Annotated in this window: 50 protein-coding genes and 1 pseudogene (1 of these 51 running past the window's edge); 32 read left to right on the top strand and 19 right to left on the bottom strand. The window is 60.6% G+C overall.

Annotated features, from left to right (window positions below; translation table 11 throughout):
• From L901_RS12990 to ytfQ, 3 genes are all read right to left on the bottom strand, one after another.
• Window positions 1–229: the 5' portion of an ABC transporter permease gene (locus L901_RS12990; protein ID WP_059757359.1), read on the bottom strand. The gene continues 815 nt to the left of window position 1, outside the view; only the first 229 of its 1044 coding nucleotides appear in the window; it begins with the start codon at window positions 227–229; the stop codon falls past the left edge of the window.
• Entirely contained in the window at window positions 229–1752 is a 1524-nt protein-coding gene (locus L901_RS12985) for a sugar ABC transporter ATP-binding protein (RefSeq protein WP_059757314.1), read from the bottom strand. The genes L901_RS12990 and L901_RS12985 overlap by 1 nt, the downstream gene beginning before the upstream one ends.
• Before the next feature lie 75 nt (window positions 1753–1827).
• Window positions 1828–2787 carry a galactofuranose ABC transporter, galactofuranose-binding protein YtfQ gene (gene ytfQ / locus L901_RS12980; RefSeq protein ID WP_020809449.1) on the bottom strand — a complete coding sequence of 320 codons (960 nt, stop codon included), beginning with the start codon at window positions 2785–2787 and terminating at the stop codon, window positions 1828–1830.
• 522 nt (window positions 2788–3309) lie between these two features.
• On the opposite strand from ytfQ, the gene L901_RS12975 reads away from it, so the two are divergent.
• Window positions 3310–5121 (top strand): IlvD/Edd family dehydratase, encoded by a 1812-nt coding sequence (locus L901_RS12975; protein ID WP_020809448.1) that lies wholly within the window; start codon window positions 3310–3312, stop codon window positions 5119–5121.
• A gap of 188 nt (window positions 5122–5309) precedes the next feature.
• Entirely contained in the window at window positions 5310–5504 is a 195-nt protein-coding gene (locus L901_RS27930; protein WP_059757311.1) for a hypothetical protein, read from the top strand.
• A gap of 22 nt (window positions 5505–5526) precedes the next feature.
• Here L901_RS27930 and L901_RS12965 read toward each other — a convergent pair whose 3' ends face one another.
• From L901_RS12965 to L901_RS12925, 9 genes are all read right to left on the bottom strand, one after another.
• Entirely contained in the window at window positions 5527–5931 is a 405-nt protein-coding gene (locus tag L901_RS12965; protein WP_003523747.1) for a VOC family protein, read from the bottom strand.
• 14 nt (window positions 5932–5945) lie between these two features.
• The gene (locus tag L901_RS12960; RefSeq protein ID WP_059757308.1) at window positions 5946–6428 is read right to left on the bottom strand and encodes a helix-turn-helix domain-containing protein; all 483 of its coding nucleotides are present in this window, start codon (window positions 6426–6428) and stop codon (window positions 5946–5948) included.
• Between the two features lie 66 nt (window positions 6429–6494).
• On the bottom strand, window positions 6495–6689 hold the full coding sequence (locus tag L901_RS27405) for a hypothetical protein (protein WP_003523745.1): 195 nt from the start codon (window positions 6687–6689) through the stop codon (window positions 6495–6497).
• Between the two features lie 158 nt (window positions 6690–6847).
• Complete coding sequence (locus L901_RS12950) at window positions 6848–7966, bottom strand: alanine--glyoxylate aminotransferase family protein (RefSeq protein WP_059757304.1); 1119 nt, start codon at window positions 7964–7966, stop codon at window positions 6848–6850.
• A gap of 9 nt (window positions 7967–7975) precedes the next feature.
• Window positions 7976–8755 carry an ABC transporter ATP-binding protein gene (locus L901_RS12945; RefSeq protein WP_059757301.1) on the bottom strand — a complete coding sequence of 260 codons (780 nt, stop codon included), beginning with the start codon at window positions 8753–8755 and terminating at the stop codon, window positions 7976–7978.
• Window positions 8752–9555 carry an ABC transporter ATP-binding protein gene (locus L901_RS12940; protein WP_059757298.1) on the bottom strand — a complete coding sequence of 268 codons (804 nt, stop codon included), beginning with the start codon at window positions 9553–9555 and terminating at the stop codon, window positions 8752–8754. The genes L901_RS12945 and L901_RS12940 overlap by 4 nt, the downstream gene beginning before the upstream one ends.
• Window positions 9552–10382: an ABC transporter permease gene (locus L901_RS12935; protein ID WP_059757295.1), complete on the bottom strand. Its 831-nt coding sequence runs from the start codon at window positions 10380–10382 to the stop codon at window positions 9552–9554. Before L901_RS12935 ends, L901_RS12940 begins: the two co-directional genes overlap by 4 nt.
• Entirely contained in the window at window positions 10379–11368 is a 990-nt protein-coding gene (locus tag L901_RS12930) for an ABC transporter permease (RefSeq protein WP_059757292.1), read from the bottom strand. Before L901_RS12930 ends, L901_RS12935 begins: the two co-directional genes overlap by 4 nt.
• A 9-nt stretch (window positions 11369–11377) precedes the next feature.
• A complete protein-coding gene (locus tag L901_RS12925) occupies window positions 11378–12988 on the bottom strand; it encodes an ABC transporter substrate-binding protein (RefSeq protein ID WP_059757290.1) in 1611 nt (536 codons plus the stop codon).
• Window positions 12989–13362: 374 nt separating this feature from the next.
• Here L901_RS12925 and L901_RS12920 point away from each other — a divergent pair, with 374 nt between their 5' ends.
• Window positions 13363–16056, top strand: a complete 2694-nt coding sequence (locus tag L901_RS12920) for a DNA translocase FtsK (protein WP_059757287.1) — start codon at window positions 13363–13365, stop codon at window positions 16054–16056.
• Window positions 16057–16147: 91 nt separating this feature from the next.
• Window positions 16148–17224, top strand: a complete 1077-nt coding sequence (locus L901_RS12915) for an Ldh family oxidoreductase (RefSeq protein WP_059757284.1) — start codon at window positions 16148–16150, stop codon at window positions 17222–17224.
• 46 nt (window positions 17225–17270) lie between these two features.
• On the opposite strand, the gene L901_RS12910 is transcribed toward L901_RS12915, so the two are convergent.
• Complete coding sequence (locus tag L901_RS12910; protein WP_059757281.1) at window positions 17271–19265, bottom strand: bifunctional diguanylate cyclase/phosphodiesterase; 1995 nt, start codon at window positions 19263–19265, stop codon at window positions 17271–17273.
• 316 nt (window positions 19266–19581) lie between these two features.
• Between L901_RS12910 and L901_RS12905 the strand changes: the two genes are divergently transcribed.
• The 9 genes and pseudogenes from L901_RS12905 (at window position 19582) to L901_RS12865 (ending at window position 32501) form a co-directional block, all read left to right on the top strand.
• Window positions 19582–20628: a class I SAM-dependent methyltransferase gene (locus tag L901_RS12905; protein ID WP_059757277.1), complete on the top strand. Its 1047-nt coding sequence runs from the start codon at window positions 19582–19584 to the stop codon at window positions 20626–20628.
• A gap of 92 nt (window positions 20629–20720) precedes the next feature.
• Window positions 20721–21545: a bifunctional allantoicase/(S)-ureidoglycine aminohydrolase gene (locus tag L901_RS12900; protein ID WP_059757273.1), complete on the top strand. Its 825-nt coding sequence runs from the start codon at window positions 20721–20723 to the stop codon at window positions 21543–21545.
• Between the two features lie 166 nt (window positions 21546–21711).
• Window positions 21712–23217, top strand: coding sequence for a sensor domain-containing diguanylate cyclase (locus tag L901_RS12895; protein WP_059757271.1), 1506 nt, complete (start codon window positions 21712–21714; stop codon window positions 23215–23217).
• Window positions 23218–23631: 414 nt separating this feature from the next.
• Window positions 23632–24822 (top strand): efflux RND transporter periplasmic adaptor subunit, encoded by a 1191-nt coding sequence (locus L901_RS12890; RefSeq protein WP_082710618.1) that lies wholly within the window; start codon window positions 23632–23634, stop codon window positions 24820–24822.
• A gap of 11 nt (window positions 24823–24833) precedes the next feature.
• A pseudogene (locus L901_RS12885) lies at window positions 24834–27967 on the top strand (multidrug efflux RND transporter permease subunit).
• A 118-nt stretch (window positions 27968–28085) separates the two neighbouring features.
• Entirely contained in the window at window positions 28086–28706 is a 621-nt protein-coding gene (locus L901_RS12880) for a TetR family transcriptional regulator (RefSeq protein ID WP_082710612.1), read from the top strand.
• A 193-nt stretch (window positions 28707–28899) separates the two neighbouring features.
• Window positions 28900–30423: a sugar ABC transporter ATP-binding protein gene (locus L901_RS12875; RefSeq protein WP_059757265.1), complete on the top strand. Its 1524-nt coding sequence runs from the start codon at window positions 28900–28902 to the stop codon at window positions 30421–30423.
• Window positions 30424–30473: 50 nt separating this feature from the next.
• The gene (locus L901_RS12870) at window positions 30474–31475 is read left to right on the top strand and encodes an ABC transporter permease (protein WP_020810859.1); all 1002 of its coding nucleotides are present in this window, start codon (window positions 30474–30476) and stop codon (window positions 31473–31475) included.
• Window positions 31476–31547: 72 nt separating this feature from the next.
• A complete protein-coding gene (locus L901_RS12865) occupies window positions 31548–32501 on the top strand; it encodes a substrate-binding domain-containing protein (RefSeq protein WP_020810860.1) in 954 nt (317 codons plus the stop codon).
• Between the two features lie 248 nt (window positions 32502–32749).
• Here L901_RS12865 and L901_RS12860 read toward each other — a convergent pair whose 3' ends face one another.
• A complete protein-coding gene (locus tag L901_RS12860; protein WP_003523361.1) occupies window positions 32750–33643 on the bottom strand; it encodes a LysR family transcriptional regulator in 894 nt (297 codons plus the stop codon).
• Between the two features lie 537 nt (window positions 33644–34180).
• Here L901_RS12860 and odc2 point away from each other — a divergent pair.
• From odc2 to L901_RS12830, 6 genes are all read left to right on the top strand, one after another.
• Window positions 34181–35314 carry an ornithine/lysine decarboxylase gene (gene odc2 / locus L901_RS12855; protein ID WP_003523360.1) on the top strand — a complete coding sequence of 378 codons (1134 nt, stop codon included), beginning with the start codon at window positions 34181–34183 and terminating at the stop codon, window positions 35312–35314.
• A 193-nt stretch (window positions 35315–35507) separates the two neighbouring features.
• Complete coding sequence (locus tag L901_RS12850) at window positions 35508–36077, top strand: GNAT family N-acetyltransferase (RefSeq protein WP_059757262.1); 570 nt, start codon at window positions 35508–35510, stop codon at window positions 36075–36077.
• Between the two features lie 147 nt (window positions 36078–36224).
• Window positions 36225–36626: a MarR family winged helix-turn-helix transcriptional regulator gene (locus L901_RS12845; protein WP_059757260.1), complete on the top strand. Its 402-nt coding sequence runs from the start codon at window positions 36225–36227 to the stop codon at window positions 36624–36626.
• Window positions 36627–36715: 89 nt separating this feature from the next.
• Window positions 36716–38011: an MFS transporter gene (locus tag L901_RS12840; RefSeq protein WP_059757257.1), complete on the top strand. Its 1296-nt coding sequence runs from the start codon at window positions 36716–36718 to the stop codon at window positions 38009–38011.
• 311 nt (window positions 38012–38322) lie between these two features.
• Window positions 38323–39021, top strand: coding sequence for an OmpW family protein (locus L901_RS12835; RefSeq protein ID WP_059757254.1), 699 nt, complete (start codon window positions 38323–38325; stop codon window positions 39019–39021).
• Window positions 39022–39230: 209 nt separating this feature from the next.
• Window positions 39231–39674, top strand: a complete 444-nt coding sequence (locus L901_RS12830; RefSeq protein ID WP_020813345.1) for a glyoxalase superfamily protein — start codon at window positions 39231–39233, stop codon at window positions 39672–39674.
• Window positions 39675–39746: 72 nt separating this feature from the next.
• Here the strand turns inward: L901_RS12830 and L901_RS12825 are convergent, their stop codons facing one another.
• The 4 genes from L901_RS12825 to ugpB form a co-directional block, all read right to left on the bottom strand.
• Window positions 39747–40808 (bottom strand): sn-glycerol-3-phosphate import ATP-binding protein UgpC, encoded by a 1062-nt coding sequence (locus L901_RS12825; RefSeq protein WP_059757252.1) that lies wholly within the window; start codon window positions 40806–40808, stop codon window positions 39747–39749.
• Window positions 40808–41656, bottom strand: coding sequence for a sn-glycerol-3-phosphate ABC transporter permease UgpE (ugpE, locus tag L901_RS12820; RefSeq protein ID WP_059757249.1), 849 nt, complete (start codon window positions 41654–41656; stop codon window positions 40808–40810). The genes L901_RS12825 and ugpE overlap by 1 nt, the downstream gene beginning before the upstream one ends.
• 9 nt (window positions 41657–41665) lie before the next feature.
• Window positions 41666–42547, bottom strand: coding sequence for a sn-glycerol-3-phosphate ABC transporter permease UgpA (gene ugpA / locus L901_RS12815; protein WP_003523346.1), 882 nt, complete (start codon window positions 42545–42547; stop codon window positions 41666–41668).
• Window positions 42548–42616: 69 nt separating this feature from the next.
• The gene (gene ugpB / locus L901_RS12810; RefSeq protein WP_059757246.1) at window positions 42617–43927 is read right to left on the bottom strand and encodes a sn-glycerol-3-phosphate ABC transporter substrate-binding protein UgpB; all 1311 of its coding nucleotides are present in this window, start codon (window positions 43925–43927) and stop codon (window positions 42617–42619) included.
• 338 nt (window positions 43928–44265) lie between these two features.
• Here ugpB and L901_RS12805 point away from each other — a divergent pair, with 338 nt between their 5' ends.
• The 3 genes from L901_RS12805 (at window position 44266) to L901_RS12795 (ending at window position 46172) form a co-directional block, all read left to right on the top strand.
• Window positions 44266–45372: a GTP-binding protein gene (locus L901_RS12805; protein WP_245289643.1), complete on the top strand. Its 1107-nt coding sequence runs from the start codon at window positions 44266–44268 to the stop codon at window positions 45370–45372.
• Window positions 45369–45638 carry a hypothetical protein gene (locus tag L901_RS12800; protein WP_059757240.1) on the top strand — a complete coding sequence of 90 codons (270 nt, stop codon included), beginning with the start codon at window positions 45369–45371 and terminating at the stop codon, window positions 45636–45638. Before L901_RS12805 ends, L901_RS12800 begins: the two co-directional genes overlap by 4 nt.
• Window positions 45639–45734: 96 nt before the next feature.
• On the top strand, window positions 45735–46172 hold the full coding sequence (locus L901_RS12795; RefSeq protein WP_003523340.1) for a YqaA family protein: 438 nt from the start codon (window positions 45735–45737) through the stop codon (window positions 46170–46172).
• A gap of 154 nt (window positions 46173–46326) precedes the next feature.
• Here the strand turns inward: L901_RS12795 and zigA are convergent, their stop codons facing one another.
• Window positions 46327–47532, bottom strand: a complete 1206-nt coding sequence (zigA, locus tag L901_RS12790; protein ID WP_059757237.1) for a zinc metallochaperone GTPase ZigA — start codon at window positions 47530–47532, stop codon at window positions 46327–46329.
• 297 nt (window positions 47533–47829) lie between these two features.
• On the opposite strand from zigA, the gene aztA reads away from it, so the two are divergent.
• From aztA to L901_RS12740, 10 genes are all read left to right on the top strand, one after another.
• Entirely contained in the window at window positions 47830–48657 is an 828-nt protein-coding gene (aztA, locus tag L901_RS12785) for a zinc ABC transporter ATP-binding protein AztA (RefSeq protein WP_020813336.1), read from the top strand.
• Window positions 48650–49516: a zinc ABC transporter permease AztB gene (gene aztB / locus L901_RS12780; RefSeq protein ID WP_082710616.1), complete on the top strand. Its 867-nt coding sequence runs from the start codon at window positions 48650–48652 to the stop codon at window positions 49514–49516. Before aztA ends, aztB begins: the two co-directional genes overlap by 8 nt.
• A gap of 28 nt (window positions 49517–49544) precedes the next feature.
• Window positions 49545–50570: a zinc ABC transporter substrate-binding protein AztC gene (aztC, locus tag L901_RS12775; RefSeq protein WP_059757232.1), complete on the top strand. Its 1026-nt coding sequence runs from the start codon at window positions 49545–49547 to the stop codon at window positions 50568–50570.
• Window positions 50571–50695: 125 nt separating this feature from the next.
• Complete coding sequence (locus L901_RS12770; protein ID WP_059757230.1) at window positions 50696–51169, top strand: ribonuclease H; 474 nt, start codon at window positions 50696–50698, stop codon at window positions 51167–51169.
• A 229-nt stretch (window positions 51170–51398) separates the two neighbouring features.
• On the top strand, window positions 51399–52091 hold the full coding sequence (locus tag L901_RS12765; RefSeq protein ID WP_059757227.1) for a FadR/GntR family transcriptional regulator: 693 nt from the start codon (window positions 51399–51401) through the stop codon (window positions 52089–52091).
• Entirely contained in the window at window positions 52088–53260 is a 1173-nt protein-coding gene (locus L901_RS12760; protein ID WP_059757225.1) for a PLP-dependent transferase, read from the top strand. Before L901_RS12765 ends, L901_RS12760 begins: the two co-directional genes overlap by 4 nt.
• A 38-nt stretch (window positions 53261–53298) precedes the next feature.
• A complete protein-coding gene (locus L901_RS12755) occupies window positions 53299–54558 on the top strand; it encodes a sugar ABC transporter substrate-binding protein (protein WP_059757222.1) in 1260 nt (419 codons plus the stop codon).
• Window positions 54559–54709: 151 nt separating this feature from the next.
• A complete protein-coding gene (locus tag L901_RS12750; protein WP_003525091.1) occupies window positions 54710–55654 on the top strand; it encodes a carbohydrate ABC transporter permease in 945 nt (314 codons plus the stop codon).
• Window positions 55655–55657: 3 nt separating this feature from the next.
• Window positions 55658–56488 carry a carbohydrate ABC transporter permease gene (locus tag L901_RS12745; RefSeq protein WP_035228147.1) on the top strand — a complete coding sequence of 277 codons (831 nt, stop codon included), beginning with the start codon at window positions 55658–55660 and terminating at the stop codon, window positions 56486–56488.
• Between the two features lie 4 nt (window positions 56489–56492).
• Complete coding sequence (locus tag L901_RS12740) at window positions 56493–57569, top strand: ABC transporter ATP-binding protein (protein WP_059757219.1); 1077 nt, start codon at window positions 56493–56495, stop codon at window positions 57567–57569.
• Window positions 57570–57671 lie beyond the last annotated feature (102 nt).

Genomic DNA, 57671 nt, shown 5'->3' with positions numbered 1-57671 from the left:
CGATGGAAAGATCAATGCCCTTGGTGGCGATGACCAGCGTCATGCCGATGGTCAACAGCGCCACGGGTGCGGCGCGCACGAGAATATCCACCAGACTGCCATAGAGCCGGCCGTTCTGGAAGGAGACATGCAGGAAACCCGGCGAAAGGATTGTAATCGCTGCCAGAATGATGAAGAGCGCGGCAAGCTGGGGAGCAAGCCTTTTGAAGCGTCGTGTCACTGCTGCCATCATGCGGCCTCCGTTTTCGCCGCATCGGCAATCGCCCGCATGATGTTGTCGGCGGTCACTTCGCTGCCCTTCAACTCGCTGACATGGCGGCGGTCGGACAGCACGATCACACGGTGGGCGACGGCGGTAAGCTCTTCCAGTTCAGAGGAGATGACGACGAGCGACATGCCCTCGCTGCAGAGTTTTTCGATCATTTTCAGGATTTCCGCATGCGCGCCGATATCGATGCCGCGTGTGGGCTCGTCGAGGATCAGAAGCCGGGGCTGAGTGGCGAGCCAGCGCGCCAGAATGGCCTTCTGCTGATTGCCGCCGGACAGGAATTTGATCGGCCGGTCAGGGTCGGCCGGGCGGATATCGAGCGACTTGATGAAGCTTTCGGCAAGCTCAGCCTTCTGCCGGCGCGAGAGTGGCCGTGCCCAGCCCTGCCGGGCCTGAAGCGCCAGCGCGATATTATCGGTGACGGAAAAGTCGCCGATGATGCCGTCCGTCTTGCGCTCTTCCGGACAGAATCCGAACCCGGCCGAGATGGCGGCTTCAGGAGACGAAATAGCCGCAGCCTTTCCGTCGATTGTCGCCGTGCCGGTATCGGGCCGGTCTATGCCGAACAGCAGGAAGGCGGTTTCGGTTCGGCCGGAACCCAAAAGACCGGCGACGCCGACGATTTCTCCCGGGCGGATGCCGAGATCGAAGGGCGCGATGCTGCCGCGTTTGCCGTAACCTTCGAAACGGATCGGCGGCTCGCCCTCGGCAACCGTATCTTCGGTCGCCTGATGTTCGTGGGTAATGTGCTGAAGCTCGCGACCGAGCATCATCGAAATGAGTTCGGACCTCGGCAAGCTGCCGATGTCGCGGGTGCCGACAAGCCGGCCATTGCGCAGCACCGTCACCCGGTCGGCGATATCATAGACCTGATTGAGGAAGTGAGTGATGATGACGATGCCGATGCCGCGGGCGCGCAGGTTTTTCAAAACCCCGAACAGCATCTCGACCTCATGGGCGTCAAGGCTGGCGGTCGGCTCGTCCAGCACCAGCACCTTGCCGGAAAGATCGACGGCGCGGGCAATGGCGATGATTTGCCGGATGGCGACGGAATAACTGGAGAGAAGCGCGTTGACGTCGATGGAAAGCCCGTATTGGGCAAGCAGCGCCTGCGAATTCTTCTGCATCGTGCTGCGGTCGATCAGCCCGAAGCGGCGCGGCTGGCGGCCAAGAAAGAGGTTTTCGGCAACCGTCAGGTTTTCGAGAAGGTTCACTTCCTGATAGACCGTGCCGATGCCGAGCGCCTGCGCCTCGCCGACATTGGCGGGCGAAATCTCACTGCCCTCCAGAAAGATCGAGCCGCTGTCGCGGTGGTAAACGCCGGTCAGGATCTTGATGAGCGTCGATTTACCCGCGCCGTTTTCGCCGAGAAGGGCATGGATTTCACCACGCCCGAGCGAAAAATCGACGCCATCGAGCGCCGTGATCCCCAGAAAGGATTTGCCGATGGCGCGTGCTTCCAGAAGTGGTGCCGTTTCGGACATTGAGCAGGTTCCGCATGAAAAATGCCATGATGGAGCGGCACGAACGACGCGCCGCTCCTTCCGAAGAATGGGTTGTCAGTAACCCAGACCCTTCTTCGCCTCGTAGACCTTCATCGGGTCGTCGGACGCCGTGTAGAGCTTGGATTCGGTCTGAATCCACTTCGGCGGGGCCTTCTTGTCCTTCAGATAGGCTTCGAGCGCGTCGAAAGCGGGGCCGGCCATGTCAGGCGTCAGTTCGACGGTGGCGTTGGCTTCGCCGGCCGCCATGGCCTTGAAGATATCAGGCACGGCATCGATGGAAACGACCTTGATGTCGGTTCCGGGTTTCAGGCCGGCTTCCTTGATCGCCTGGATCGCGCCGACGGCCATGTCGTCATTATGAGCGTAGACCGCACAGATATCCTTGCCGCCGCCTTCGGCCTTGATGAAGCTTTCCATCACTTCCTTGCCCTTGGTGCGGGTGAAGTCACCCGTCTGCGAGCGCGCGATCTTGATGTTCTTGTGCGAGGCAATCGCCTCTTCGAAGCCCTTCTTGCGGTTGATGGCGGGCGAAGAGCCGGTCGTGCCCTGCAATTCAACGACCTTGCAGTCCTTGGAGCCGACATCCTTGACCAGCCAGTCGCCGGCAACCTTGCCTTCATGAACCTGATCGGAGGTTACGGCGGTGAGGTAAAGATCGTCCGAAGCCTCGATCTGGCGGTCGAGCAGGATGACAGGGATTTTTTCTTCCTTGGCTTCCTTCAGCACGGCGTCCCAGCCGGTTGCGACGACCGGAGCGATCAGGATCGCATCGACGCCCTGCGCGATGAAGCCGCGAACGGCCTTGATCTGATTTTCCTGCTTTTGCTGCGCGTCGGCGAATTTCAGCGTGACGCCGCGCTTCTCCGCCTGCTGCTTGGTGACGGTTGTTTCAGCCGCGCGCCAGCCGGATTCCGAACCGATCTGCGAGAAGCCGACGGTAAGCGATTGTGCGGAAACACTGGATGCAAGGCATGCGGAAACGGCGACAGTGAATGCCGCAAGAGCTTTTCTCATCTTATCCTCCCAGAGATGATGTCAGCGTGACGGCGACACTATGAGCATATAGTAATACTCTTGAAAAGTGGTTTTTTAGCCTTTTCGCAATTTGGCTTTCACGAACTGTGACTAAATTTTGTCATAAAATACAATGAATCAATGGTTTGTGCGGAAATCAATTATACTCTTTCCCTGTCTGAACACGCCGAAAATGGCCCGTGACGTGGCTTGACAGCCAATGACAGCATCTAATAGTAATACAAATAAAGAGATCAGACTGAGGCGGAGTGCCGGGCCATCGGGCCAGACGCATTCCGGCAAGGCAGGGAGGAAGAGGCCGTTGCGCGACACCGGTATCATCGTAAATGCCGAAAAATATTCGGTTAAAGCCGAAGAACAGCTCCAAATCACTCGTCTGGGGCTGCTCTGTCGGTTATGCGTGATCTCCGAAAGCTGATTCCATTTTCCTTGCGCACAACATAAGCTTGTCGCATTTCGTAATATTTTACCGTTGGCCACTTCCGGCTGGAGACCTGCATAATGACCAAATCCGACAATCTGCCTGCAACCCAAGGCAAGCTTCGTTCGCGCGCGTGGTTCGACAATCCCGCCAACGCGGATATGACCGCGCTTTATCTTGAGCGTTACATGAACTTCGGTCTGAGCCAGGCCGAGCTTCAGTCCGATCGCCCGATCATCGGCATTGCGCAGACCGGTTCGGACCTTTCGCCCTGCAACCGCCACCATCTGGAACTGGCGAACCGCCTGCGCGAAGGCATCCGTGAAGCGGGCGGCATCGCCATCGAATTCCCGGTGCATCCGATCCAGGAAACCGGCAAGCGCCCGACCGCCGGTCTCGACCGTAACCTTGCCTATCTCGGCCTCGTGGAAGTGCTTTATGGCTATCCGCTCGATGGCGTCGTTCTGACCATCGGCTGCGACAAGACCACGCCTGCCTGTCTTATGGCGGCGGCCACCGTCAACATTCCGGCCATCGCCCTTTCCGTCGGCCCCATGCTGAACGGCTGGTTCCGTGGCGAGCGCACCGGTTCCGGCACCATCGTCTGGAAGGCGCGCGAACTGCTGGCGAAGGGCGAGATCGATTACCAGGGCTTCGTCAAGCTCGTCGCCTCGTCGGCTCCCTCCACCGGTTACTGCAACACCATGGGCACGGCGACGACCATGAACTCGCTTGCCGAAGCGCTCGGCATGCAGCTTCCGGGCTCCGCCGCCATCCCGGCGCCTTACCGTGACCGTCAGGAAGTTTCCTACCTTACCGGCCTGCGCATCGTCGAAATGGTCAAGGAAGACCTGAAGCCTTCCGATATCATGACCAAGGATGCCTTCATCAACGCCATCCGCGTCAACTCGGCCATCGGCGGCTCCACCAATGCGCCGATCCACCTGAACGGCCTCGCACGTCACGTCGGCGTCGAGCTGACCGTGGATGACTGGCAGACCTATGGCGAAGATGTGCCGCTGCTCGTCAACCTGCAGCCGGCTGGCGAATATCTCGGCGAGGATTATTACCATGCCGGCGGCGTTCCCGCCGTCGTCAACCAGCTGATGACCCAGGGACTGATCATGGAAGACGCCATGACCGTCAACGGCAAGACCATCGGCGAAAACTGCCGTGGCGCGATCATCGAAGACGAGAAGGTCATCCGCCCCTATGAGCAGCCGCTCAAGGAGCGCGCCGGCTTCCGCGTTCTGCGCGGCAACCTGTTCTCCTCCGCTATCATGAAGACGAGCGTGATTTCGGAAGAGTTCCGCAATCGTTACCTCTCCAACCCGAACGATCCGGAAGCCTTCGAAGGCCGCGCCGTGGTGTTCGACGGTCCGGAGGACTACCATCACCGCATCGACGATCCGTCGCTGAAGATCGACGCCAATACCATCCTCTTCATGCGCGGCGCGGGACCTATCGGTTATCCGGGTGCGGCGGAAGTGGTGAACATGCGCGCGCCGGATTATCTCCTGAAGGAAGGCGTCAATTCGCTGCCCTGCATCGGCGACGGCCGCCAGTCCGGCACTTCGGGCAGCCCGTCCATCCTCAACGCTTCGCCCGAAGCGGCGGCCGGCGGCGGTCTTGCCATTCTGCAGACGGGTGACCGCGTCCGCATCGATGTGGGCCGCGGCAAGGCGGATATCCTGATTTCCGGCGAGGAACTGGCCAAGCGTTACGAGGCGCTTTCCGCCGAGGGCGGTTACAAGTTCCCCGATCACCAGACTCCATGGCAGGAAATCCAGCGCGGTATCGTCAGCCAGATGGAAACCGGCGCGGTTCTGGAACCGGCCGTGAAGTATCAGCGCATCGCCCAGACCAAGGGCCTGCCGCGCGACAACCACTAAGGTCAGGTAGTTTCGGCCGACCGCTTTTTAATCGGCCCCGGGGTAAAACCCGGGGCCGAAACATTTTGAATACCGTGCTTCGCAACCGCATAAACTGCACGGGCAGCCGAAGATTGCGATAGCATCATTGCTTACCTGCCTACTTCTCCGATGGGGCTGGCGGCTTTCCCAGATATGGCAGGAAGAACATGTACAGCCCGCTGAAAACAAGCAAAGTCAGCGGAATCAGCGGAGCAAAGACGATCATCGGCGGCGTCGGGCCGAAGGCCATCGAAGCGAAGTTCGCCAGAATCGTGACGCTCAGCAGAATGCCCAGCCACCGATGGCTCTGCCTTATCCAGTTTCGCAAGATCAAAGTTGCCCCCAGGAAAAAACATCCATGATGGAATATGACACATCGGCGCTTCAGCGGGCCTGAACGAGCTTCCAGCCATTGCCGGAAGGATCGCGGAAGCTCGCATCCACCGAGCCGTAGCGGGCGATCGGTTCCTGGGTGAATTCGACGCCGCGTTTGTGCATGGCGTCAAAGGCTTTCTGGCAATCCTCGACCACCAGAACCAGCGGCGGCATGGCGCCTTTGGCCACGGCTTCGTTCAGATCCTGCGCCGTCGCCTCGTCAACGGTTGGGGCCTGCGGCCGAAACAGGCCCAGCTGGAAATCCGGCTGGTCCGGGTGCTGCACGGTCAACCAACGATAATCGCCGTTGCGTGCGTCCGTATGCAGACGAAATCCGACTTTTTCGACATAAAATTGCAGCGCTTCGTCCTGGTCATGAACATAAAGCCCGACAAGTTGAACACCATTTTTCATGAGCTATCTCCCTTTCACTCACCGTGCCTACCGCTTTCCGTTCGCCGGCGCTTCTCCGAAACTGCGATTGTGAGATGGGGACGATGCGCGGCGCTGACGAAGCAATGGGGAACCTGCTCAAGGTCGGCAGGCAAAAGCCGCATCCTGCGCCGCAATTCACTCGGATTTTCCCCGGTCACGTCGCGGAAAACACGGCCGAACGTGCCGATGCTGTTCCAGCCGGTTTGCAGCGCGATCTCGATGACCGGAATATCCGTGTCACGCAACAGCGCCACGGCGCGCTCCACCCGGCGGGTCAGCAGATAGCGGTGAGGGGGGATGCCGAAAGCATCGCGAAACGATCTCGCGAAGTGCGCCTGCGAGGCGCCGCTGACGCTTGCAAGGCGTGAAACAGGCCACGCCTCATGGGGCGCCGCGTCCATATGATCCTTGGCCCGCAGAAGGCGGCGCAACAGTTGCAAGTCTCTGTTCGCAGAGTTCTTTTCGGGCCGGCGCATGCGGCAATCATTGAATGAACCGGCGGCCCTTGGCAAGGCTCATGGCTGCAAGCCGCTGTGAATGGCTCAGATCACCGGGTAAAGCGACCAGAAGAACAGTTCATATTCCTGATCGCGGTCGTCGTCGTGCGACTCGTCATCGGGTCTGCGCGGGGTTTTGTCCTGAAACTCGGTCTCCACCCGCTCATTGACGACGGGCATCCTTCGGCCGATGCCAAAGAGGTCAAAGGAGAGCATATTGAACCCTGCTACCATGGCCATTTCCCTTCTTCACGCGAGTTAACGTAGCGTTAAGTTTCGCGCGTTGCCATGATTTCGTCAAGATTGGCCGAGGAATTTGTCTACCATTTTTAACAACAATGTCGTGACTGACATTCCAACGCTGCCGGATTTGGCGCAATGAACGTTTATTAACGGCGTTAAACGCCGTTGGCAGGGGCGTCAGAATAGACCTTTTCAGTCGCTTCCAGTGCGGAATCGGTATCTGCGGCATGGCCGAGGCTTTTCAGGGCGCTGGAGAAGGCCGCGATATTGGCTTTCACCGCCTCCGGATGCGCCCGCCGACCGGTGTGATTGAGCCTTATCAACCGTTCCGCGCCGGGGCCGACACCGGCGGAAATATCCGCGCCTTGCTTTTGGGACGCCGCGACGAGGAACGCCTTGGCCTCCACGGTATCCGGCAGGATCGCCGTGGAAACGAGGGCGGAGGCGTGTGCCTCCTCCACCCAGGTCGGAATACCGAGCGCCCTGATGCCGTTCCGGGTGGCCGCCGCCGCTCTTTCATGGCGTTCATTGGCGGATGCCAGACCTTCCGCCTCTATCCGGTCGAGGGCGGCCTCCAGCGCGTAGAATTCCAGCGGAGCGGGCGTTCCGGGCAGGACGCCGCGGCCGGAATCGAGCCAGAGCTTCTTCTGGTCCATAAGCGAGAGCATGGAGTTTTCCGGCGCACTACCATGGGAAAGAAGCTCCCACGCTTTTTCGCTGACGGAAATGGCGGAAACCCCGGCCGGGCCGGCCAGCGCCTTTTGCGGGCCGATCACGGCGATATCGATGCCCAGCCGGTCGACCTCGAAGGCATGTCCGCCGATGGAGGCGACGGCATCAACGAGCGTGACGATACCCTTTCCCCGAGCGAGCGCGGCAATGGCGGGCAGGGGGTTGAGAATGCCGCTCGCGGATTCCGCATGGACGATGGCGAGAAGATCGAAGCCCGGACCCTCGTTCAGCGCCCGCTCCACCTCCTCCAGCGTGACCGGCTTTGCCGGGCTGGCGGTCAGGTTGCGCACCGTCGCGCCGCCTCTCGCGAGCCAGCCGCCGAACCATGCGCCATAGGGGCTGGTGACGATGTTGAGCGCTCTAAGGCCCGATCGGGCAAGGCTCGTCGCCGCCGCCTCGAGTGCCAGCACGGCTTCCGCCTGTATGAGAAGGACGTCGTTCCCCGTGCCCATCAAGGCTGCCAGCCGGTCAGCCAGAATGGCGTAATGCTCCGCGGGAAAAGCGGGTGGGTCGAGCAGCAATGCATAATCCGGAACGGGCATGTCTTTTCCTTACGTGGCAATGGTCAGGCGCGGCGCGGCGTCGATCAGGGTTCTGGCGGTCGAGGATTGCGGCGCCGAGACGATATTTCCTGTCCTGCCGATTTCAACGATCCGCCCCGCTTCCATGATGGCGACGCGGTGGCAGACGGCCCGGATGACCGCGAGATCATGGGAAACGAAAATACAGGAAACGGTCGTCTCGCGTTGTATTTCCACCAGCAGTTCGAGGATTTGCCGGCGAACCGAAACATCGAGCGCGGAGACAGCTTCGTCCAGAATGAGAAGCGACGGTTTGAGCGCAATGGCCCGTGCAATCGCGACACGTTGCCTTTGGCCGCCGGAAAGCTCGAAGACCGAGCGGCCGGCATAGCTGGCGGGCAGGCCCACGCGCTCGAGAAGGCGGCGTATTTCCGCCGTACGCTCGCGTCTTTTGACCATGCGATGGATGCGCAACGGCTCGCCGATGGCATCCTCGACGCTGGCGCGCGGATTGAAGGCGCCATGCGTGTCCTGAAACACCATCTGCATATGCCGGCGGGCGGCGCGAAGCGTGCCGCCGTCAAGCGCCAGCCAGTCGCGGCCTTTGAAATGGATCGTGCCTTCATCGGCCGGGATCAGCCGCATCAGAATGCGCGCCAGTGTCGATTTCCCGCAGCCGGAGGGACCGGCAAGCCCCATGGTCTCGCCCGGCTGAAGCGAAAAGGAGATGTCGGAAAGCGCCGCCACCGTTCTTGCGCCGGTGCGATAGGTTTTCGACAGTCCGTCGACACTCAGAAGGGCTTCGTTCATGACGCGGCCTCGCCGATGAGCGGCGGGGTGGAGAGATCGAGATAATCGGCAAGCAGCGCACGCGTATAGTCATGGCTGGGTGCGGAAAGCACCCGCCGCGTCGGGCCGTGTTCCACCAGCAGCCCCGCGCGCAGAACCGCGATCTCGTCGGCAAGGCTGGAAGCAAGGCCGATATCATGGGTGATGAACACCAGCGTCTTGTTTTCCTGCCGCACCAGATCGTCCAGCAGCGTGGCGATGGCGGCCTGACTGACCGTATCGAGTGCGCTTGTGGTCTCGTCGGCAATCAGGATCGAAGGACTGGCGGCAATGGCGGCGGCAATCGCCACGCGCTGCCTCTGGCCGCCGGAAAGCTGGTGCGGATAGGCGGTGAGCAGATGGGAAGGATGCGGCAGCCGCACTCGCTCCAGAAGATCGCGGGCAAGATCGCGCGCTTGCCTCCATGACAGGCCGAGATGCCGCACGGCGCCTTCCGCCACCTGTTCGCCGATGGTGAGAACCGGGTTGAGTGTCGCGCCGGTATCTTGAAAGATCGTGCCGATATCGCGTCCGGGCTGTGGCCTGCCGTGAAACAGGCCGCTATCGCGGCTCCAGGAAATATCGCCGGAAACCCGGGCATTGCCGGGAAGAAGCCCGGCAATGGCTCTGCCGAGCGTGGATTTTCCCGAACCGCTTTCGCCGATGATCGCCAGCCTCTGCCCCTGCCGGATCGTCAGCGAAACATTCTGCAAGGCCGGTGCATCGCCCGCCGCATAAAAAACGCTGAGATCGTCGATCCGGCACAGCGCATTTCCGCTCATGGCGCTTGCCTCCTCGTCGCCATCGCCCTGTTGATGCCTTCGCCGAGAAGGTAAACGCCGAGAACGGTGACCAGAAGGCCGATGCCGGGGATGATGGACAAAAACGTGGCTGAGCGCAGGACGTTGCGTCCTTCGGCGATCATCGAACCCCAGGTGACGATATTCGGATCGCCAAGCCCGAGGAAGGAAAGGGCCGCTTCGGTGAGAATGGCTGCTGCGACAATGATGGCGGCCAGCGCCAGAACCGGCGGCAAGGCGTTGGGCAGGATTTGCCTGAAGGCGATCTCCAGCGGATGCATGCCGATGGCGCGGGCGGATTGAACATAATCGCGCTCACGGATGCTCAACACCTGCGCCCGCATCAGCCGCGCCGGATCCGCCCATGCGCCGAGCGCAATGGCGAGAATGACGATGGGCATTGAGGGGCCGATGGTGCTGACGAAGGCGAGCGCGAGCAGGAAATTCGGCACGATCTGGAAGGCGTCGGTGACGCGCATCAATGCTTCATCCACGAGACCGCCCGCAAAACCGGCGATGGTGCCGATGACGGTGCCGATCACCAGCGCGGCGGCGGCGGCGCCCATGCCGACGAGCAGGGAGGCCTGCGCGCCATGGGCAAGCTCGGCCAGCACATTGCGGCCCAGCCGGTCGGTGCCCAGCGGCAGGGCGGCATCCGTAAACGGCGCAATCAGCGGCTCGCCGACAATGGCCAGCGGGTCGCCCGGAAAGAGGAGGGGGGCGGCGAGCGCTGTCATGGCAAGCAGCACCAGAATGATGGTGCCCGTGGCGCCTTCGAAACTGCGCAGCAGCCGGAGAGCGAAACTCATGCCTGTCGCTCCCCGCTGCCGATGCGCGGATCGAGAACGGCATAGACAATATCGACGGCGAGATTGACGAGAATGACGAAAACGGCGCTTGTCAGAATAATGCCCATTAAAAGCGGCGTATCGCGGCCGCTGACTGCCTCCTGCGCCAGCCGGCCGAAACCGGGAATCGCGAAGACGCTTTCGATCACCACGCTGCCGCCCAGCATGGTTGCGGCCTGCAGGCCAAGCACGGTGACAAGCGGAAGAGCGGCATTGCGCGCGACATGGCGCAGCACGATCCGCCGTTTGGAAAGCCCCTTGGATTGAGCAAAAAGCACGAAGTCCAGTGGCCATACCGCCGCCATGGCAGTGCGCATGACACGCAGGAAAAGCGCGAGATAAATGAGGCCGAGGCTGGCGACCGGCAGCACGAGATGGCGGGCAATATCGAGCGCCCTTGCAAATCCCTGCTTGCCCGAGGCGATGGTTTCGATGCCTGAGGTGGGCAGCCATTTGAGTTGAACGGCAAAGACGATGGCCAGCACGAGGCCGAGCCAGAAGCCGGGCGTGGCGTAAAGCGCCAGCGAAAGCGTTGAAAGCACGCGATCCGTCAGCCCCCCGGGACGCGCACCGGCCACGATGCCAAGCCCGGTGCCGAGGATGAAGGCGAATGCGGTGGCGCTGCCCATCAGGAGAAGCGTGTTCGGCAGCCGTTCGAGGATCAGCCCCAGCACCGGCCGGTCGAAGGCAAGCGACCAGCCGAGATCGAGCCGCAGCACCGAGCTGGCATAGAGCCAGAAACGGGCCAGCACCGAACCGTTCAGGCCGTATTGTTCGCGCAACACATCCCTGAGCCCGGCATCGCCGCCGCCGATGGAGACGAGATAGGCGTCTACCGCGTCTCCGGATGCATTTTCAAGCAGTACGAAAGTGAAGATGAGAACGATCAGCAGCACCGGAATGGCGCTGACTGCCCTTCGCTTCAGCAATGTTACTGCACGCTTCACGATGCGTCCTTACGTATCGACCGCCGTATCCGCCCAGTTGGAAACGGCCCAGCGGGGATTGCTGGCGACATGTTTGACGGTATCGCGCGCAACCGTGATGAAGCCCCATTCGGCAACGTTGATCAGCGGCAGATCGGCGGCGACCTGCTTCTGGAAATCCTTGTAAAGCGCCGTGCGCGCGGCGGTGTCGACCGTTATCGCCGCCTTGTCGATCAATTCGTCCAGCGTCTTGTTCTCGTAACCGCCCTGGTTGGAGAAGCCGACGCCCGCCGGAATGCCGGAACGCACGAGAATGGTGGTGGAAATTGCCGGGTCGCCGCGGAAGACCGGCGGCGCGATGGCGAGATCGAAGGCATGATCGGTGTAGACAGCCTTTTGGTGAGCGGCTGAATCATTATTGACCAACTCGGCATCGATGCCGATTTCCTGTAACGCCTGACGAAGATAGGAACCGAACTGCCTGGTTTCGTTGAAATAGGGCGCCGGCAGAAGTTTCAGCGAGAAACGTGTTCCGTTCGGGCCGCGCGCATAACCCGCCTCGTCCAGCAGGGCATTGGCCTTGGCCACATCGAAATCATAGGTCTCGACATCGTCGGTGTAGAATTCAGGGGCGTTCTTCGGCACCGGGCCTGTGGATGCCGTGGCGTAACCGAGGAAGACCTTGTCGATGACGAATTTTTTGTCGATGGCGTGGGCGATGGCCTTTCTGACCTTGAGATCGGCCAGTTCCTTGCGGCGATGGTTGATTTCCACCACCAACTGATAGGTCAGCGCCTCGTAGCCATCGGCAATGACCTTGATGCCCGCCACCTTTGAGATGCGGTCGAGATCGGCCAGAGGCACGGCGGAGAAAGCGGCGAGCTGGATTTCCTCTGCTTCGAGCGCGGAAGCCGCACCCGCCCGGTCCGGCAGGACGCGGTAGATGATCTCTTCGAGCTGCGGTTCACCCTTGCCCCAGTAATTGGGGTTGCGGGTCAGGCGATAATATTCGCCAGGCTTGTATTCGGCAAAGACGAAAGGCCCGGTGCCGACCGGTTTGGTATTGGCCGGGTTGGTGGTGATATCGGCGCCTTCATAAAGATGTTTCGGCACGACGCTGGTAACGACCGGCAGCGCGTTGCGGATGAGCTGGAAGGGCGTCGGCTTGGAGAAGCGGAAGATTGCCGTGTGTTCATCCGGCGTATCGACCTTCTCGAGATTGGCGAAGACCAGCCGTCCGAGATTCTGTAACGGCTTCCAGATGGAGAGCGCCGAAAAGGCCACATCCGCCGAGGTGAACGGCTTGCCGTCATGCCAGGACACGCCTTCGCGCAGTTTGAAAGTGGCGCTGAGACCGTCATCCGATCCCTGCCATTCGGTCGCAAGCCGCGGCGCGAGCCCGTCCTTGCCATCGAAGGAGGCTTCGGCCAGCGGCTCGATGATCTTGCTGGCGATATAAAACACGCCGTTTGAGGCGACGATCGCCGGGTTGAGGTTCTTCGGCTCCGAATCGGCCGCCACGATCAGCCTTCCGCCGGGTGCCGTCTGCTGCGCGGCGGCGATGCCCGCCAAACCCGTGGTTGCGGCAAGAAGGAGTGACGTCTTGAGAAGCGAGCGGCGGGACAGGTGGACAGGCGACATGATTCACTCCAGAAATGAGGGCTGGGCGGGCCTTTCCACTTGGTCCGCGGCGGCCGATCTTAAGACTGCAACCTCGGCAGTGTCCACGTTAATTCGCGGGCTTTACAGCAATGATTTTACGTTGCGTGGGCCTTTGCGGAAACAATATGCTTTCCGGCGGTAATACGCTTTTCTCCTGCTGCGGTGCTACCGGCGGCGATGTTCCGGAAAATTGATTTAACGCAATGAAATTAGGTGGTTGGGATACCGATGCTTCGGCCGTGTGTGCCCCGTTGCGCCTGTGGGTGGAGCGAAAATCTGCCTCGGCGGCCCCGTTTGGAAAGGGGTAATTAACCTTTATTTTCTATTTCAGGGAGACCGAAATATGTACGTTTATGATGAGTGTGCACGCTGCCATGAGTTTCTCCCGATCCAGATTCCAGAATTCGTCCAATAGCGTAGGGGAGGGGAGCGAGAAGGCTCGTCATGCCGGCGGCCAGTCGGTTGCCGGTCAGCAGACGGCGGGAATGAAGGCGGGCGCGGCACCCCGGCCGAATGCCGATGTCAGCGCAGCCGACGCCATCGAAGGCCGCGCCGAGATGCCCGGCTGGCAGAATGCTTTCGTGCTTGGCCCGAATGTGCGTTTCACCCGCACGCCGGAAAGCGCCTTTGCCCGGCGCATGCCTGTCGAGACACCTAATATTCCGGAAGAGGAAATCCCGGCTGCCGCTCCACTTGAAACGGTGGAGCAGGAAGCGGTGGTGCAGCAGCATGCTGTGCAGGAGGAGGTTGCTCCTGTCTCCCAACCCTTCGTGAAGCCGGCGGAGCAGCGCGTGCCGCCGCCGCGCATGCCGTTTCTGCCGCAGCCGCCGGAGGCCCGGGGAGCCAGAGCGCTGACTTACAAATTGCGGCTGGAGCTTGCCCGCAAGCAGGCGGAAGAGGCGGCTGCCGCTGCGCAGATGCCGGTTCAGGAGGGTATCTCCGTAGCCGTGGAAGCGCCCGTGCCGCAGATATTCCCGTCGGTTCAGCCGCAATCCGTCGCGCCTGCTGTCGAGGCCGCTCAGGCTGTCATTCCTGCTTTCGCCGCCCATCTGCCGGATGAGCTTTTCTGGGAAGTGATGACGCTCGATCTGCCGGGCGGCGCCAGTGAGGGCGTTTCCGCGTCCACGCGCGCCGTTCTTGCAAATTCGGTCGTCACGGTGCCAGCGATAGTCGCGCCGGTCGCCGTCGTGTCGCCGGCAGCCGCTGCGATCGTGCTTTCGTCCGAACCTCCTGTCGTCACCGTGCCGGGCGGTTCGGCAATCCGGCTTTACCGCGAGATCGGCGTGCGTCAGTCCGTTGCTCCTGCCGCCCTTCCGGTCGTGGAACAGGAAGTCGCGCTGCCGCCCGCCGCGGAAGCGCCGATGGTTGTCGAGACGCCGAGACCTGTGGAGCAGGTTCAGCCGGTTGAGAGAATTGCGGCCGAGCCGCGCTTCACGCCGCGCGCGCCCATCCAGGCCTCGCAACCGATGTTCCGCGAAGCGCCTGTCTTCGCCGAGGGGGAATATGAATACCCCTCCATCGATCTTCTGCAGGAGGCCCGCGTCCAGCAGACCACGACCATGACGCCGGAAGCGCTGGAGCAGAGCGCCGGGCTTCTCGAAAGCGTGCTGGAGGATTTCGGCATCAAGGGCGAGATCATCGACGTTCGCCCCGGCCCCGTCGTCACGCTGTATGAGTTCGAACCCGCCCCCGGCGTCAAGTCCTCGCGCGTCATTGGTCTCTCGGACGATATCGCCCGCTCCATGTCGGCGCTCTCGGCCCGTGTCGCCGTCGTGCCCGGCCGCAATGTCATCGGCATCGAACTGCCGAACCCGGTGCGCGAGACGGTTTATCTGCGCGAACTGATCGAAGCGACAGACTACGCCGAGACCCGCCAGAAGCTCGCGCTTTGCCTCGGCAAGACCATCGGCGGCGAACCTGTCATCGCCGAACTGGCGAAGATGCCGCATCTGCTGGTCGCCGGCACCACCGGCTCCGGCAAGTCGGTCGCCATCAACACCATGATCCTGTCGCTGCTCTATCGTCTGAAGCCGGAAGAGTGCCGTCTCATCATGGTCGATCCCAAGATGCTCGAGCTTTCCGTTTATGACGGTATTCCGCATCTGTTGACGCCTGTAGTCACTGATCCGAAAAAAGCGGTCATGGCGTTGAAATGGGCCGTGCGCGAAATGGAAGACCGTTATCGCAAGATGTCGCGTCTCGGCGTACGCAATATCGACGGTTACAATGCAAGGGCCGCTGCCGCCCGCGCCAAGGGCGAGACGGTGTTCTGCAACGTGCAGAGCGGCTTCGACCGCGCCACCGGCGAGGCGGTCTACGAGCAGGAGGAAATGGACCTCACGGCCATGCCTTATATCGTCGTCATCGTCGACGAAATGGCCGACCTGATGATGGTCGCGGGCAAGGAAATCGAAGGCGCGATCCAGCGTCTGGCGCAGATGGCGCGTGCTGCCGGCATCCATCTCATCATGGCAACCCAGCGCCCGTCGGTCGATGTCATCACCGGTACGATCAAGGCGAATTTCCCGACCCGAATCTCCTTCCAGGTGACCTCGAAGATCGACAGCCGCACCATCCTCGGTGAACAGGGCGCGGAACATCTGCTCGGCCAGGGCGATATGCTGCACATGATGGGCGGCGGCCGCATCGCCCGTGTCCACGGTCCTTTCGTTTCGGATGAGGAAGTGGAGAAGGTGGTCGCGCATCTGAAGACGCAGGGACGTCCGGAATATCTCGGTACCGTTACCGAAGACGCCGACGAAACCGACGAGGAGGTGGAAGAAGAAGCCGCTGTTTTCGACAAGACCGCCATGGGTGAGGACGATAGCGACGATCTCTATGAAAAGGCCGTCAAGGTGGTGATGCGCGACAAGAAGTGCTCCACTTCTTATATCCAGCGCCGCCTGTCCGTCGGCTATAACCGTGCCGCTTCGCTGGTCGAGCGCATGGAACAGGAAGGCATTGTCGGGCCTGCCAACCATGTCGGCAAACGCGCGATTATCGCCGGCGAACGCTCTTCTTACGATGCCGTCGGAGCGGAAGACTGATTGAGCCTTCGGGCGCGCGATATTCGATTGCAAAAACGCGCCCCGTGAATAGCTTGTGCGGCATGGATTCTGGAATTGGGAGGATTCCCTCATGGCGCACAGCAACGAAAAAGCCGCCGTTCTGGCGAGTCTGGATGAGCTGGAGCGGTTTTGCCGCACCGTTTTCCTGGCCGCCGGCACCGATGACGAAACGGCCGATGCGGCGACGCGCGCCATGATGCACGGCACAAGGCTCGGTGTAGACAGCCACGGCGTCCGCCTGCTCGCCCATTATATTGCTGCGCTCGAAGGCGGGCGTCTCAATCGGCGGCCGCAGATCCGCCGCGTTTCGGGCTTCGGCGCGGTGGAGACGATCGACGCCGACCATGCCCATGGCGCCCGCGCCACCTATGCGGCGATGGACAGCGCCATGGCGCTCGCGGAAAAATTCGGCATTGGCGCGGTAGCGATCCGCAACTCATCGCATTTCGGCCCGGCCGGCGCTTATGCGCTGGAAGCGGCGCGGCAGGGCTATATCGGCCTCACCTTCTGCAATTCCGATAGTTTCGTGCGCTTGCATGATGGCGCCATGCGTTTCCACGGCACCAACCCCATCGCCATCGGTGTGCCGGCAGCGGATGACATGTCCTGGCTGCTGGATATGGCCACCAGCGCGGTGCCCTATAACCGTGTCCTGCTTTACCGGAGCCTTGGCCAGCAATTGCCGCAAGGTGTGGCCTCTGACGGCGACGGCGTCGATACCCGCGATCCCCATGCCGTTGAAATGCTTGCCCCGGTCGGCGGCGAGTTCGGTTTCAAGGGTGCGGCACTTGCGGGAATGGTCGAGATTTTCAGCGCTGTTCTCACAGGCATGAAACTCAGCTTCGATATCGCTCCCATGGGCGGGCCGGATTTTTCCACGCCGCGCGGGCTTGGGGCCTTCGTTCTGGCGCTGAAGCCGGAAGCCTTCCTGGAGCGCGAGGTGTTCGACGAGGGCATGAAACGTTATCTCGAAGTCCTGCGCGGATCCCCCGTGCGGGAGGATTGCAAGGTCATGGCGCCGGGTGACCGGGAGTGGGCGGTGGCGGCAAGGCGGGAGAGGGAAGGGGCTCCTGTCGATCCCGTCACACGGGCGGCCTTCTCGGAACTCGCTGCAAAATTCTCGGTCAACCCGCCCGCCTATCATTAAAGCGGCCTGCGGCTGACGGCGGCGTTCCGCCGTCATCCCATGATGATCAGGCGGGGCGCAGCAGCATGTTTGGGCGCGGATAGGGCGCTGCCGCCGCGCCCAGCCTTTCGGCCCCGATGGGGCGACCGATATAATAACCCTGCGCGTAGTCGATTTCCATCTGACGCACGAGCCTCAGCTGTTCCTCGGTCTCTACGCCTTCGATCAGAATCTTGTGGCCGCGATTGCGGATCAGGCGGATCATGTCCTGCAGCATCGCGCGGCCACGCGGGGTCTTACTGTCGTGCAGGAAGGAGCGGTCGATCTTGACGGTATCGAAATCCGTCATGCGCAGCCAGGAAAGGCCGGCAAAACCCGTTCCGAAATCATCCAGCCAGATATTGATGCCGAGCGTTTTCAGGTCGTTCAGACAACGCAGCACGTCCGAATGCATTTCCATGTCGACGCCTTCGGTGATTTCGAAGGCGAGCCTGTTGCCGGCAATTCCCGCCTCCACGAGAATGGCCGCCACCGAAGTGGCGAACCCCGGATTTTTCAGTTGCATCGGCGACACGTTGACACTGACGACCGCCACCTTGTCATCGGCCAGTATCTGCTTGCAGACGGTCTTGATGGTCCACAGGCCCAGTTCCATGATCGTGCCGGTGCGTTCGGCAATCGGAATGAAAATACCGGGTGCGACTGGATTGCCATCCAGCAGGCGAAGCCGCATCAGCGCTTCTACCCCCGCGGTCTCGTTGGTCGAAATGTTGAGAATAGGCTGATAGACGAGGGAAACGAGATCTTCCGCGACGGCGATTTTCAGCAGGGCGGCAATGTTTTCCGTCTCGTCGCTGGTCTGCGGATCGTCCGGATCGAACAGCTTCATGCAGTTGCGGCCATTGCCCTTTGCTATATAGAGCGCGCGGTCGGCCTCGTTGATGATCTTTTCCAGCTTGCCGTCCGCATTGGGACGGGTGAAGGACGCACCGATGCTGACGGTGACGATGAAGGTGCCATCCCGGCGCTGGTCATGCGCAAGCGACAGGTCTTCAACGGTGTGGCGGATCGTCTCGGCAAGCTCACCCACCTGCTGCTTGGACTTGAACGGCGCCAGCACGATGAATTCCTCCCCGCCATAGCGGCCGATGGAAGCGCCGTGTTCGGTGATCGCATCCTGCAGGGCGTTGCCCACCGTCACCAGGCACTTGTCGCCTTCCTGGTGGCCGTAACGGTCGTTGTATTTCTTGAAGAAGTCGACGTCGATCAGGAAAACGGCAAAGCCTTCTTCCTTCCTGATCCAGTTGTCCCACAGCAGGCGCAGATGGTGGTCGATGGCGCGGCGGTTCTGCAGGCCCGTCAGGGAGTCGGTATTGGAAAGCCGCAGCAGCGCCTGGCCACGTTCGTCGGCCGCCTTCTGCTGGGCCTTCGCCTCCAGCCCGTTGACGAAGACGTGGTAGCGCTCCCGGTTCAGGTTCCAGTTCACGTAAGAGGTGAAGACGAAACAGGATATGTAGAAGGTGCCGAAGGCGAACTTGTAGAAGCTGTCTTCGGGAAACTGCGTTGCCGCCAGAAAATAGGTAACGAGAATGATGCCTGAAGACACCAGCGACAGATGGAAGCGGAAGGTGAAAAACAGATTGGCGCCCATCATGAAGATCGCCCCGAAAACCATGTAATAGGACATGTTTTCGGTATTGTCGGTCAACAGCGAAGGCAGCAGCCAGCCGATATAGCCCATGACGAGAGCGGTGGCGCAGGTGAGATCGAGCGCGGTGGTGCTGGCGCCCTTGCTTAGCTGAATCTCCAGCGTCAGCAGGGATGACAGGACAACAATCAGGCGTGCGATAATGGTGTAAAAAGCGACGTCGGGTATCAGAATGATGTCGGTTGCGGCAAACAGCAGATAGATGAAGACAGCGGTCCACAGGCCCCGCCGGATCGAACCGCGGCGGCTGCGCTCACCTTCCTGCTGGTAAAGGGCAAGGAGTTCATCAGAAAACCGGGAGTCCGGCCGCCGATAGTCTTGCTGTCCACTCACCTCTCCCAATGTGTGCTTCATGCACTTTCCCATAGTGTTGCGTATACTTTATTAAGTAACTGCTTATTCCACTTTTCCGTGTGCTGTCGCACCCAGTGCGGGTTCCCGTCGATCTCTGCCGATGCGTGCGGAGAACATGGAAAGGAAGAACGCATCATACGTTCGCAACATTAAGTTTCACTAAATCGCGTATCTGCTTTCTCCCGTCTTCACGAGTGTGACCAAAAAAATACGCTAATCTACTAATGTATCCCTACACCGCTCAAAAATCGAAAGCGAGTGGCCTTCCGTCTCCCAGAAACGTATAGTTAACAATGTGTTAATACTGGAGGCTGAAGTGGTGCGGGTAAAGAAGAAAAATCTTGACGGGGCAAGTCTGATTACCCCGGATACTGTCGCAAAAGAGATTTTTGCACGCAGAACGGAAACATTCGATGAGCAGTTCGCAGTTGCGAAAGCAGAGATTGCGCTCATTCTCGAATTGGCACAGCAGCAATTCGACAATCGTGTTTCAGCACGTGAGATAATACATAGAACGGCGGGTGCACTGCATGCCCTGCGGGAGAAGCTCCACTCCAGCGTGTGGGCTGAACTGATTCCGCTGGTGCAGAATCACCCCGTTTCGGTCCATTTTCTGGAGGACCCGTTCACGCGCTGGTCTTTCGAAAAGCCGCGGGGTTATTCGGGCGATGCGCAGCTGCTCGATTTCATTTATGGCCACGACAGCGTTGCCGAACTGGTAAATAACGCCACGCCGCTCGGTGCTGCCCTTTACGACTACACCAGGGATGCCAGCTCCTCGGTCGCCGTGCGCGAGCGGCGCGATTTGCTGACGCGGTTCGTCGATGAGGCTGCGGCCCGGCACGGTAATGAGACGGAAATCCTCACCATCGCTTCCGGCCATCTGCGCGAGGCGGATGCCTCCGTGGCGCTGAAAGAGGGCAAAATCAAGCGCTGGGTGGCGCTCGATCAGGACCCCTTGAGCGTCGGTTCCGTCGCCCGCGATTTCAACGGCAGCTGCATCGAGGCGATCGATGGTTCCGTGCGCGATATCGTCCTGCGCACGCAGGAACTCGGCACTTTCGACCTGATCTACGCGGCCGGTCTCTACGACTATCTGAACGACCGCGTGGCGATCAAACTCACGCGGCGCTGCATGGAAATGCTGAAGCCCGGCGGCATGTTCCTCTTCGCCAATTTCTCGGAAGACATCGTCGTCGACGGTTACATGGAAACCTTCATGAACTGGGCGCTGCTGTTGCGCTCCAAGGCGGATATGTGGCGGATCGTCAATGCCAGCGCCGATCCTGCAAGCATCGAGGCGGATGTGTTTTTCGGCGAGAACCACAATATCGTCTACGCCACGATGCGTAAGAAGGTGTGACGTTCTTCGGGCCAGTCTCTGCTTGCCAATAACCATTTGATTAAACCTCGGCGCGGGCCTAAGAATCCGCGCCGAATGCGTTGCAGGATGGAATGGCTGAAATGAAGAGATATTATTCGGATATGGGCGGTCTGCCGGGACAGACGGAACTTCTGTCGAGCAAGGCGGTGTTCAAGACCGCCTATGCGGTCATCCCCAAAACCGTCATGTCCGATATCGTAACGAGCGTGCTGCCGCACTGGGCTGGCACCCGGGCCTGGATCATCGCCCGGCCGATGACCGGTTTTTCCGAAACCTTCGCGCAATATATCGTCGAGGTGCAGCCGGGCGGCGGTAGCGACCGGCCGGAACCGGACGCACGGGCCGAAGCGGCGATCTTCGTTGTCGACGGCGAAATGACCGTGGAATTCGAGGGCGTGCAGCATGCGTTGCGGGAGGGTTCCTTCGCCTTCCTGCCGGCCGGTTCCCGCTGGCAGCTTCGCAATTCGGGCAAGGCGCCGGTCAAGTTCCACTGGGTCCGCAAAGCGTTTCAGGCGGTCGAGGGGCTGGAGCCTCCGCCGGCGATCTTCACGCATGAGGATGAGCACGCTTTGTCGGCCATGCCGGATACGGACGGCAAATGGGCGACGACCCGCTTCATCGATCCGGAAGATGTGCGTTACGACATGCATCTCAACATCGTCACCTTCGAGCCGGGCGCGACCATTCCCTTCATGGAAACCCATGTGATGGAACATGGCCTTTATGTGCTGGAAGGCAAGGCCGTCTACCGGCTGAACGAGGACTGGGTGGAAGTGCAGGCGGGCGACTTCATGTGGCTGCGCGCCTATTGCCCGCAGGCCTGCTATGCGGGTGGACCGGGCCGCTTCCGTTACCTGCTCTACAAGGATGTGAACCGGCACGTGAAGCTCTGGTAACGGGCGTCATATCCGCAAAACCCATGAATTATCGCGCAATCCGGCGGTTTGCGCGATAAATGCTTGCGTTAAATCGAATATCACTAATAAATCCGGTTATGCGGGCGGCCATCGCTGTTCCGCACCGTTTCGGCATTCGCCTGCTATCCTTGAGAAGACCTCCCGTATGAATGAGATAATCGATACCAATGTCTTCAATCTTGCCCCCGTGGCGATGTGGATCGAGGATTTCAGCGAGGTGAAAAGCCAGTTCGATATCTGGCGATCGCAGGGCGTCGAGGATATCCGGGCGTTTCTTCTGGAAGATTTATCGAGAGTGGCGGCCTGCTCGCAGAAAATCCGCGTGATCAAGGTCAATGCCAGAACGCTGGAACTGTTCGAGGCCCGCGATCAGGCGCATCTCATCGACAATCTCCATCGGATTTTTCGTGACGACATGCTGGAAAGCCATGTGAACGAGCTTTCCGAACTCTGGGCGGGCAAGACGGAATTCACCAGCAACGCGGTCAATTATTCAATCGGCGGCAAGCGGCTGGATATCCAGTTGCGCGGCGCGGTCATTCCCGGCCATGAAGAAACCCTCGGGCGGCTGCTTTTGACCACCGAGGATGTGACGGAGCGGGAGGAGGCGCGCCGCAAGGAACTTCTCAACCGCCGTTATGCCGAAGGCATGTTCAAACATTCGCCCGTTTCCCTGTGGGTGGAGGATTTCAGCCGGGTGCGGCGGTTGATCGAGGAGGTAAGGGATCGCGGCATCGTCGATTTCCGCGTGTTCATGGATGTGCATCCCGAATTCGTGCGGCAATGCATGAGCGAAATCCGCGTCATCGACGTCAACCGTGCGACGCTCGACCTGTTCTGCGCGCCGGACCGGCAGGTTCTGTTGCAGCGGCTCGGCGATATTTTCCGCGGCGAGATGGAAAAACCGTTCCGGGAACAGCTGATGGAGCTTTGGAACGGCAATCTCACCCACCATCGCGAGGTGGTGAATTACGCGCTTGACGGTTCGGAGCGGCATGTGCTCCTGCATTTTTCCGTCTTCCCCGGCCATGAGCACGACTGGTCGCTGGTGCAGGTGGCGCTGACGGACATTACCGCGCGCAAGAAGGCGGAAGCCTATCTCGAATATCTCGGCAAGCACGATGTGCTGACCAAGCTGCACAATCGCGCCTTCTATTCGGACGAGCTGAACCGGCTGGAGCGCAGCGCGCTCAGGCCGGTTTCGGCCATCGTCATCGATCTCAACGGCCTGAAGGACGCCAACGACAGGCTGGGGCACGATGCCGGCGACGCATTGTTGCGGCGTGTGGGCGAGGTGCTGAACGGCGTGGTGACCGCGCCGAACCATGCCGCGCGCATCGGCGGCGACGAATTCGCGATCCTTCTTCCCGGCGCCGACAGGCAGGTGGCCGCCGCCATGGTCGAGACCGTTTATGAATTGCTGAAGATCAACAACCAGTTCTATTCCAGCGCGCCGCTCAGCCTGTCGCTGGGTGTGGCCACCAGCGAGGCCGGAGAGACGATGGAATCTCTGGTGCGTCGCGCCGATATGAATATGTACGAGCAGAAGAACGCCTATTATGCGGCGCTGCGCAACAGATCCGCCGACAATAACGACACGACGAAACCCGGCCCGCAGCCGGAAGCCTCCTCGCTGAAGCGTCTGTCCTAAGGGGGAGGGCGTCTGGGACATTCCCTCAGCCCCGACGTCATCCTCGGCCTCGTGCCGAGGATCTAATCACGTCGAATAAAATCAATCGGTTGCAGATACTCGGGACAGGCCCGAGGATGACGTCGAGAGAATGTTTATCCTCGGACTCTAAACCGCACAGCGGTGGTTTGGACGTGACTGAAGCAGCGGAAAACTTCATTCGTCCGGCTGTCGCCTCCGGCCCGTCGCGATATGTCCTGCATTGAACGCCAGTTAGTCCTCCTTTCCCAATTACAGCGCCCTGTGCAAACCGTCTCACGCACCTTCACAAGCGCGTGAGACGGCTTTTGCGCTGCAACAATTTTATTGCCGAAGTTTTACATACGTCTTAGTATGTATGTAAATGTGACATTTTTTGTGGATTCGGAGCGCAGTATGGCGAAGAGATTGGGGCAGATCGCGGCGGTGTTGTTGACGGGCATCGTTTTGGTCGGATGTAGCGATGAGCAGGCGTCCGCGCCCGGCGCGCCGCCGCCCGGTGCGGTGAAGATCGTGACGGTGAGCCAGGAAGAACTGCCCATCACCAACGAATTGCCGGGCCGTATTGCGCCGACGCGGCTTGCCGAAGTGCGCCCGCGTGTCTCCGGCATCATCGTGGAGCGGGTGTTCGAACAGGGCTCGCTGGTGACGGAAGGCGATGTTCTCTACCGGATCGATCCCGCGCCGTTTCAGGTGCGCGTCGACAGCGCCGAGGGCACGTTGCGCCGGGCGCAGGCCGCGCAGCTTCAGGCGCGGCAGACGGCCGACAGGCAGCAGCAGCTGCGCCGTTCCAATGTCGGTTCCCAGCAGGAATTCGACAACGCCATCGCTCAGCTGGCGCAGGCCGATGCCGAGGTGGCCGTTGCCGAAGCCGGCGTCGCGGAAGCGAAGCTCAATCTGCAATATGCCGATGTCAAAGCCCCGATCAGCGGCCGCATCGGTCGCGCGCGTATTACGGAAGGCGCCCTCGTCAGCGCCACCGGCTCGGAAAATCTCGCGACGATCCAGCAGCTCGATCCGATCTATGCCGACTTCACCCAGCCGGCCGCCGATCTTATCCGCCTGCGCAAGGCCCTGCAGGATGGCAAGCTGATGACCGGCCCGAACGAAGCCGAAGTCAACCTGCTGTTCGATGACGGCAGCCGTTACCCGCTGCCCGGTCGCCTGCTGTTTTCCGAAGCGGCGGTGGATGAAACCACTGGTCAGGTGACGCTGCGCGGTGAGTTCCCTAACCCGAACGGCGATCTGCTGCCGGGCATGTATGTCCGCGTGCAGATCCAGCAGGGTATCCAGAAAGCGGCCTTCGCCGTGCCGCAGCAGGCGGTTCAGCGCGATGCCGGTGGTCAGGCGAGCGTGCTTGTCGTCAATGCCGAAGACACGGTCGAGCAGCGTCGTGTCAGCGTCGGCCGCTCCATCGGTGATCGCTGGGTGATTTCCGAGGGCCTGAAGGATGGCGACCGCGTCGTGGCCGAAGGTTTCCAGAAGACCGCTCCGGGCGCGAAAGTGAAGCCGGAACCGTGGTCCGATGAGGCCGATGTCGCAACCGCCGCTGACAGCGAGAGCGCGGCTCCGGCTGCGAAGCAATAAGGACCGATTTCATGGCACGTTTTTTCATCGATCGGCCCATTTTTGCCTGGGTTGTCGCCATCTTCATCATGCTGGCGGGCCTGCTCGCCATCCCATGCTGCCGATTGCGCAATATCCGAATGTCGCACCGCCGCAGATTTCCGTCTCGACGACCTATCCGGGCGCGTCGCCGGAGGATATTTACCAGAGTGTCACGCGTCCCATCGAAGAAGAGCTGAACGGCGTTCCAGGCCTGATCTATTTCGAATCGACGTCGGAATCCTCGGGTCGCATTTCCATCAACGTCACCTTCGCGCCGGGCTCCAACATCGGTGAAGCCCAGGTGGAGGTTCAAAACCGCATTGCGCGCGTCGAACCCCGCCTGCCGCAGGCGGTGACGCAGCAGGGCCTGCGCGTGGAGCAGGCGGGCACATCGTTCCTGATGATGGTGGCGCTCACCTCCGTCGACGGCAACACGGACGCCATCGGTCTCGGCGATTATCTCAGCCGCAATGTGCTCGGCGAATTGCGCCGCGTTCCCGGCGTCGGCAGTGCGCAGCTCTTCGCTACCCAGCGCTCCATGCGTATCTGGATGGACCCGGACAAGATGCTGGGCCTCAGCCTGACATCGAACGACGTCATCGGCGCCATTCAGGCGCAGAATTCGCAGGTTGCCGCCGGCCGCATCGGCGCATCGCCAAATCCCATCGGCCAGCAGATTTCCGCAACCGTCAACGTGCAGGGCCAGCTCACCTCGCCGGAAGAATTCGGCTCCATCGTGCTGCGCGCCAATCCGGACGGCTCATCCGTGCGGCTGCGCGATGTCGCGCGGGTGGAAGTGGGCGGCGAAAGCTATAACTTCTCTAGCCGCCTGAACGGCAAGCCGAGCGCCGCCATCGGCGTGCAGCTTTCGCCCACCGGCAATGCGCTGCAGACCTCCGAGGGCGTTCGCGCCACGATGGAAGAGCTGTCCCGATATTTTCCGCCGGGTCTGGAATATGAAATTCCCTATGACACCAGCCCCTTCGTGAAAATTTCGATCCAGAAGGTGATCAACACGCTGGTGGAGGCGATCATCCTCGTCTTCGTGGTGATGTTCGTCTTCCTGCAGAATATCCGCTACACCATCATCCCGACACTGGTGGTGCCCGTGGCGCTGCTCGGCACCTGCGCCATCATGTATGTCTCGGGTTTCTCGATCAACGTTCTGACCATGTTCGCCATGGTTCTCGCCATCGGCATTCTGGTGGATGACGCGATTGTCGTCGTCGAGAATGTCGAGCGCATCATGGCGGAAGAGCATCTGTCGCCCAAGGAGGCCACCCGCAAGGCGATGGGCCAGATTTCCGGCGCGATCATCGGCATCACGCTGGTGCTGACGGCCGTGTTCGTGCCCATGGCCTTCTTCCCGGGCGCCGTCGGCATCATCTATCAGCAGTTCAGCCTGACCATGGTGGTGTCGATCCTGTTTTCGGGCTTCCTTGCTTTGTCGCTCACGCCGGCGCTCTGCGCATCGTTCCTGAAGCCCATCAAGGCCGGACACCATGAGAAGAAGGGCTTCTTCGGCTGGTTCAACCGCGGCTTCGACAAGGCGTCGCACAAATATTCCTCGTCCGTCGGCAGCATCATCAAGCGTTCCGGTCGCTTCATGGTCATCTACGCGGCTTTGCTGGTCGGTCTTGGCTGGGCGTATATGCAATTGCCGAGCTCGTTCCTTCCGAACGAAGATCAGGGCTATCTGATCGTCGACATTCAGGCGCCGGCGGAAGCCAGCAGCGACCGCACCCTGCAATCCATCCAGCAGATCGAAAAGATCTTCATGGAAGAGCCGGCGGTGGATCGTGTGATTGCGGTTTCGGGTTTCTCCTTCTCCGGCTCCGGCCAGAATGCGGGTCTCGCCTTCGCCACACTGAAGGACTGGAGCGAACGCGGACCGAACGATTCCGCCGCCGCCATATCGGCGCGCGTCAACGCCAAGCTGTGGGGTCTTCCGGACGCCATGTCGTTTGCGCTGTCGCCGCCGCCGATCCAGGGTCTCGGCAATTCCAGCGGCTTCACCTTCCGCCTGCAGGATCGCTCGGGCGCGGGACAGGCGGCTCTCAGCGCTGCCGGTGCGCAACTGATGGCCGCGGCCCGTCAGAGCCCCATCCTCGCGGGTCTTCGTATCGAAGGCATGCCGGATGCGGCGCAGGTCAATCTCATCATCGACCGTGAGAAGGCCAATACGTTCGGCGTCACCTTCAGCGACATCAACGCCACCATCTCGGCCAATATGGGCTCGTCCTACGTCAACGACTTCCCCAATGCCGGCCGCATGCAGCGCGTGACGGTGCAGGCGGAACAGGGCCAGCGCATGAAGACGGAGGATCTCCTGAACCTCAACGTCCGCAATGCCAATGGCGGCATGGTGCCGGTTAGCTCATTCGCCACGGTGGAATGGGTGCGCGGTCCCTCGCAGGTGGTCGGTTACAACGGCTATCCGGCGGTCCGTATCGGCGGCCAGTCCGCACCGGGTTACTCCTCCGGTGACGCCATTGCCGAAATGGAGCGCTTAGCGGGTGAGTTGCCGAGCGGCTTCGGTTTCGAATGGACCGGCCAGTCGCTGCAGGAAATCCAGTCCGGGTCGCAGGCGCCAGCATTGATCGGGCTCAGCGTTCTGTTCGTCTTCCTGCTGCTTGCAGCACTTTACGAAAGCTGGTCCATTCCGCTCTCCGTCATGCTGGTGGTGCCGCTCGGCGTCATCGGCTCGGTGGCGGCGGTGATGCTGCGCGGCATGCCGAACGACGTCTACTTCCTCGTGGGTCTCGTCGCGATTATCGGGCTTTCGGCCAAGAACGCGATCCTGATCATCGAATTCGCCAAGGATTTGCGGGCGGAAGGAAAATCCACCTATGATGCGACGGTGGAGGCGGCGCACCTGCGCTTCCGGCCGATCCTGATGACGTCGCTCGCCTTCTCGCTCGGCGTGCTGCCGATGGCGATTGCTTCGGGCGCCAGCGCGGCGAGCCAGAACGCCATCGGCACCGGGGTTCTCGGCGGCATGATCTCGGCGACGATCCTCGCGATCTTCTTCGTTCCCGTCTTCTTCGTCTTCGTCATGAAGATTTTCGGGGATCGGAAGAAGGAGAATGAGATTGCTGCTGACGCGGTATCGCCGGCGGAATAAAACGGGTGTGACGGCTGGGCGAAAAGTCACGTGAATGCGTTCATCTGACTGACAGCCCGGCACAGCAAACAAGGCACGGTGCGAAAGCGCCGTGCCGCGACTGGAAGGAGACATCAGCATGCGCCGAACCAAGGCCGAGGCAGAAGAGACGCGTCAGGCGATCCTGGCCGCTGCCGAGCGGGTGTTCTTCAAGAAGGGCGTGGCCAACAGCTCTCTGGATGAGGTGGCGGCTGCGGCCGGCGTTACGCGCGGGGCGATCTACTGGCATTTTTCCAGCAAGAGCGACCTTTTCATCGGCCTTTACGAATCGGTGGCGCTACCGGAATCGGACCTGCTCGATTTCGGCGATCCGGACCTCAAGGGAGAAGCGCTGCTGGCCAAGATCGAGGACGCCGCATGCAACTGGCTTTCGCTTCTTTCAAAAGACGAACAGCGCCAGCGCATCATGACCATCAGCCTGCGCACCAATTATTCCGATGAATTCGCCCCCGTGCTGCGCGCGCAGGAGGAACTGGACCGTTACCACAAGCGGCTGCTTGAGGAGGCTTTCGAACGGGCGCAGGCGGAAGGGGCTTTCAACGATAACTGGACGGCCGAGTCCGCGCTCGGTGCGCTCTACTGGCTGCTGAAAGGCATGTGCTCGGACTGGCTTCTGTTCGGCAAGCGTTTCAATCTGGCCAATGAGGGCGCGGAAGCGGTGCATCGTCTCATGAAGGCTTTTCGACGCTCCCCGGCATAGCGATCGGATTTCCCGGACCCGGCGCGGCGGTCAAATTTGAGTGTATTCTAAAACACCAGCGAAATTTGCTTTACGTACCTCAAAACGAAGGCTAGCTTCTTCCTCGAGCTTTGGGAGGAGTTCGCAGATGGTCGTTTCAGATAAAATCAAGGGGCAAGCGCCGTCCGTTCACGCCAGATTCCGGTGACGGCACATGGCTTTTGCTGACGAATCTCCAGACCACGCCCTTATCCGGACGGTTGGGCTGTCGAAGTCTTTCGGGCCGGTGCAGGTTCTCAAGGATATAGAGATCGCGGTGCGCGCCGGTGAGGTCCACGCGATCATTGGCGAGAACGGCGCCGGCAAGTCGACGCTGATGAAGCTGCTGGCCGGCAATGAAAAGCCGTCGGGCGGCGAAATCCGCATCGATGGCGAAGCCGTTACGCTAAGCGGTCCGGTGGATGCCGAACATCGCGGCATCGTTCTCGTGCATCAGGAAATATTGCTGGCCCCGGATTTGACGGTGGCGCAGAACATCTATCTCGGTCGCGAAATGCGCCGGGGCGTCATGGTGGACGACCGCGCCATGCGCGCCGGCGCCCGTAAGGCAATCGCCGATCTCGGCGGTACGATCGATCCGGACGCCATCGTCGGCAGCCTGTCGATTGCCCAGCGGCAGCTCGTGCAGATCGCCCGTGTGCTGCTCGTGCCGCATCGTGTGGTCATTTTCGATGAGCCGACGGCGAGCCTTACGCCCATCGAAACGGATGCGCTGCTGAATGTCATCAGGGACATCCGGGCGAAAGGCGTGGCCGTGCTTTATATTTCGCATCGTCTGCCGGAGGTGAAGGAGATCGCCGACCGTGTGACGGTTCTGCGAGACGGCAGGCTGGTCGCCTCCCATCCGGCCTCGGCGCTGGAACCTGCCGATATGGCGCGGCTGATGGTGGGGCGCGATGTCGCCAAGCTTTATCCGGACCGCGCCGCCGGTGGCCAGCATGAGCCGGTTCTGCAGGTGGAGCATTTTACCGTACCGGGTTATGCGCAGGATGCCGGTTTCAGCCTGCGCAGGGGCGAAATCCTCGGTTTTGCGGGTCTGGTCGGCGCGGGCAGAACGGAACTCATGGAAGGAATACTCGGCCTGCGCGCCGGTCGTGGAACCGTACGACATCATGGCAGGCCCGTGCATTTCGCAAAGGCGGAAGACAGTCTGAAGGCCGGTATCGTTTATCTGAGCGAGGACCGCAAGGGCAAGGGCCTGCTGCTTACCAAGGATTTGCGTGTCAATCTCACGCTTGCTTCGCTCAAGAAATTCAGCCGGCTGTTTCAGATCGATACCCGCCGGGAAACGGCGGCGCTCGATGATGCGGTCCGGGATTTCGACATCCGCACCGGCCGCAAGGATTTGCTGGCGGGCCAGCTTTCCGGCGGCAACCAGCAGAAGCTGCTGCTGGCCAAGATGATGCTCATCGATCCGTCCATCGTCATCATCGACGAACCGACGCGCGGTATCGATATCGGCACCAAGGAACAGATTTACCGCTTCATCGCCAGGCTCGCGGATGAGGGGCGCTCGATCATCGTGGTTTCCTCGGAAATGCCGGAGCTGATCGGCATCTGCGACCGCATTCTGGTGATGCGTTCGGGCCGGATCGTCGGCGAGGTGACGGGTGAGCGCATGACCGAAAACGACATCGTGGCGCTGGCGACGGGCGTTCACACGCAGGAACCCGCCTGAGCGCCCGTTTGCCGGGAAACATGGCCTGACAAAAGAGACTGAGGGGAAACATGACTGAGGCCGCATTTGACAACGGCAAAACGCCGAAGACCTCGAAGGACTGGGATCTGCGCGCCGTCGCGCCTTTCGTGGCGCTGGCCCTGCTGCTGGTTCTCGGCACTATCGCCAATCCCAATTTCATCGGCATCGACAATCTCCTGAACGTCATCACCCGCAGCGCCTTCATCGCCATCATCGCGCTCGGCGCAACTTACGTCATCACATCGGGCGGGCTCGATCTTTCGGTTGGCGCGATGGTGGCTTTCGTCGCCAGCCTGATGATCCTGTTCATGAATAGCGGCGTCATCGCCAGTCCGCTTTTAATGCTGCTCACCGCCATGGCGCTGGCGCTCGCCATCGGGGCTGCCTGCGGGTTGACGAACGGCCTCATCACCACCATCGGCCGTATCGAACCCTTCATCGCCACGCTCGGCACCATGGGCATTTATCGCGGCTTGACCACATGGCTGTCGCAGGGCGGGGCGATCACGCTGCGCAATCCGGAAATCCAGACGCTTTATCGTCCGGTCTATTTCGGCAATGTCCTTGGCGTGCCGGTGCCGGTCATCGTCATTTTCGTCACAGCCGCCATCGCCGCTTTCGTGCTTTACCGCACCCGTTACGGCCGGCATCTGACCGCAGTAGGGTCGAGCGAGGATGTGGCGCGTTATTCCGGCATCTCGGTCGCGCGGGTGCGCACCATCGCTTATGTGGTGCAGGGGCTGTGTGTCGCCGTTGCGGTGCTGCTTTACGTGCCGCGTCTTGCATCCACTTCGGCCACGACAGGCATGTTGTGGGAGTTGCAGGCCATCACCGCCGTCGTCGTCGGCGGCACGGCGCTGAGGGGCGGGGTGGGGCGCATCTGGGGGACGATCTGCGGCGCCTTCATTCTGGAGATCGTCGGCAACATCATGATCCTGTCGAACTTCGTCAGCGAATATCTGATCGGCGCCATTCAGGGGGCCATCATCATCATCGCCATGCTGGTGCAGCGTTCGCTCAGCCGCAGGTGACGTATCACGCCGCGCCATGTGGGGCAGGCGCGGTCGAAGGAGGAACGCCCCGGTCTTGGGAGGAAAGAGACTATGCGTAGTAAATTCATCGGCGTGGCCTTTGCCGCGCTGGCCACGGTGCTTGCCGCTTCAGCGCATGCGCAGGATAAGAAGGTCACCATCGGCGTTTCTATTCCAGCGGCCGACCATGGCTGGACGGCGGGCGTCGTCTACCATGCCGAGCGTGTGGCGAAGCTTTTGATGCAGGAACATCCGGGGCTCAATGTCATCGTCAAGACGTCGCCGGACGCCGCCAATCAGGCCAATGCGCTGCAGGACCTTGCCGTGCAGGGGCTCGATGCGCTGGTCGTCTTGCCGTCCGATCCAGATCCGCTGGTCAACGCCATCAAGGAGATCAAGGACAAGGGCACCTTCGTTGCGCTGGTCGACCGCGCGCCGAGCGTCAACGACAATTCGATCCGCGACCTCTATGTTGCCGGCAACAACCCCGCACTTGGCCAGGTGGCCGGCGAATACATCAAGAAGACGACGCCTGACGCCGAAGTCGTGGTCATTCGCGGCCTGCCGATCCCGATCGATCAGCAGCGGCAGGACGGTTTCGACAAGGGTATCGCCGGTTCCAGCGTCAAGGTTCTCGACCGTCAATACGGCAACTGGAACCGCGACGACGCCTTCCGCGTGATGCAGGACTATCTGACCAAGTACAAGAAGATCGACGTGGTCTGGTGTCAGGATGACGATATGGCTATCGGCGTGCTGGAAGCCATCCAGCAGGCGAAACGCACCGATATCCAGTATATCGTCGCGGGCGCCGGTTCCAAGGACATGATCAAGAAGGTCATGGACGGTGACAAGCTCGTGCCGGTCGACGTGCTCTACCCGCCGGCAATGGTGGCGACAGCCATGCAGCTGACGGCCGGGCATTTCTACGATCAGGTGCCGGTCGCGGGTGAATATATCCTCGATGCGACGCTCATCACCAAGGACAATGCCGAGCAGTTCTACTTCCCGGATTCGCCGTTCTGACGAGCCGGCTTCTGCCATGCGACGCCCGCTGAAACGCGGGCGTCGATGCTGCTAAAAGTTTGCCGAGGTTTGGATTTGGCGAGACGGCTGCATCCCCACTCCGTCACCCCGGACTTGTGTGGACGTATTGTGGTTTACTTGATGCATAGGCCGGGATGCGCATCCCGGCCTATGCATCAAGTAAACCACAATACGTCCACACAAGTCCGGCATGACGGCGAGACGCTCGGCGAATGCCGCCCGGCCCTTCACCCGTTTTTCCTGAACCACGCCGAGAGATAATCCACGAAGCTGCGCACCTTGGCCGGCAGGTAGCGGCGATGCGGATAGACCGCATAGATACCCCTGTCCTTGGAAATAAAATCGTCGAACAGCGTCACCAGCTCGCCGGACTGGATATAGGGTCTGGCGATGAAATCGGGCACCAGCGCAATGCCGAGGCCGGCGCGGGCGGCGCGCAGCGTCGCCTGTGGGCTGTTGACCTCGATCGGTCCGCTGATGGTGACGGAGTTCGAGCCGCCATCCGGCTCGAGATAGCGCACCGTATTGTGAAAACGCGTATTGGTGTCGATGATGAAGGGAACGCGGGAGAAATCCTGCGGCCCGTCGAGCGGCCCGTGCTGCGCCACGAAATCCGCCGTCGCCACCGCATAGACCCGGAAATCGGAAAGCTTGCGGGCGATGAGGCCCGAATCCTCCAGCCGGGTTATGCGAACCGCAAGGTCGAAACCCTCCTCGATCAGGTCGACGAACCGGTCCTCTGCGACGATTTCGAGCGACAGTTCCGGATTTTCCTTGGCGAAATCGATCAGGCTCTGGCCGACATCGGCATCGATGAAGGTGCGGGGAACGGAAATCCTGAGCTTGCCCTTGAGATCGGCATTCTTTTCGCGCACCAGATCGGCAAGGTTATCGATCTCCTTCAAAATATCGGAAGCGGTGCGGTAATAGGTGTGCCCGGCTTCGGTCAGAGAGAACTGCCGGGTGGTGCGGTTGAGGAGCAGCGCGCCGAGATCGTCCTCCAGTTCCCGCACATATTTGGACAGAAGCGCCTTGGAACGCCCCGTCTTGCGCGCAGCGGCGGAAAAACCCTCCGCTTCGACGACATCGATAAAGGCGCGGATGCGGGTGAGCGTGTCCATGAAAATCCTCCAGTTCGTTCCATATAATTGAACGGCGAGGGCGGACTGTTCAACCCTTAATTCATTGCCGAAAAAATCCGCTCTTTGGTGAAAAAATCCTCTTGATTATGACTGCGAATATTCTTATTTCCCGTGCTGCCCAAAGTCGCACGTGCCCATGTGTGTCCGCCGATTCCTCGATGTGGTGAGGATTTAGGTAAGGTACCTGGAACTAACCCCTCCAGTCGCTATTCCGGCCAACCGGAAAATGCGAGGACATACGAAGCAACGACGGTGCGGGCCTTTCTGGTTCTCTGCCGGCTTTCCATCAGCCGGGGTACTAAAGAGGCACACCATCATTGCCTGAAGTGCGGTCGGGTCATTCCCTCCAATCCATGGCAGACAAAGCCGAATGATGCTCTGGCAGGGCATCGTTCACATTCGCGCCTTGAGCGTATGCTATCGATTCTGCGCCTCCACCGGCTGATTCGAATGCATATCTCGAGCGTCCTTTGTCCTTCGGATTTTTCCGAAGCCGGTTTAACAGGGAATACATCGATGACGACTGCACGCATTCTCGACTTCATCAAGACCCGACGTCCCGAAGGCCCTTGCCTCGTGGTTGATCTCGACGTCGTGCGCGACAATTTCAACGCTTTCCGGCACTCCCTGCCGAACAGCGCCATCTATTACGCCGTCAAGGCAAACCCGGCTCCCGAAATCCTGAAGCTGCTCGCTTCGCTCGGCTCCAACTTCGATTGCGCCTCCGTGGCTGAAATCCAGATGGCGCTCGATGCCGGTGCGACGGCCGACCGTATCTCCTTCGGCAACACCATCAAGAAGGAACGCGATGTTGCACGCGCCCATGCGCTCGGCATCGATCTCTTCGCCGTGGACAGCCATGAGGAAGTCGAGAAAGTTGCCCGTGCCGCTCCCGGCGCGCGCGTCTTCTGCCGCGTGCTGACGGATGGCGAAGGTGCCGAATGGCCGCTGTCGCGCAAGTTCGGCTGCGTTCCGCAGATGGCTGTCGACGTTCTGGTCTATGCACACCAGCTCGGCCTCGAATCCTACGGCGTGTCCTTCCATGTCGGTTCGCAGATGATGAATCTCGACGCATGGGATGCGGCGCTGGCCGATGCCAAGCGCGTCTTCGCTTCGCTTGCCAAGCAGGGCATTCACCTGCAGATGGTCAACATGGGTGGTGGTTTCCCGACCAAGTACCTGCGCGACGTTCCGGCTGCCGAAGAATACGGCCAGGCGATCGACACGGCGCTGCGCAAGCACTTCGGCAACCAGATCCCGAAGACGATCATCGAGCCGGGCCGCGGCATGGTCGGCAATGCCGGCGTCATCAAGGCGGAAGTCGTTCTCGTGTCGCGCAAGTCCGACAATGACAACCACCGCTGGGTGTTCCTCGACATCGGCAAGTTCGGCGGTCTCGCCGAGACGATGGACGAGGCTATCCGTTACCCGATCCGCACTGAGCGCGATCAGGACGAGATGGAGCCCTGCGTTCTGGCCGGCCCGACCTGCGACAGCGCCGACGTGCTGTATGAAAAGAACATGTACCCGCTGCCGGTCTCGCTGACCATCGGCGACGAAGTTCTGATCGAAGGCACGGGCGCTTACACGACCACCTATTCGGCGGTCGCGTTCAACGGTTTCGAGCCGCTGAAGGCCTACGTCATCTGATCCGAGTGCCGTCCGCTGAGCAGGGCGGCGTCTCGACCAAGCTTCCGTTCCGGCCCTGCCGATTGTGCTGATGCGCAAATCCCTGCTTGCTGCACCTCTTCCAGCCGAGGAAAGCGTGTCGGCGGGCCGGAACGGCTCCACCAATTTTTCATCAAGGGCCGCGTGTGGGCGGTAGTGTGACGGGAGGCCAAGGATGGCCGCTCTTTTGAATTCGGTACGGGCATTTTTCACGCCGCAGACATTTCATGTCGATCAGGAAAATCCGGGCGATGTCGTCGCCCGTGAGAACCTGCTCGACCGCGCCATGGGCGCCGGCCGCCGCCGCAAGTCTTCCGAAAAGCTGCGCGCCGGTCGCGTTCCGGCCGAAGGCCTGGCGCTCGTCGCCCGCGATGAGGATGGCCATGTCATCGGCACGGTGCGCCTGTGGAACGTCGAGGCCGGCATCTCGCGCGAAGGCCGCGCCGTCGAAGCGCTGCTGCTCGGCCCGCTGGCCGTCGATGCCGCCCATGAGGGCAAGGGCATCGGCTCGGCGCTGATGCGCGCCGCCATTGCCGAAGCCACCAAGCGTGGCCACGGCGCCGTTCTTCTGGTTGGCGATGCACCTTATTACGAGCGCTTCGGCTTTTTCGCCGACAAGGCCCAGCACCTCATCATGCCCGGCCCGTTCGAGCGCAGCCGTTTCCTGGCGCTGGAACTGAAAGCCGGCTGGCTTGAAGGCTCTGCCGGTCTGCTGGTGGCAAGCGGGCGTAGGCTCTCGGCCTGAGACTGGCCTCGCTGCTGATATCAAACCCCGGCCCAAAGCCGGGGTTTATTGTTTCTGCTCTATGGCCATGGGGTCGGCCGTTGCCCGCCGATAATTTCTCGGGGCGCCTCTTGCGCGCAGAATTTTACGGGTATATACCCGAGATAAATGCCAAACGATAGTTGCCATTGCATCCTGTTGCGCAAAGCATCCCGCAAGGTTTCGTCCTATTATGACGAGGCCCTGGCGCCGCTTGGCGTGAATATCGGTCAGTTCACCCTGTTGCGGAACATCAACCGCACGGCGCCGGTTTCGTTGACCGATCTGGCCGCGCGGGTGGAACTGGATCGTTCCACCGTCGGCCGCAACGCCAAGGTGCTGGCTCGCATGGGTCTGGTGGCCATCGGTCACGGCGAGGATCAGCGGGAAGCGATGCTGACCGTGACGAAGGAAGGCCACGCGATCCTGAAAGCGGGCGCGCCGCTCTGGGATGGGGTGCAGGATGAGATCGAGGCCCGGCTTGGGCCTGAGAAGACAGCACAATTGCAGGAACTGCTCGCAGCCCTGTGATTTTTGGGGACATAAGCGGGTATCTGCCCGCAACACAGGGTATATACCCGTAAAATATCGGCCGCGGCCGCTGGAAAGGGAATTTGAACATGCTCTCCACACGCCTCGCCAGCTGGATGGCCGGCAAAAATCTGCATTATGGCTGGCTTGTTGCCGCAACCACCTTTTTGACCATGCTGGCCACCGCCGGTGCCATGGGGTCCGCCGGGGTGATGATCCAGCCGCTGCATCAGGAATTCGGCTGGGATATTGCCGATATTTCCTCCGCAATGGCCGTCAGGCTGGTGCTTTTTGGCCTGCTCGGGCCTTTTGCCGCCGCCTTCATGAATCATTTCGGCGTCCGGCAGGTGGTGTCCACCGCGCTTGCCCTGATCATGGGCGGCATTGTCGCCTCCTTCTTCATGACCGAGGTATGGCAATTGCTACTGCTCTGGGGCGTGGTAATCGGCGTCGGCACCGGCATGACCGCGCTGGTATTGGGCGCCACCGTGGCGACACGCTGGTTTTCCAGGCGTCGCGGACTGGTGATCGGCCTCATGACGGCGAGCAACGCCACCGGTCAGCTGGTTTTCCTGCCGCTGCTGGCGGCGCTGACGGAAGCCTATGGCTGGCGAACCGCCTTGACCCTGTCCGTTGCGGTGATCGCCACCGCCATGGTCCTCGTCCTGCTTTTGATGCGTGACCATCCTGCCGATGTCGGCCTGCCGGCCTATGGCGAGACGGTGGTGGCAAAGCCGGTCAAGCAGGATCACAATCTTCTCGCCACACTGGTATCGCCGCTGGTGACCCTGAAGAGCGTATCGGGCAACCCCGTCTTCTGGGTGCTTTTCGGCACCTTCTTTGTCTGCGGGCTTTCGACCAACGGTCTCATCCAGACACACTGGATTTCGATCTGCGGCGATTTCGGCATGGCTGCGGTGACGGCGGCAGGCACGCTGGCGGTGATCGGCATTTTCGATTTCTTCGGCACGATCTTCGCCGGCTGGCTTTCCGACCGGTTCGACAATCGCTTCCTGCTGTTCTGGTTCTACGGTCTGCGCGGGCTTTCCCTGCTTTATCTCTCATTCTCGGGGTTCAGCTTCGTGGAGCTTTCGGTCTTCGCCGTCTTTTACGGGCTGGACTGGGTGGCGACCGTGCCGCCGACGGTGAAGCTCGCTGCCGAGAATTTCGGGCGCGAAAAGGCCGGTCTCGTTTTCGGCTGGGTGTTTGCCGGCCATCAGCTTGGAGCCGCCACCGCCGCCTTTGGCGCCGGTTTCTTCAAGAGCGACTTCGACACCTATATGCCCGCGCTGCAGATTGCCGGTCTGATGTGCATGATCGCGGCCGTCTCGGTTCTGCTTCTGCGCAAGCCGGGTTCCGCAACCCTGACGCCGCAGGCCGCGTGATAGAGGTGATGCACTGGAAGGAGGCCTGCAAATGCAGGCCTTTTTTGTATTTTTCCGGCATCCGCTGGGCTCGTTGTGCATCCGCTCCCCGATCGCTGGACGGCTTTTGTTGCGTAATTGTCACAATGCCTACCGGTTAATCGTTCCGATCCATGATCGGGGTCCCGGTTTGATCCATCTCAATCGGCCCGCCTCTCCCTTCGTCATAGTGGCTTCCAAGCGGTTGCGGCAGGCGAAGATTCGCTAAAGCCCGCCGTCATCAGCCGGTTCCGGGGACTTGCCCGGCTGCGGTGCGCTATAGGAGAGATGGAATGACGAACAGAAACAAAAAAACCGCCTTGCTTGCCAGTGTCGCAGTTGGTGTTGCGGCCATGCTGGTATCCGCCAATGCGATGGCCGCCGATCTGGCCCAGGCAGCGCCGGCCCCCACTGCCGAAGAGGCGATTGCGGCGGCAAGCCCGTGGATGCTGCGCGTGCGCGGCCTCGGCGTCATCACCCATGACAGCGGTAGCGTCGACGGTTTGCCGGGAGCGGGCCTGTCCTATTCGGACACCGTGATCCCGGAACTCGACATCAGCTATTTCTTCACCGAAAACTTCGCCGCGGAGCTTATCCTCGGCACCACCTATGCCAAGATCAACGGCGAGGGTGTGCTGGCCGGCACGCCGGTCGGCAAGACCTGGCTGCTGCCGCCGACATTGACGCTGCAATATCACTTCACCGATTTCGGTGCTTTCAAGCCCTATATCGGCGCGGGCGTGAACTATTCGCTGTTCTATAACCAGACGGAAAAGCCCGGTTTCAGCAATCTCGACGTCAAGAACAAGGTCGGTGCAGCCGTGCAGGTCGGTTTCGACTATATGCTGGACGAGCATTGGGGCGTGAACTTCGACGTGAAGAAGATATTCCTCAAGACCGACTGGACGGCGGAACTCGGCGGCACACCGATCAGCGGCAAGGCCAAGCTCGATCCCTGGCTGATCGGTGCGGGTATCACCTATCGCTTCTGATCACGGGATCGGCTAAGCGTCGCCTTTGACGGGCGGCGCTTTCTGGGCTATAGGGACGGCCACGGGCATAAGAGCCCCGGCCGTCCGCAGGTGTTTGCGCCCCTGGTGAAGCTCTTTATTAAATAACGGTCATCCCATGTTTTGCATGTCGTCGATGGCAACGCGGACCCCCTTCGGAATAGTCGGCATGCGCATGTTGGAGAACCGTTATGAACGTGTCCAAACCGCTTCCCGCACTTGAGGGGCTGAAAGAACAGGCAAAACGCCTGCGTGCCGCCCTTGAGGATCAGGGGCAGGCAATCACCCATTCGAAAGCGCTGGAACTCATCGCCGCGCAATATGGCTTCCGCGACTGGAACACCCTCCACGCATCGGCCGGCAACCGCCCCGCCTTCAACCCCTATCTTCTGGGTTCAAGGGTTGAAGGTTTTTACCTCGGCCAGCCTTTTGTGGCCTCCGTTCTGGGCGTGCAGGCGCTCGGCGGCGATCCCGAACGCTACCGGCTGACCCTGCATCTCGACGATCCCGTGGATGTGGTGAGTTTCGAAAGCTTTTCCGCTTTCCGGCAGCGTGTTCACTGCAATGTCGATACGTCCGGCCGCACGGTGGAGAAAACCTCCAACGGCCGGCCGCAGGTGGAGCTCGTCTGGTAACGAGCCGCCGGAGATTCTTGCAATAGTGCGAGCACCCGCCGAGTGGCGGGTGTCCCTTTTTCGTCGGCAGGCTTAGATTCTCTTCCCTGTCGCATCGAACAGGTGAAAATCCTTCGCCTGTGCGGCGATCTTCAGCGTTTCGCCGATGCGCAGCTGCGAGCGACCGTGAACGCGGAAGACGATTGTTGTGCCGTCTGCGAAGGAGCCATGCACGTAGCTCTCCGCCCCCACCAGTTCCACGGCATCCACCTGCACGGTGCCGGTGAAGGCGGCGTCTGCGGGGGCTTCATCGGCAAGGGTGATGTCTTCGGGGCGGATGCCGAGCGTGGCGACGCCCTCCGGCAGTGCCGCGGTTCCCTGCACCGACCAGCCGGAAGAGCCATTTGCCGATGTCGCGCCATGGCTCAGCAGGTTCATGGAGGGCGAGCCGATGAAGGTGGCGACGAAGGTGGTTGCCGGCTTCTCGTAAAGCTCGATAGGTGTGCCCATCTGCTCGATGCGGCCGGCATTCAGCACCACCAGCCGGTCGGCCAGCGTCATGGCCTCCATCTGGTCATGGGTCACGTAGACGCTGGTGGTGGCGAGCGAGCGTTGCAGACGGCGGATTTCGACACGCATCTGCACGCGCAGCTTGGCGTCGAGGTTGGAGAGCGGTTCGTCGAACAGGAAGGCTGCCGGTTTGCGCACGATGGCACGGCCCATGGCCACACGCTGGCGCTGGCCGCCGGAAAGCTGGCGCGGCTTGCGCTCCAGGAACTGTTCGATCTCCAGTGCCTTAGCCGCCTCGGTGATGCGCCGCTCGATTTCTTCCTTGGGCGTGTTGCGGTTCTTCAGGCCATAGGCAAGGTTCTGGCGCACCGTCATATGCGGATAAAGAGCATAGTTCTGAAACACCATGGCGATGTCGCGGTCGGAGGGTTCGAGATCGTTGACGACGCGGTCGCCGATGATGATCTGGCCGCCGGATATGCCTTCCAACCCGGCGATCATGCGCAGCAGTGTGGATTTTCCGCAGCCGGAGGGGCCGACCAGCACGATCATTTCGCCGTCGGCGATGTCCATCGATACGCCCTTGATGGCCTCGACATTGCCGCCATAAACCTTGCGGACGTCTTTCAGCGCAATTTTTGCCATTACTTTTCGGTCTCCACCAAACCTTTGACGAACCAGCGCTGCATCAGCACCACAACGATAATCGGGGGGATGATGGCGAGGATCGCCGTCACCATCACATAATTCCAGGGCGTCGAAGCGTCGGTGAAATCCACCATGCGCTTGAGGCCGATGATGATCGTGTTCATCTTGGCGTCGTTGGTCACGAGCAGCGGCCAGAGATACTGGGTCCAGCCATAGATGAACAGGATCACGAAAAGGGCGGCGATATTGGTTCTCGACAGCGGCAGCAGGATATCGCGCATGAAGCGGAACGGACCGGCATTGTCGATACGCGCCGCCTCGACCAGCTCGCCGGGAATGGTCAGGAAGAACTGCCGGAACAGGAAGGTCGCCGTCGCAGATGCCATCAGCGGCAGCGTCAGTCCCGCATAGGTATCGATCAACCCAAGATCGACGATGACCTTGTAGGTGGGCAGGATGCGCACTTCCACCGGCAGCATGAGGGTGATGAAGATCATCCAGAAGAAGCCCATGCGGAAGGGGAAGCGGAAGAAAACGATGGCGAAGGCCGACAGAAACGAGATGACGATCTTGCCGATGGCGATGGCGAGCGCCACGACGAAGCTGTTGAACAGCAGCCGCTCGAGGCTGACGCCGACCACTCTTTCGACACCGCCGACCATGGCGTCGGTATAGTTTTCACCGAGATGGTCGCCGGGCAAAAGCGACATGGGCGGGCGGATAATATCCGTCGAAGTCATGGAGGAGGCGACGAAGGTGTAATAGATCGGGAAGGCCACGATGATGATGCCGAGTACCAGCATCAGATGGGCGATCACGCGGGCGACCGGGCGATTTTCAATCATTGGAAATCCTCAGCCGTAATGCACGCGCTTCTCGACGAAGCGGAACTGGAAGGCGGTGAGCGCGATGACGATCACCATCAGGATCACGGATTGCGCGGCGGAAGAGCCGAGATTGAGGTTCACGAAACCATCATTATAGACCTTGTAGACCAGCGTTTCCGTCGCCTTGGCGGGGCCGCCGCCGGTGACGGCATGGATGATGCCGAAGGTATCGAAGAAGGCGTAAACCGTGTTGACGACCAGAAGGAAGAAGGTTGTCGGCGCAAGCAGCGGGAAAACGATGGTCCAGAAGCGCCGCGAACCGCGCGCGCCATCAATGGAGGCCGCTTCCAGCAATGATTTAGGAATTGCCTGCAAGCCTGCGACAAAAAACAGGAAATTATAACTGATCTGCTTCCACGCGGCAGCCGCGACGACGAGCAGCATGGCCTGATCGCCGTTGAGCAGCGGGTCCCACATGATGCCGTTGCGGCGCAGAATGTAGGAGAAGGTGCCCATGGCCGGGTTGAACATGAAGAGCCACAACATGCCGGCCACCGCAGGGGCGACGGCATAGGGCATGATCATCATGGTGCGGTAAAAGCCCTTGCCGCGCACCACGCGGTCCGCCGCCGTCGCCAGAAGCAGCGCCAGCCCCATGGAGACGAGCGCGGTCAGGATGCTGAAGATGACGGTGACCTGCAGCGAGTTCAGGTAGCTTTCATCCGACAGCACGGCGGAAAAATTCGCCAGCCCGACGAAATTGCTGTTCAGCCCGAAGGCGTCCTCGCGCATGGTCGACTGGTAAAGCGCCTGGCTTGCCGGCCAGAAGAAAAAGATCACCGTGAGGATGATCTGCGGCGCGACCAGCAGATAGGGCAGGATCTTGTTGGGGAATACGACGCTTTGCACGGCGATCTCCTGATGAGATGGGAATGCCGCCCGCAGCCTGTTGAGGATGCGGGCGGGGCAGGGGATCTCTTAGTTGCCGGCAGCCTGTTTGATGGCCGCATCGCCGCGCTCGACGATCTTGTCGAGTGCCGCTTTCGCGTCCTGCTTGCCGGCCAGCATTGCCTCGAATTCCTCATTCATGATGTCGCGCACCTGCGGCAGGTTCACGAGACGCACGCCCTTGGAGTTTTCTGTCGGCGGCTTGCCCATCATCTGCAGCAGCGGCGTTTCACGGGCGGGGTTCTTGTCATAGAAGCCGGATTTCTTGGTTTCCTCATAGGCCGCGATGGTCACGGGCATATAGCCGGAGACCTGATGCAGGCGCGCCTGAATCTTGGTCTGGGAGAGGAAGTGGAAGAACTCGGCCACGCCCTTATATTCGGCGTCGCTCTTGCCGCCGAAGACCCAGAGGCTGGCGCCGCCGGGAATGGTGTTCTGCGGACCATGGCCCTCATAATAGGGAAGCTGGCCGATGCCGTAATTCATGCCGGTCTTGACGATATCGCCAAGGCCGCCGGAGGATTCGGTCAGGATACCGCATTCGCCGGACATGAACAGCTGCTTGGCTTCCGAGGTGCGGCCGCCATAACGGAAGGTGCCGTCCTTCGCGAGATCGGCAATCGCCTGGAAATGCTCGACGAAGAGCGGCGCATTGACCGCAAGCTTCACATCCGTGCCGCCAAGGCCGTTTTCATTGCTGCCATAGGAGATGTTGTTCCAGGCGGCGAAGTTTTCGGTCTGGATCCAGGTAAGCCATGTGGAGGTGAAGCCGCATTGGGCCGCACCGCTGGTCTTGATCTTCTTGGCGGCTTCGAAAACTTCCGGCCAGGTCTTCGGCGGGTTGGCGGCGTCGAGACCGGCCTTCTGGAAGACATCCTTGTTGTAATAGAGGATCGGCGAGGACGAATTGTAAGGGAAGGACAGCATGGTGCCGTCAGGCTTGGAATAATAGGCCACGATACCGGCCAGATAATCGGCCTTGTTGAAAGTGTAGCCGCCTTCCTTCAGCACGTCGGCCACCGGCTTGATGGCGCCGGCAGCACCCATCATCACACCCGAACCGGCGTCGAAGACCTGAATGATCGCCGGCGGCTGCTTGGCGCGGAACGCCGCAATGCCGGCATTCAGCGTTTCCGGATAGGTGCCCTTGAAGACGGGCGTGATCTTGTATTCTTTCTGGCTATCGTTGAATTCTTTGGCAAGCGTATCCACGACCTCGTTGTTGGCGCCGGTCATGGCGTGCCACCACTGAATGTCCGTTACTGCATATGCATTCGATGTGACAAAAAACGAAAGCGCGGATGCCGCGGCGAGGCGGTAGCTGAGTTTTTTCAAGGTCATTCCTCCCGTTATGAAAACAGTAAAAGATACAGCCCCTTATTGCAGTCGTTCCTCCTCGATCCGGCTGCGGGCGATCTTTTCTGTACTAGCGATCTGATTAAAAGCGAACTCTAACGAAAATGCAAGAGAACGTGGAACGATTAAAACGAAAGTGAAGGAAACGGATTTATTATTCCATTTCCTTCGTTCCATGGTTTTTTCATGCGCCCGACCGTTAGGGGCATGCCGGCGCGGGATCAGCTCCCGCCGGAAATCCAATAATCGTCATTGATATGTTATTACATTACGTATTATGGTGCGGCGAATTTATGGATGGCGAAGGTGCGGATGTGTTCGGAATGAAGCGGAAAAAGGCGGTCGATTCCAGGGACGATTCGGCCGTCGCGCCACCTGTCCGCACGGTGCCGGTTACCCTGCTGACCGGTTTTCTGGGCGCGGGCAAGACGACGTTGCTGAACGCGCTTCTGACTGAGCCGTCCATGCGCGATGCCGCGGTCATCGTCAATGAATTCGGCTCGGTGCCCATCGATCACGGTCTGGTGCGAACGGGTTCTGAACGATATTTCAGAACGACGACGGGCTGTATCTGCTGTACGGCCACCAGCGATATCCGCACCTCGCTTTACGAGCTGCATCAGGCCTTTCTGGAAGGGATGATGCCGGAAGTATCACGGGTCGTCATCGAAACCACCGGCCTTGCCGATCCCGCGCCGATCATCAACAGCCTGATCGCCGGCGGCACGCCGGCGCTTGGCCTGCGCGATCACATCGTGGCCCGGCATTTCCACCTTTCAGGCGCGGTTACGGCTTTCGACGTTGTCTCCGGTCCGGCGATGCTAGACAGCTTTATCGAAGGCTGGAAACAGCTTGCCTTTGCTGACCATATCGTTCTGACGAAAACCGATCTTGCCGATGCTGCGGCCGTGGACCGCGAAAGCCTCGCCGATCTCAATCCTGCGGCCTCGTTTCATGACCGCAATGCGGTCGATTTCGATCTGATGTCGTTATTTGCAGCCTCGGATTATTCGCTGCGTGGCAAGCCGGAGGATGCGCCGGGGTGGCTTGCGGCCGACAGGCTGAGCCTTCATGCCGCCCACCAGCACGATATCAACCGCCATGGCGTCGGGGTCGAGGCTTTCGATCTCACCTTTGACGGCGCTTTCGATCCGCAGTCGATCGTCACGTTTCTGGAGCTCGTCACCAGCAATGTGCATTCCGGCCTGTTGCGGCTCAAGGGAATTTTCGGCGCGACGGATGACCCGGAGCGGCCGGTTGTCGCCCATGCGGTGCAGCACCGGCTTTATCCATTGACCCGCCTGGAGCGCTGGCCGGATGGAAATCGTTCCACGCGCATCGTGCTGATCGGCATGGACATGCCGCAGCAGCCGATCCGCGCTCTCTTCGAGACATTAGCCTTGCAGGCGGGGCGAAAGGGCAGGGCATGAACAATCCGCTTGCGCGCAGCGGCTCCGCAATCGTCTCGCAGGCCCGTCTTCTGAAGCAATGGTCCCGCGATCTGCTGCATCTCCACCCCGAAGACATTATCACCGTCAGCGAGCTTTCCTGCGCCCTGCCGGATTGCCCGCCGCGCGAAACGGTGATCGTCATCCTGTCTGCTTCCGGTGCCAGCCGGCAACTATCCATCCACAAGGCGCTTCTCGAGGTGGATCATGACGATATCGTGCGCGCCATCGCCGCGAATTCGGCTTGAGAACCCGTTTTCAGGCTCAAGATGCGCTTGACCGCCGACGCCCTCATCCGCCACTTCAGGGGCAGCGCGGGATTCGCGGATGATAAAGGGCGGGCAATGGCCGATCTGGCGGTATATGCGGGTTTGTTCCTGACCGCGTTTATCGCGGCGACCATTCTGCCCATGCAGTCGGAGGCCGCACTGGCCGGCCTCATCGTTTTAAAATCACAGCCCGTCTGGCTGTTGGTCGCCGTGGCCAGCGCCGGCAATGTCGCCGGCTCCTTTGCGAACTGGCTGCTCGGCCGCGGCATCGAGCGTTTTCGGCATGAACGCTGGTTTCCCGTAGGGGAGGCGGCGCTGGAGCGCGCCCAGAACTGGTATCGTCGTTATGGCAAATGGTCACTGCTCATCAGCTGGGCGCCGCTGATCGGCGATCCGCTGACGGTCGCCGCCGGCATCATGAAGGAACCGCTGCCGGTCTTCCTGCTGCTGGTCACCATCGCCAAGGTCGGGCGTTATCTCGTTCTGGCGCTGGTGACGCTGAATTTTCTATGAAGCCTCGCCTCCGTCATGCCGGACTAGATCTGGCATCCAGCCACGGCGCGTCTGCGCCGTGAAAAGTCTTTCGCGATCAAGGACTTGATCGCGCTGGACCCCGGAATTAGTCCGGGGTGACGGTTTACGGATGCTCCGTATCTGTGGCTATCGATCAAGCCGCCTGCCGGTCCCAGCTTGCGAAAGGATCGGGCAGGTGCCGCCATGCATCCGGCGTGAATGCCTCGGTATCGATCAGGCAGGCGTCGAGCTGCGCGCGGATCCGCGCCTCGTTCATCGGGTCTGAACCGATGAAGACGATTTCCTGTCGCCGGTCGCCGAAGACCGGATCGAGATAGGGCTTCATCATATCGAGGAACTGCTTTTCGCGCGGCCATTGCTCCTTCGGCACGGCGGACCACCACAGGCCCATCTTGCCGGTACGCACCAAAGCGCCGGCCTGGCTGATCTCACCGACATAACGCGGACGCGTCGCCAGCCAGAAGAAGCCCTTGGCGCGCACCACGCCGGGCCAGGCGCGGTCGATGAAGCGCTGGAACAGCACGGGGTCGAAGGGTTTCTGGGCGCGGTAAACGAAGGAGCGGATGCCATATTCCTCGGTTTCGGGAATGTGGTCCTTGAAGCCGTGCAATTCCTTGAACCACAGGGGGTGTTCTTCTGCCCTGGCGAAATCGAAACGGCCGGTGCCCAGAACCTCATTCAGCGCCACCTTGCCGAAATCGGCCTCGATGAGTTTCGCATCCGGGTTCAGCCCGACAATGATCTTGCGGGCGGCGTCTCGCTGTTCCGGTGTCGCGGTGCCGATCTTGTTGAGGACGACGACATCGGCGAATTCGATCTGTTCCACCAGAAGGTCGACAATGGTGCGGTTGTCGCCATCGCCCGCCGTTTCGCCCCGGTCGGCGAGAAAATCGGACGAACCGTAATCGTTGAGAAGATTGGCGGCATCCACTACCGTCACCATGGTGTCGAGACGCGCGACATCGGAAAGGCTGCGGCCGTTTTCATCGCGAAAATCGAAGGTTGCTGCGACCGGAAGCGGCTCGGCGATACCGGTGGATTCGATCAGCAGGTAATCGAAACGGCCCTGTTCGGCCAGCGCCCGCACCTCCGTCAAGAGGTCGTCGCGCAGCGTGCAACAGATGCAGCCATTGGTCATTTCCACCAATTGCTCCTCCGTGCGGGAGAGGTTGGCGCCGCCATCGCGCACCAGTGCGGCGTCGATATTGATCTCGCTCATGTCATTGACGATCAACGCCACGCGCAGACCATCGCGATTGGCGAGAATATGGTTGAGAAGCGTCGTCTTGCCGGCGCCGAGAAAGCCGGAAAGCACGGTGACGGGAAGTTTTTTCGACATATGGACCTCGTTTTTTGGCAACGCTCGCGTGGACCTCATGACGGCCACGCGCACGATCTGAAAACGACGGGTTCGGTGCTGCCCCGTCTTTGTTTTGTAACGTAATAACATTACATATTGGCCGCCTGTCAACGGGCGACAGAAAAAAAGCGTCCCCGCAACGCGAGGGCTGCGGCTTACGCGAAGCGCAATGTATCTTTCCGATAGTTAATGTTATTTCATTACATATTCGTTTGACGAATGTAATAACATTACATATCAAGAGCCATCGAATGACATCCTGCCCCGGAGGGATCGATGAGCGATCCGTGCCTCGCCTTCAAAAACCTGACGCTTGGATATGCCGGCCGCGCGGCCGTGCATCATCTGAATGGCGATATCGCCAAAGGCTCGCTCACTGCGGTGGTTGGCGCCAATGGCTCTGGAAAATCGACGCTGATGAAAGGCATTGCCGGCATTTTGAAGCCGCTCGGCGGCGAATGCCGGGTAAGCCCAAATCTGTCCGTTGCTTATCTGCCGCAGCAATCGGAACTCGACCGCTCTTTTCCGGCGCAGGTGCGGGATCTGGTGGCGCTTGGTCTCTGGCCGAAACGCGGCCTGCTTGGCCGCCACCGTCCTGAAGACCGGGCGGCGATGGGCCGCGTGATGGAGGCGGTCGGGCTTTCCGGTTTTGAAAAGCGCAATATCGACTCGCTGTCCGGCGGTCAGATGCAGCGCGCCCTGTTTGCCCGCGCCATGTTGCAGGATGCGCAGCTGATCCTGCTCGACGAACCCTTCAACGCCGTCGACGAGCGCACCGTTTCCGACCTTATGGTCCTCATCAAATCATGGGTAGCGGAGGGGCGCACGGTTCTGGCCGTCCTTCATGATTTCCAGCTCGTGCGGCAGCATTTTCCGGAGACCCTGTTTCTTGCCCGAAAGCTTGTCGGGCTGGGTCCGACGGCCGAGGTCCTGCAGGCGGAGAACATCCGGCAGGCGCGGCATTTCCACGAGGCGTGGGAGGAAAATGCGCCCTGGTGCGAACCGGCCGAGGCGCCTTCGCTGCAGATCGTCGGGGCAAGTCCGCAGGCGGCATCCGCCCATTCCCATGCCCACTCCCACGCGAATTCGAATGTCCATGGCTGATATCTTCATCCAACCCTTCGTCCAATATGTCTTCATGCAGCGCGCGGTTGCCGGTGCGCTGATCCTTGCCATCAGCTGCGGCCCGGTCGGTGTGTTTCTGATGCTGCGCCGCATGAGCCTGACGGGCGACGCCATGTCCCACGCCATCCTGCCGGGAGCGGCGGTCGGTTTCCTATTTTACGGGCTGGAAATCCTGCCCATGACCATCGGCGGGCTGGCCGTCGGCCTTCTGGTCGCGCTGGGTGCAGGCGCTGTGTCACGCTTCACCATCCAGAAGGAAGACGCCTCGCTTGCCGCTTTTTATCTCATCTCGCTGGCGCTCGGCGTGCTGCTCGTCTCATGGCGCGGTTCCAGCGTCGATCTCATGCATGTGCTGTTCGGCACGGTGCTGGCGCTGAACAATGAGGCGCTTGGCCTGATCGGCGGCATCTGCATCGTGACGCTGGTGGTGATGATCACTTTCTGGCGGGCGCTGCTGGCGGAATGCCTCGATCCCCTGTTTCTGCGCTCGGTCAGCAATTGGGGCAGCCCGGTGCATTTCCTCTTCCTTGCCATCGTCGTGCTCAATCTGGTCGGCGGCTTTCAGGCGCTGGGAACACTGCTTTCGGTCGGGCTGATGATGCTGCCCGCCGCCGCCAGTCGCTTCTGGTCCAACCGTGTCGCGCCCATGTGCTTCATCTCCATCGGCATCGGCATGGTGTCCTGCTTCGCCGGCCTGCTTCTGTCCTATCACGTGTCGCTGCCATCCGGCCCGGCGATCATCCTTTCTGCGGGCGTCATCTATGCGCTTTCCATCCTCATCGGCACGCGCGGCGTGCTCAGCGATCTTCTCGGTTCCGGCCGTCACAGGACGGCCTGAAAACAGCGTTCGAAAAAGGAGAACCTTCATGTTCAAAACCGTCCGTCTGGCCACCAGCGCCAGCCTTCTTTCCCTCTCCCCGGTTCTGATGGCGCAGGCGTCCGCCGCCGAACTCAAGGTCGTTGCCAGTTTCTCGATCATCGCCGATTTCGCGAAGAACGTCGGCGGCGACCGCGTCGAAATCACCACGCTGGTCGGGCCGGATGGCGACGCCCATGTCTATGAACCCCGCCCGGCCGACGCCGTCGCCGTCAGCAAGGCGGATGTGGTGCTGGTCAACGGTCTGGAATTCGAAGGCTTCCTGAAGCGGCTGATCGACACCAGCGGCACCAAGGCGCCGGTGGTGGAACTGACCAAGGGTGTGGAGCCGCTCAAGCTTTCCGAAGAGCCGGCCGGTCACGCCCATCCGGAAGCCGAGGAAGAGGAAGGTCACGACCACAAGGCAGAGAAAGCCGGCCACAGCCATGAGACCGCCGAGGCCCACGATCACGACAACGGCCATGAAGGACATCACCATCACGGCGAGTTCGACCCGCATGCCTGGCAGTCGATCAAGAACGCCGAAATCTACGTGAAGAACATTGCCGGCGCCTTTTGCGAGGTCGACAAGGCCGGTTGCGCGACCTACACCGCCAATTCGGATGCCTATATCGCCAAGCTTGCCGCTCTGAACGAAAAGGTGAAGACCGAGATCGCCGCCATCCCGCCGGAAAAGCGCGTCATCATCACCTCGCATGACGCCTTCGGTTATTTCGAGCATGCCTATGGCCTGAATTTCCTCGCACCTGAAGGCGTTTCGACGGAATCCGAAGCCTCGGCCGCCGATGTCGCCAAGCTGGTGGATCAGGTGAAGCACGACAAGGCCTCGGCGATCTTCGTCGAAAACATCACCGACAAGCGGCTGATCGACCAGATTGCCAGCGAAACCGGCCTGAAGGTTGGCGGCACGCTCTATTCCGACGCGCTTTCGACTGCCGACGGCCCGGCTGCAACCTATATCGACATGATCAACCACAATATCGAGACGATCACGGCGGCCGTGCTCGGCCAGTAAGTTCGACCAAATCGCTGTGAGTTCGGGGAGGGTGGCTTGTGCCGCCCTCTCTGCTTTTGTGTTTATGCAATGGCCCTGGAACTCTTCCTTTAGCGATTTCCATATCGGTGCTACAAAGCCTCCTCATGTCCGATGCGCTTCACATCTTCACCGACGGCTCCTTCGACGATGCTTCCAGATCCGGAGGATGGGCGTTCGTGGTTCATGAAGCGGGCCACCAAGTGCATTCCGCTTCAGGCAGGACTGTCGGCACATCGAACAATACGTTCGAGGTCCTCGCCGTCCTCAATGCACTATCCTGGATCGCCGTCGAGGCGCCAACGCGGGCAGTCACTCTCTGGACGGATGCCGTTCATGTCATCGAAGGCTGCCGCCGATATAGGGCGATCTGGCGCAACAATGGCTGGAAGCGGATCACGCCCAACCAACGCACTCGCCGCAGACCGATCCCCGACAGGGACATCTGGCAGCAGCTCGACAGCCTGCTGGAGCGGCATCCCCATGTGGTTGTAGAATGGTGCAAAGGGCATTCCGGCACTGTCGGCAACGAGCATGCCGATGCTTTGGCGCGTGCAGTTTCCTGCGTGACGGTGCTTTAGCCGGCGGCTGTCAGTCGCCGTGATTCGGCGCATGAATCTCTTCACTTCAGCCATCTCCCGTCTCGACCTTTTTCCGTATCGAGCGGTTGCGCCGGTACTCTTTCGCGACTCCAACCGAATGGTGTGCACGCTCGGCCGCTTGCCGGTTGACAATCGACATCCCGTTTGAAATGGTAAGATGTCAGACCAATTTAGAGGGTGCGTCTTGGACAGGTCCAGCCGGGAACTCATGCAGCCAATTCCGCCGAGCGACCGCGTGCGCCAGGTCGAGGCCGCGCTTTCCGACTATGTGGAGCGGGCGGGGCTGAAGGCTGGAGACCGGCTGCCGGCCGAGCGGGAACTGATGGCGGCGCTGGGCGTCGGCCGCTCCACCATCCGTGAAGTCATTCGCAAGTTTCAGGCGCTCGGCGTTATCGACAGCCGCAAGGGCAGCGGCAATTATCTGCTGAAGCCGATTTCCGCCGCCACCGTGCATATGCCGATTTCCATCGATGCCGAAAGCCTGCGCGATGCGCTGCTGATGACGCTTGAAGTGCGACGCGGCATTGAGGTGGAGGCCTCCATGGCAGCCGCGCGCCGTCGCACGCCTGAGGATATCGCCACGATGGAAGCGCGGCTCGATGAGATGGAGCGCGTGCATCTGGCCGAAGGCACCTCCGGCAAGGCCGATCTCGCCTTCCATCTGTCGATCTACGACGCCACCCACAATACGCTTTTCAAGCAGCTTCTGGAGCAGATGCGCGAAGGCTTCGAACGCTTCTGGTCGAAGCCCTTCGACCGCCCGGATTTCGCCGGCCGCTCCTTCCCCTTTCATCGCACGCTGTTCAATGCCATCGCCGCCGGCGATGCGGCCGGTGCGCGTGAAGAAACACTGAAAATCCTCGCCGTCGTCGAGGAGGATATCAAGGACATGTCGAAATGAACCATGGCAACGATCTCTTCGATCCCGCCTCATTTATCGTTGCGCATGACGAGGCCCACGCCTTCGAGGCCGTGGTGCCGCCCATCGTGCAGACCTCGCTTTTCACCTTTTCCAGCTATGACGAGATGGTCTCCACCTATCGCGGCGAAAAGGTGCGGCCGGTTTATACGCGCGGGCTGAACCCCACCGTGCGGCTGTTCGAGGAGATGCTGGCGAAGCTTGAAGGGGCGGAAGATGCGCTCGGTTTTGCAAGCGGCATGTCGGCTATTTCCTCCACCGTGCTGTCCTTCGTGTCGCCGGGCGACCGCATTGTCGCGGTGCGCCATGTCTATCCCGATGCGTTCCGCCTGTTCGGCACCTTCATGCAGCGCATGAATATCGAGGTGGTCTATGTCGACGGCCGTGATGAGGCGGCGATTGAAAAGGCGATGCCGGGTGCGAAGCTGTTCTACATGGAAAGCCCGACGAGCTGGGTGATGGAAGCCCATGATGTCGGCGCGCTGGCCGCCATCGGCAAGCGTCATGGCGCCGTCACCGTCATCGACAATTCCTGGGCAAGCCCGGTCTTCCAGCAGCCGATTTCGCTCGGTGTCGATCTCGTCGTTCATTCCGCCTCGAAATATCTCGGCGGTCACAGCGACGTGGTCTCCGGCGTGGTAGCCGGTTCGAAGGCGATGATCGACCGCATCCGGGCGGAAACCTATCCCTATCTCGGCGGCAAGATGTCGCCTTTCGATGCCTGGCTGCTCATTCGCGGACTTCGCACCCTGCCGCTGCGCATGAAGGCGCATCAGGCCTCGGCGCTTGAGATCGCAACCCGCCTGCAGGCGCTGGATGTGGTGGAGAAGGTCTGCCATCCGGGGCTGGCGAACCGCCTGCCGCCGGGTCTCAACGGCACGTCGGGCCTGTTTTCCTTCATCTTCAAGGAAGGGGTGGATGTGTGCGCTTTTGCCGACCGCCTCAAGCTTTTCAAACTGGGTGTTTCCTGGGGCGGGCATGAAAGCCTGATCGTCCCGGGTGAAGTGGTGCTCGAACAGAAGGCGCAGCCAAACTCCGCCCACACCTTCGGCATCAGCGCGCGTTCGGTGCGCCTGCATGTCGGGCTGGAGGGCACGGAAGCGCTCTGGAACGATCTCGAACCCGCGATCAAGGCGGCCACCGCCGCCTGACGCATTTTTAAACTGACCACAAAAAAGGGGAGAACGACATGAAAAAACTGGTAACAGCAGCAATCTTCACCGCCCTGATGACCGGAACGGCGCTGGCGGACACGACTTTGAAGCTGGTGGAAGTCATCACCAGCCCGGAACGCACCGAAACGCTGAAGGGCATCGTTTCGAAATTCGAGGCCGCCAATCCCGGCACCAAGGTGGAAATCATCTCGCTTCCCTGGAGCGAGGCCTTCCAGAAATTCGCCACCATGGTCTCTGCGGGCGATATTCCGGACGTGATGGAAATGCCCGACACATGGCTATCGCTCTATGCCAATAACGGCATGCTCGAAAGCCTTGAGCCCTATCTCGCAAAGTGGGAACACACCGCGGGCCTGAGCGACCGCACGCTGGAACTCGGCCGCGACGTGAAGGACACGGCCTATATGCTGCCCTACGGCTTTTATCTCCGCGCCATGTTCTACAACAAGAAATTGCTGGAACAGGCGGGCGTGAAGGAGCCGCCGAAGACGCTCGACGAATTCGCCGACGCCTCGAAGAAGGTCGCGGCCCTTCCCGGCAAATATGGCTATTGCCTGCGCGGCGGCCCGGGCGGCCTCAATGGCTGGGTCATGTTCGGCGCCTCCATGGCCGGCTCGAACGAGTTCTTCACCAAGGACGGCATCTCCACCTTCGACAGCCCCGGCTGGGTGAAGGGCCTGACCTATGTGATCGATCTCTACAAGAACGGCTTGGCGCCGAAGGACAGCGTCAACTGGGGCTTCAATGAGATCGTCGCCGGCTTTTATTCCGGCACCTGCGCCTTCCTCGATCAGGACCCGGATGCGCTGATCGCCATTGCCCAGCGCATGAAGCCGGAAGATTTCGGCGTCATGACCATGCCCAAGGGCCCCGACGGCAAGACCTTCCCGACGATCGGTTTCGCCGGCTGGTCGATGATGTCGAAATCCGAAAACAAGGACCTTTCCTGGAAGCTGATCGAGACGCTTGAAGGGCCGGAAGGCAATATCGAGTGGAACAAGAAGACCGGTGCGCTGCCGGTGCACAAGTCGGCGGAGAAGGACCCCTTCTATGCCAGCGAGCAGTTCAAGGGCTGGTTCGACGAACTGGCCGACAAGAACGCCGTGCCGACGACGATGCCGACCTATCTTGAGGAATTTGCCTTCTTCAAGGATTCGCTTGTGATCAAGACATCGCAGGAAGCGCTGCTCGGCGACATCACGCCGGAAGACCTTGCCAAGCAATGGGCTGATTACATGACCAAGGCGCAGCAGAAGTTCCTGGCGTCCAAGTAACGACATTGACCGGCCGTGCGGGCGCAAATGCCCGTGCGGCGGGTCTTGCCGGCCTTCGCTGCGACAGGCCTTTTCCTCGCAATTTTTCGGATCGGTAAGCCGAGAGGCTGGAAAACCCGTCCGTTCCGTCGTCCGATCAGGGAGCGATACAATGTCCTATGCCCATGGCGCCGGGCCGGTGGCTGCGCGCAAACCGGCCGGCAAGCCTGCGATGCGGCGGTTTGCCGATTGGGCCGAACCGTGGCTTTACAGCGCGCCTGTGCTGGTGCTCATCGTCGCCGTCATGCTGGTGCCGCTGGTGCTTGGCCTCTCCTATGCCTTTCGCGATGTGCAGCTGCTCAATCCGTTTTCCGGCGGTTTTGTTGGTCTCAAGCATCTGGAGGCTCTGTCGCAGGATGCGGCCTTTTACCGGGCGCTGAAAAACACGCTGTGGTGGACCGGCGCTTCGGTTTTCCTGCAATTCTTCTTCGGCCTCATTCTGGCGCTGCTGCTCGATAAACCCTTTGCGGGCAGGGGGCTGGCGCAGGCGCTGGTGTTTCTGCCATGGGCCGTGCCGACCTTTCTTGCCGGTCTCAACTGGGCATGGCTGTTCAATCCGGTTATTGGGCCGCTGCCGCACTGGATGGTCTCGCTCGGGCTGTTATCCGCACCCAACAATATCCTCGCTGATCCGCAGCTTGCCATGTGGGGGCCGATCATCGCCAATGTCTGGTGGGGCATTCCCTTCTTCGCCATCACTTTGCTGGCGGCCCTTCAGGCCATCCCGCGCGATCTTTACGAGGCAGCGGAAATTGACGGGGCAAACCCGCTGCAGCGTTTCACCTCCATCACCCTGCCGTTTCTGGCGCCCACCATCGCCATCACCATCCTGCTGCGCACCGTCTGGATCGCCAATTTCGCCGATCTCATCATCGTCATGACCAATGGCGGGCCGGCCGACCGCACGCAGATCGTCGCCAGCTACATCTTCACGCAGGCCTTCCGGCGTCTGGATTTCGGTTATGCCTCCGCCATTGCGCTGGTGCTGCTGGTGCTGCTGCTTGCCTATTCCATGCTGATCGTGCTGCTGCGCCAGCGCCTGATCGAGAAGGACTGACCGATGACATCAAGGATATTTCTCACCCTTGCCCATCGTCTGGCGATCCTTGCCTATATCGCCTTTGCGCTGTTCCCACTGTTCTGGCTGCTCAAGGTGTCCGTCACGCCGAACGATCTGCTCTATAGCGAAGGTGTCAGGATGTGGCCATCGCGGGCGACATGGGATCATTATCGTTTCGTCATAGAAAACAGCGCCTTCCCGACGTTTTTTAAGAACAGCGTCATCGTCGCGGGCTCCACGGCAATTGCCGTAACGATACTCTCGTCGCTGTCGGGTTACGCGCTGTCACGCTTCCGTTTCAAGGGTAAATACTGGATCGTCGCACTGATGCTGATCACCCAGATGTTCCCGCTGGTCATGCTGGTCGCGCCGATCTTCAAGATGCTGTCGCCGCTCGGGCTTACCAACAGCCTGACGGGCCTCGTCATCGTCTACACCGCCTTCAACGTGCCCTTCGCCACCTTCCTCATGCAGTCCTTCTTCGATGGCATTCCGAAGGATCTGGAAGAGGCGGCGATGATCGACGGGGCAAGCCGGTTTACGGCCTTCCGCCAGATCATCCTGCCGCTGACGCTGCCGGGCATTGCCGCGACGCTCGGTTTCGTCTTCACCGCCGCGTGGAGCGAGCTTCTGTTTGCGCTGATGCTGATTTCCGGCAACCAGAGCGCCACTTTCCCGGTCGGGCTTCTGACCTTCGTTTCGAAATTTTCCGTCGATTTCGGGCAGATGATGGCGGCGGGCGTTCTGGCGCTCATTCCGGCCTGCCTCTTCTTCCTGCTCATTCAACGTTATCTCGTGCAGGGCCTGACAGCCGGCGCGGTGAAAGGATAATCCCATGGCTTCCATCGAGCTGAAGAATGTCGGCAAGACCTATGGCGACCTCGCCGTGCTGCATGGCGTCGATCTTGATATCAGGGATGGCGAGTTCATCGTCCTTGTCGGCCCATCCGGCTGCGGAAAATCGACGCTGCTGCGCATGATCGCCGGGCTCGAAGAGATAACGTCCGGCGACCTGTCCATCGACGGCGAACGCGTCAATGATTGCCGACCGAAGGATCGGGATATCGCCATGGTCTTCCAGTCCTATGCGCTCTATCCGCATATGAGCGTGGCCGATAATATGAGCTATAGCCTGCGTCTGCGCCGCAGCCCGAAAGAAACCATCGCGGCGGCGGTGGCCGGTGCTTCTGCCAAGCTCGGCCTCGATCCCTATCTCGCCCGCCGCCCGAAGGCGCTCTCCGGCGGCCAGCGCCAGCGCGTCGCCATGGGCCGCGCCATCGTGCGCCAGCCAAAGGCGTTTTTGTTCGACGAGCCGCTGTCGAACCTCGATGCCCGGCTACGCGAGCAGATGCGCGCCGAAATCAAGCGCATGCATGCCGATCTTGGTGCCACCTCGGTTTACGTCACCCACGACCAGATCGAGGCGATGACGCTTGCCTCACGTATCGTCGCCATGAATGCCGGCCATGTGCAGCAGATCGGCGCGCCGCTCGATCTCTATGACCGCCCGGCCAATCTTTTCGTCGCCGGTTTCATCGGTTCGCCCGGCATGAATTTTCTGGAAGGGCGGCTCGCGCAGGAAAATGGCGGCAGTTTCGTCGTGCTGGGCGATGGCACGCGCCTTACGCTCGGTCGCGATGTGAAGCTTGCCGATGGCGAGCCGGTCACGCTCGGTATCCGCCCGGAACATGTGACCGTAGCGCCGGCTGAAAGCAGCGTTGAGGCGACGGTGGATCTCGTCGAACCAACCGGCCTCGGCGTCATCCTGCACCTCACCGTGCATGGATTGCCGTTCAAGCTGTTTTCGTCAGACCGGGCATTGTTGCAGCCGGGTAAATCCCTGCGGGTCGGCTTCCCGCAGGAAAGGCTGCATGTCTTCGACAGGAATGGCGTCAGGATCGGTGAGGCGTGAGGCTCAGGCCGATATCGCCTTACCCTTTTCTTCGAACCTGTGGATCTTCGTCTCATCCGGGGTGATGAAGACAGTATCGCCGTGTTTGCATTCGAACTCACC

Origin of the sequence: Agrobacterium sp. D14 (genome assembly GCF_001526505.1) — a bacterium.
GTDB classification, from domain to species: Bacteria; Pseudomonadota; Alphaproteobacteria; order Rhizobiales; family Rhizobiaceae; genus Agrobacterium; species Agrobacterium leguminum.
Note: the sequence above shows the minus strand (reverse complement) of the source record. Positions and strands in the feature narration are given on the sequence as shown.

What these genes read in the sequence shown, in the direction of transcription:
- L901_RS12985 (WP_059757314.1), bottom strand. Translation starts at nt 1,752, where the DNA reads ATGTCCGAAACGGCACCACTTCTGGAAGCACGCGCCATCGGCAAATCC.
- ytfQ (WP_020809449.1), bottom strand. Translation starts at nt 2,787, where the DNA reads ATGAGAAAAGCTCTTGCGGCATTCACTGTCGCCGTTTCCGCATGCCTT.
- L901_RS12975 (WP_020809448.1), top strand. Translation starts at nt 3,310, where the DNA reads ATGACCAAATCCGACAATCTGCCTGCAACCCAAGGCAAGCTTCGTTCG.
- L901_RS27930 (WP_059757311.1), top strand. Translation starts at nt 5,310, where the DNA reads ATGTACAGCCCGCTGAAAACAAGCAAAGTCAGCGGAATCAGCGGAGCA.
- L901_RS12965 (WP_003523747.1), bottom strand. Translation starts at nt 5,931, where the DNA reads ATGAAAAATGGTGTTCAACTTGTCGGGCTTTATGTTCATGACCAGGAC.
- L901_RS12960 (WP_059757308.1), bottom strand. Translation starts at nt 6,428, where the DNA reads ATGCGCCGGCCCGAAAAGAACTCTGCGAACAGAGACTTGCAACTGTTG.
- L901_RS27405 (WP_003523745.1), bottom strand. Translation starts at nt 6,689, where the DNA reads ATGGCCATGGTAGCAGGGTTCAATATGCTCTCCTTTGACCTCTTTGGC.
- L901_RS12950 (WP_059757304.1), bottom strand. Translation starts at nt 7,966, where the DNA reads ATGCCCGTTCCGGATTATGCATTGCTGCTCGACCCACCCGCTTTTCCC.
- L901_RS12945 (WP_059757301.1), bottom strand. Translation starts at nt 8,755, where the DNA reads ATGAACGAAGCCCTTCTGAGTGTCGACGGACTGTCGAAAACCTATCGC.
- L901_RS12940 (WP_059757298.1), bottom strand. Translation starts at nt 9,555, where the DNA reads ATGAGCGGAAATGCGCTGTGCCGGATCGACGATCTCAGCGTTTTTTAT.
- L901_RS12935 (WP_059757295.1), bottom strand. Translation starts at nt 10,382, where the DNA reads ATGAGTTTCGCTCTCCGGCTGCTGCGCAGTTTCGAAGGCGCCACGGGC.
- L901_RS12925 (WP_059757290.1), bottom strand. Translation starts at nt 12,988, where the DNA reads ATGTCGCCTGTCCACCTGTCCCGCCGCTCGCTTCTCAAGACGTCACTC.
- L901_RS12920 (WP_059757287.1), top strand. Translation starts at nt 13,363, where the DNA reads ATGATGAGTGTGCACGCTGCCATGAGTTTCTCCCGATCCAGATTCCAG.
- L901_RS12915 (WP_059757284.1), top strand. Translation starts at nt 16,148, where the DNA reads ATGGCGCACAGCAACGAAAAAGCCGCCGTTCTGGCGAGTCTGGATGAG.
- L901_RS12910 (WP_059757281.1), bottom strand. Translation starts at nt 19,265, where the DNA reads ATGAAGCACACATTGGGAGAGGTGAGTGGACAGCAAGACTATCGGCGG.
- L901_RS12900 (WP_059757273.1), top strand. Translation starts at nt 20,721, where the DNA reads ATGGCTGAAATGAAGAGATATTATTCGGATATGGGCGGTCTGCCGGGA.
- L901_RS12895 (WP_059757271.1), top strand. Translation starts at nt 21,712, where the DNA reads ATGAATGAGATAATCGATACCAATGTCTTCAATCTTGCCCCCGTGGCG.
- L901_RS12890 (WP_082710618.1), top strand. Translation starts at nt 23,632, where the DNA reads ATGGCGAAGAGATTGGGGCAGATCGCGGCGGTGTTGTTGACGGGCATC.
- L901_RS12880 (WP_082710612.1), top strand. Translation starts at nt 28,086, where the DNA reads ATGCGCCGAACCAAGGCCGAGGCAGAAGAGACGCGTCAGGCGATCCTG.
- L901_RS12875 (WP_059757265.1), top strand. Translation starts at nt 28,900, where the DNA reads ATGGCTTTTGCTGACGAATCTCCAGACCACGCCCTTATCCGGACGGTT.
- L901_RS12870 (WP_020810859.1), top strand. Translation starts at nt 30,474, where the DNA reads ATGACTGAGGCCGCATTTGACAACGGCAAAACGCCGAAGACCTCGAAG.
- L901_RS12865 (WP_020810860.1), top strand. Translation starts at nt 31,548, where the DNA reads ATGCGTAGTAAATTCATCGGCGTGGCCTTTGCCGCGCTGGCCACGGTG.
- L901_RS12860 (WP_003523361.1), bottom strand. Translation starts at nt 33,643, where the DNA reads ATGGACACGCTCACCCGCATCCGCGCCTTTATCGATGTCGTCGAAGCG.
- odc2 (WP_003523360.1), top strand. Translation starts at nt 34,181, where the DNA reads ATGACGACTGCACGCATTCTCGACTTCATCAAGACCCGACGTCCCGAA.
- L901_RS12850 (WP_059757262.1), top strand. Translation starts at nt 35,508, where the DNA reads ATGGCCGCTCTTTTGAATTCGGTACGGGCATTTTTCACGCCGCAGACA.
- L901_RS12845 (WP_059757260.1), top strand. Translation starts at nt 36,225, where the DNA reads ATGCCAAACGATAGTTGCCATTGCATCCTGTTGCGCAAAGCATCCCGC.
- L901_RS12840 (WP_059757257.1), top strand. Translation starts at nt 36,716, where the DNA reads ATGCTCTCCACACGCCTCGCCAGCTGGATGGCCGGCAAAAATCTGCAT.
- L901_RS12835 (WP_059757254.1), top strand. Translation starts at nt 38,323, where the DNA reads ATGACGAACAGAAACAAAAAAACCGCCTTGCTTGCCAGTGTCGCAGTT.
- L901_RS12830 (WP_020813345.1), top strand. Translation starts at nt 39,231, where the DNA reads ATGAACGTGTCCAAACCGCTTCCCGCACTTGAGGGGCTGAAAGAACAG.
- L901_RS12825 (WP_059757252.1), bottom strand. Translation starts at nt 40,808, where the DNA reads ATGGCAAAAATTGCGCTGAAAGACGTCCGCAAGGTTTATGGCGGCAAT.
- ugpE (WP_059757249.1), bottom strand. Translation starts at nt 41,656, where the DNA reads ATGATTGAAAATCGCCCGGTCGCCCGCGTGATCGCCCATCTGATGCTG.
- ugpB (WP_059757246.1), bottom strand. Translation starts at nt 43,927, where the DNA reads ATGACCTTGAAAAAACTCAGCTACCGCCTCGCCGCGGCATCCGCGCTT.
- L901_RS12805 (WP_245289643.1), top strand. Translation starts at nt 44,266, where the DNA reads ATGAAGCGGAAAAAGGCGGTCGATTCCAGGGACGATTCGGCCGTCGCG.
- L901_RS12800 (WP_059757240.1), top strand. Translation starts at nt 45,369, where the DNA reads ATGAACAATCCGCTTGCGCGCAGCGGCTCCGCAATCGTCTCGCAGGCC.
- L901_RS12795 (WP_003523340.1), top strand. Translation starts at nt 45,735, where the DNA reads ATGGCCGATCTGGCGGTATATGCGGGTTTGTTCCTGACCGCGTTTATC.
- zigA (WP_059757237.1), bottom strand. Translation starts at nt 47,532, where the DNA reads ATGTCGAAAAAACTTCCCGTCACCGTGCTTTCCGGCTTTCTCGGCGCC.
- aztA (WP_020813336.1), top strand. Translation starts at nt 47,830, where the DNA reads ATGAGCGATCCGTGCCTCGCCTTCAAAAACCTGACGCTTGGATATGCC.
- aztB (WP_082710616.1), top strand. Translation starts at nt 48,650, where the DNA reads ATGGCTGATATCTTCATCCAACCCTTCGTCCAATATGTCTTCATGCAG.
- aztC (WP_059757232.1), top strand. Translation starts at nt 49,545, where the DNA reads ATGTTCAAAACCGTCCGTCTGGCCACCAGCGCCAGCCTTCTTTCCCTC.
- L901_RS12770 (WP_059757230.1), top strand. Translation starts at nt 50,696, where the DNA reads ATGTCCGATGCGCTTCACATCTTCACCGACGGCTCCTTCGACGATGCT.
- L901_RS12765 (WP_059757227.1), top strand. Translation starts at nt 51,399, where the DNA reads ATGCAGCCAATTCCGCCGAGCGACCGCGTGCGCCAGGTCGAGGCCGCG.
- L901_RS12760 (WP_059757225.1), top strand. Translation starts at nt 52,088, where the DNA reads ATGAACCATGGCAACGATCTCTTCGATCCCGCCTCATTTATCGTTGCG.
- L901_RS12755 (WP_059757222.1), top strand. Translation starts at nt 53,299, where the DNA reads ATGAAAAAACTGGTAACAGCAGCAATCTTCACCGCCCTGATGACCGGA.
- L901_RS12750 (WP_003525091.1), top strand. Translation starts at nt 54,710, where the DNA reads ATGTCCTATGCCCATGGCGCCGGGCCGGTGGCTGCGCGCAAACCGGCC.
- L901_RS12745 (WP_035228147.1), top strand. Translation starts at nt 55,658, where the DNA reads ATGACATCAAGGATATTTCTCACCCTTGCCCATCGTCTGGCGATCCTT.
- L901_RS12740 (WP_059757219.1), top strand. Translation starts at nt 56,493, where the DNA reads ATGGCTTCCATCGAGCTGAAGAATGTCGGCAAGACCTATGGCGACCTC.